Origin of the sequence: Alcaligenes phenolicus (genome assembly GCF_032063905.1) — a bacterium.
GTDB lineage: Bacteria > Pseudomonadota > Gammaproteobacteria > Burkholderiales > Burkholderiaceae_B > Alcaligenes > Alcaligenes phenolicus.
The window spans coordinates 350-57386 of the sequence record NZ_DAMBOE010000008.1; the positions used below are offsets into that span (position 1 = coordinate 350).

Annotated in this window: 54 protein-coding genes and 1 other RNA gene (1 of these 55 only partly in view); 25 read left to right on the forward strand and 30 right to left on the reverse strand. The window is 56.6% G+C overall.

The genetic code is table 11. The features are described 5' to 3' along the window. The first annotated feature begins 986 nt into the window (after positions 1–986). From U2949_RS15295 to U2949_RS15310, 4 genes are all read left to right on the forward strand, one after another. Complete coding sequence (locus tag U2949_RS15295; RefSeq protein WP_321288628.1) at positions 987–1952, forward strand: sulfurtransferase; 966 nt, start codon at positions 987–989, stop codon at positions 1950–1952. Positions 1953–1963: 11 nt separating this feature from the next. Beyond that, positions 1964–3070: a YeeE/YedE family protein gene (locus tag U2949_RS15300; protein ID WP_321288630.1), complete on the forward strand. Its 1107-nt coding sequence runs from the start codon at positions 1964–1966 to the stop codon at positions 3068–3070. Positions 3071–3081: 11 nt separating this feature from the next. Continuing rightward, on the forward strand, positions 3082–3246 hold the full coding sequence (locus U2949_RS15305) for a hypothetical protein (protein ID WP_009454924.1): 165 nt from the start codon (positions 3082–3084) through the stop codon (positions 3244–3246). 229 nt (positions 3247–3475) lie between these two features. Further along, on the forward strand, positions 3476–4456 hold the full coding sequence (locus tag U2949_RS15310) for a membrane protein (protein WP_035275734.1): 981 nt from the start codon (positions 3476–3478) through the stop codon (positions 4454–4456). Here U2949_RS15310 and msrA read toward each other — a convergent pair. Beyond that, complete coding sequence (gene msrA, locus U2949_RS15315; RefSeq protein WP_009454920.1) at positions 4453–4983, reverse strand: peptide-methionine (S)-S-oxide reductase MsrA; 531 nt, start codon at positions 4981–4983, stop codon at positions 4453–4455. The two genes, U2949_RS15310 and msrA, sit on opposite strands and share 4 nt — an antisense overlap. Further along, the gene (locus tag U2949_RS15320) at positions 4980–5348 is read right to left on the reverse strand and encodes a c-type cytochrome (RefSeq protein ID WP_035275678.1); all 369 of its coding nucleotides are present in this window, start codon (positions 5346–5348) and stop codon (positions 4980–4982) included. The genes msrA and U2949_RS15320 overlap by 4 nt, the downstream gene beginning before the upstream one ends. An 84-nt stretch (positions 5349–5432) precedes the next feature. Here U2949_RS15320 and lgt point away from each other — a divergent pair, with 84 nt between their 5' ends. After that, the gene (lgt, locus tag U2949_RS15325) at positions 5433–6230 is read left to right on the forward strand and encodes a prolipoprotein diacylglyceryl transferase (protein ID WP_026485505.1); all 798 of its coding nucleotides are present in this window, start codon (positions 5433–5435) and stop codon (positions 6228–6230) included. A 54-nt stretch (positions 6231–6284) separates the two neighbouring features. Here lgt and ssrS read toward each other — a convergent pair. The 3 genes from ssrS to U2949_RS15340 all read right to left on the reverse strand — a co-directional run bounded on the left by ssrS (position 6285) and on the right by U2949_RS15340 (position 7241). Continuing rightward, a non-coding RNA gene (ssrS, locus tag U2949_RS15330) (6S RNA) lies at positions 6285–6468 on the reverse strand. A 53-nt stretch (positions 6469–6521) separates the two neighbouring features. Further along, positions 6522–6833, reverse strand: coding sequence for a cell division protein ZapA (locus tag U2949_RS15335; RefSeq protein ID WP_009454914.1), 312 nt, complete (start codon positions 6831–6833; stop codon positions 6522–6524). A gap of 3 nt (positions 6834–6836) precedes the next feature. After that, a complete protein-coding gene (locus tag U2949_RS15340) occupies positions 6837–7241 on the reverse strand; it encodes a hypothetical protein (protein ID WP_009454912.1) in 405 nt (134 codons plus the stop codon). A 340-nt stretch (positions 7242–7581) separates the two neighbouring features. On the opposite strand from U2949_RS15340, the gene U2949_RS15345 reads away from it, so the two are divergent. Beyond that, complete coding sequence (locus U2949_RS15345; protein WP_009454910.1) at positions 7582–8040, forward strand: tripartite tricarboxylate transporter TctB family protein; 459 nt, start codon at positions 7582–7584, stop codon at positions 8038–8040. A 17-nt stretch (positions 8041–8057) separates the two neighbouring features. After that, the gene (locus tag U2949_RS15350; RefSeq protein WP_022983204.1) at positions 8058–9563 is read left to right on the forward strand and encodes a tripartite tricarboxylate transporter permease; all 1506 of its coding nucleotides are present in this window, start codon (positions 8058–8060) and stop codon (positions 9561–9563) included. Between the two features lie 423 nt (positions 9564–9986). On the opposite strand, the gene U2949_RS15355 is transcribed toward U2949_RS15350, so the two are convergent. The 3 genes from U2949_RS15355 to U2949_RS15365 form a co-directional block, all read right to left on the reverse strand. Continuing rightward, the gene (locus U2949_RS15355; protein WP_022983205.1) at positions 9987–11672 is read right to left on the reverse strand and encodes an ABC transporter permease; all 1686 of its coding nucleotides are present in this window, start codon (positions 11670–11672) and stop codon (positions 9987–9989) included. A gap of 12 nt (positions 11673–11684) precedes the next feature. Continuing rightward, positions 11685–12770: an ABC transporter ATP-binding protein gene (locus U2949_RS15360; RefSeq protein ID WP_321288639.1), complete on the reverse strand. Its 1086-nt coding sequence runs from the start codon at positions 12768–12770 to the stop codon at positions 11685–11687. 83 nt (positions 12771–12853) lie between these two features. Beyond that, positions 12854–13891 carry an ABC transporter substrate-binding protein gene (locus U2949_RS15365; RefSeq protein WP_009454900.1) on the reverse strand — a complete coding sequence of 346 codons (1038 nt, stop codon included), beginning with the start codon at positions 13889–13891 and terminating at the stop codon, positions 12854–12856. A gap of 224 nt (positions 13892–14115) precedes the next feature. On the opposite strand from U2949_RS15365, the gene U2949_RS15370 reads away from it, so the two are divergent. Further along, positions 14116–15039 (forward strand): NAD(P)-dependent oxidoreductase, encoded by a 924-nt coding sequence (locus U2949_RS15370; protein WP_257724168.1) that lies wholly within the window; start codon positions 14116–14118, stop codon positions 15037–15039. 1 nt (position 15040) lies between these two features. Here U2949_RS15370 and U2949_RS15375 read toward each other — a convergent pair whose 3' ends face one another. Genes U2949_RS15375 through U2949_RS15385 form a run of 3 tightly spaced genes read right to left on the reverse strand, consistent with a single transcriptional unit; the run spans position 15041 to position 17794 of the window. Then, on the reverse strand, positions 15041–16564 hold the full coding sequence (locus U2949_RS15375) for a sensor histidine kinase (protein WP_026485503.1): 1524 nt from the start codon (positions 16562–16564) through the stop codon (positions 15041–15043). Next, positions 16561–17247, reverse strand: a complete 687-nt coding sequence (locus tag U2949_RS15380; protein ID WP_022983208.1) for a response regulator — start codon at positions 17245–17247, stop codon at positions 16561–16563. The genes U2949_RS15375 and U2949_RS15380 overlap by 4 nt, the downstream gene beginning before the upstream one ends. Then, a complete protein-coding gene (locus U2949_RS15385; protein ID WP_009454891.1) occupies positions 17228–17794 on the reverse strand; it encodes an RNA pyrophosphohydrolase in 567 nt (188 codons plus the stop codon). Before U2949_RS15385 ends, U2949_RS15380 begins: the two co-directional genes overlap by 20 nt. A 64-nt stretch (positions 17795–17858) precedes the next feature. On the opposite strand from U2949_RS15385, the gene U2949_RS15390 reads away from it, so the two are divergent. From U2949_RS15390 to U2949_RS15430, 9 genes are all read left to right on the forward strand, one after another. Next, complete coding sequence (locus U2949_RS15390) at positions 17859–19595, forward strand: proline--tRNA ligase (RefSeq protein WP_060186622.1); 1737 nt, start codon at positions 17859–17861, stop codon at positions 19593–19595. 66 nt (positions 19596–19661) lie between these two features. Continuing rightward, on the forward strand, positions 19662–20087 hold the full coding sequence (gene ybgC / locus U2949_RS15395; RefSeq protein ID WP_026485501.1) for a tol-pal system-associated acyl-CoA thioesterase: 426 nt from the start codon (positions 19662–19664) through the stop codon (positions 20085–20087). 2 nt (positions 20088–20089) lie between these two features. After that, entirely contained in the window at positions 20090–20764 is a 675-nt protein-coding gene (gene tolQ / locus U2949_RS15400) for a protein TolQ (protein WP_009454887.1), read from the forward strand. Further along, the gene (tolR, locus tag U2949_RS15405; RefSeq protein WP_009454886.1) at positions 20764–21210 is read left to right on the forward strand and encodes a protein TolR; all 447 of its coding nucleotides are present in this window, start codon (positions 20764–20766) and stop codon (positions 21208–21210) included. The genes tolQ and tolR overlap by 1 nt, the downstream gene beginning before the upstream one ends. 50 nt (positions 21211–21260) lie before the next feature. Further along, positions 21261–22379 (forward strand): cell envelope integrity protein TolA, encoded by a 1119-nt coding sequence (gene tolA, locus U2949_RS15410; protein ID WP_257724170.1) that lies wholly within the window; start codon positions 21261–21263, stop codon positions 22377–22379. Positions 22380–22394: 15 nt separating this feature from the next. Beyond that, positions 22395–23705 carry a Tol-Pal system beta propeller repeat protein TolB gene (gene tolB / locus U2949_RS15415; protein ID WP_026485498.1) on the forward strand — a complete coding sequence of 437 codons (1311 nt, stop codon included), beginning with the start codon at positions 22395–22397 and terminating at the stop codon, positions 23703–23705. 34 nt (positions 23706–23739) lie between these two features. Next, complete coding sequence (gene pal, locus U2949_RS15420; RefSeq protein WP_009454878.1) at positions 23740–24243, forward strand: peptidoglycan-associated lipoprotein Pal; 504 nt, start codon at positions 23740–23742, stop codon at positions 24241–24243. A 216-nt stretch (positions 24244–24459) separates the two neighbouring features. Continuing rightward, the gene (gene ybgF / locus U2949_RS15425) at positions 24460–25149 is read left to right on the forward strand and encodes a tol-pal system protein YbgF (RefSeq protein ID WP_026485497.1); all 690 of its coding nucleotides are present in this window, start codon (positions 24460–24462) and stop codon (positions 25147–25149) included. 90 nt (positions 25150–25239) lie between these two features. Continuing rightward, entirely contained in the window at positions 25240–26046 is an 807-nt protein-coding gene (locus U2949_RS15430) for an alpha/beta fold hydrolase (protein ID WP_257724171.1), read from the forward strand. Positions 26047–26112: 66 nt separating this feature from the next. On the opposite strand, the gene U2949_RS15435 is transcribed toward U2949_RS15430, so the two are convergent. After that, positions 26113–26604, reverse strand: a complete 492-nt coding sequence (locus tag U2949_RS15435) for a copper chaperone PCu(A)C (protein WP_321288647.1) — start codon at positions 26602–26604, stop codon at positions 26113–26115. A gap of 145 nt (positions 26605–26749) precedes the next feature. On the opposite strand from U2949_RS15435, the gene U2949_RS15440 reads away from it, so the two are divergent. Together U2949_RS15440 and U2949_RS15445 are read left to right on the forward strand one after the other, a co-directional pair. Then, a complete protein-coding gene (locus tag U2949_RS15440; RefSeq protein WP_257724173.1) occupies positions 26750–27187 on the forward strand; it encodes a PaaI family thioesterase in 438 nt (145 codons plus the stop codon). A gap of 3 nt (positions 27188–27190) precedes the next feature. Next, on the forward strand, positions 27191–28597 hold the full coding sequence (locus U2949_RS15445; protein WP_257724174.1) for an MATE family efflux transporter: 1407 nt from the start codon (positions 27191–27193) through the stop codon (positions 28595–28597). Positions 28598–28826: 229 nt separating this feature from the next. On the opposite strand, the gene U2949_RS15450 is transcribed toward U2949_RS15445, so the two are convergent. The 8 genes from U2949_RS15450 to U2949_RS15485 form a co-directional block, all read right to left on the reverse strand. Next, positions 28827–29906: a BMP family ABC transporter substrate-binding protein gene (locus U2949_RS15450; RefSeq protein WP_257724175.1), complete on the reverse strand. Its 1080-nt coding sequence runs from the start codon at positions 29904–29906 to the stop codon at positions 28827–28829. 24 nt (positions 29907–29930) lie between these two features. Next, positions 29931–30848, reverse strand: coding sequence for an ABC transporter permease (locus tag U2949_RS15455; RefSeq protein ID WP_009454860.1), 918 nt, complete (start codon positions 30846–30848; stop codon positions 29931–29933). Then, positions 30848–31909 carry an ABC transporter permease gene (locus U2949_RS15460; protein ID WP_026485492.1) on the reverse strand — a complete coding sequence of 354 codons (1062 nt, stop codon included), beginning with the start codon at positions 31907–31909 and terminating at the stop codon, positions 30848–30850. The genes U2949_RS15455 and U2949_RS15460 overlap by 1 nt, the downstream gene beginning before the upstream one ends. Continuing rightward, a complete protein-coding gene (locus U2949_RS15465; protein ID WP_321288651.1) occupies positions 31896–33482 on the reverse strand; it encodes an ABC transporter ATP-binding protein in 1587 nt (528 codons plus the stop codon). Before U2949_RS15465 ends, U2949_RS15460 begins: the two co-directional genes overlap by 14 nt. A gap of 86 nt (positions 33483–33568) precedes the next feature. Next, a complete protein-coding gene (locus U2949_RS15470) occupies positions 33569–33760 on the reverse strand; it encodes a YqaE/Pmp3 family membrane protein (RefSeq protein WP_009454854.1) in 192 nt (63 codons plus the stop codon). A 134-nt stretch (positions 33761–33894) separates the two neighbouring features. Then, positions 33895–34881 carry a diaminopimelate dehydrogenase gene (locus tag U2949_RS15475; RefSeq protein ID WP_321288653.1) on the reverse strand — a complete coding sequence of 329 codons (987 nt, stop codon included), beginning with the start codon at positions 34879–34881 and terminating at the stop codon, positions 33895–33897. Positions 34882–34944: 63 nt separating this feature from the next. Continuing rightward, on the reverse strand, positions 34945–35580 hold the full coding sequence (gene leuE / locus U2949_RS15480) for a leucine efflux protein LeuE (RefSeq protein ID WP_257724179.1): 636 nt from the start codon (positions 35578–35580) through the stop codon (positions 34945–34947). Between the two features lie 146 nt (positions 35581–35726). After that, positions 35727–37250 carry an acetyl-CoA hydrolase/transferase family protein gene (locus U2949_RS15485; RefSeq protein ID WP_257724180.1) on the reverse strand — a complete coding sequence of 508 codons (1524 nt, stop codon included), beginning with the start codon at positions 37248–37250 and terminating at the stop codon, positions 35727–35729. A gap of 263 nt (positions 37251–37513) precedes the next feature. Here U2949_RS15485 and U2949_RS15490 point away from each other — a divergent pair, with 263 nt between their 5' ends. After that, on the forward strand, positions 37514–38422 hold the full coding sequence (locus U2949_RS15490; protein ID WP_321288656.1) for a LysR family transcriptional regulator: 909 nt from the start codon (positions 37514–37516) through the stop codon (positions 38420–38422). 656 nt (positions 38423–39078) lie between these two features. On the opposite strand, the gene ahpF is transcribed toward U2949_RS15490, so the two are convergent. The 3 genes from ahpF to U2949_RS15505 all read right to left on the reverse strand — a co-directional run bounded on the left by ahpF (position 39079) and on the right by U2949_RS15505 (position 42979). Further along, positions 39079–40671 carry an alkyl hydroperoxide reductase subunit F gene (gene ahpF, locus U2949_RS15495; protein WP_321288658.1) on the reverse strand — a complete coding sequence of 531 codons (1593 nt, stop codon included), beginning with the start codon at positions 40669–40671 and terminating at the stop codon, positions 39079–39081. Between the two features lie 116 nt (positions 40672–40787). After that, on the reverse strand, positions 40788–41351 hold the full coding sequence (gene ahpC / locus U2949_RS15500) for an alkyl hydroperoxide reductase subunit C (RefSeq protein ID WP_009454841.1): 564 nt from the start codon (positions 41349–41351) through the stop codon (positions 40788–40790). A 191-nt stretch (positions 41352–41542) separates the two neighbouring features. Further along, positions 41543–42979, reverse strand: a complete 1437-nt coding sequence (locus U2949_RS15505) for an aminotransferase-like domain-containing protein (RefSeq protein ID WP_321288661.1) — start codon at positions 42977–42979, stop codon at positions 41543–41545. A gap of 152 nt (positions 42980–43131) precedes the next feature. Here U2949_RS15505 and U2949_RS15510 point away from each other — a divergent pair, with 152 nt between their 5' ends. The 4 genes from U2949_RS15510 (at position 43132) to U2949_RS15525 (ending at position 47168) form a co-directional block, all read left to right on the forward strand. Next, entirely contained in the window at positions 43132–44022 is an 891-nt protein-coding gene (locus U2949_RS15510; RefSeq protein WP_026485485.1) for a DMT family transporter, read from the forward strand. A 186-nt stretch (positions 44023–44208) separates the two neighbouring features. Next, entirely contained in the window at positions 44209–44946 is a 738-nt protein-coding gene (locus U2949_RS15515) for a phosphoadenylyl-sulfate reductase (protein WP_042488733.1), read from the forward strand. Positions 44947–44955: 9 nt separating this feature from the next. After that, on the forward strand, positions 44956–45867 hold the full coding sequence (gene cysD / locus U2949_RS15520; protein ID WP_321288663.1) for a sulfate adenylyltransferase subunit CysD: 912 nt from the start codon (positions 44956–44958) through the stop codon (positions 45865–45867). Further along, positions 45867–47168: a sulfate adenylyltransferase subunit 1 gene (locus U2949_RS15525; protein WP_026485482.1), complete on the forward strand. Its 1302-nt coding sequence runs from the start codon at positions 45867–45869 to the stop codon at positions 47166–47168. The genes cysD and U2949_RS15525 overlap by 1 nt, the downstream gene beginning before the upstream one ends. A gap of 48 nt (positions 47169–47216) precedes the next feature. Here the strand turns inward: U2949_RS15525 and U2949_RS15530 are convergent, their stop codons facing one another. The 4 genes from U2949_RS15530 to hglS all read right to left on the reverse strand — a co-directional run bounded on the left by U2949_RS15530 (position 47217) and on the right by hglS (position 53064). Then, on the reverse strand, positions 47217–48620 hold the full coding sequence (locus U2949_RS15530; RefSeq protein WP_321288666.1) for an amino acid permease: 1404 nt from the start codon (positions 48618–48620) through the stop codon (positions 47217–47219). 154 nt (positions 48621–48774) lie between these two features. After that, positions 48775–50304, reverse strand: coding sequence for an L-piperidine-6-carboxylate dehydrogenase (gene amaB / locus U2949_RS15535; RefSeq protein WP_407654195.1), 1530 nt, complete (start codon positions 50302–50304; stop codon positions 48775–48777). 70 nt (positions 50305–50374) lie between these two features. Beyond that, the gene (locus tag U2949_RS15540) at positions 50375–51679 is read right to left on the reverse strand and encodes an NAD(P)/FAD-dependent oxidoreductase (protein WP_321288667.1); all 1305 of its coding nucleotides are present in this window, start codon (positions 51677–51679) and stop codon (positions 50375–50377) included. After that, positions 51676–53064, reverse strand: a complete 1389-nt coding sequence (hglS, locus tag U2949_RS15545; RefSeq protein WP_321288669.1) for a 2-oxoadipate dioxygenase/decarboxylase HglS — start codon at positions 53062–53064, stop codon at positions 51676–51678. Before hglS ends, U2949_RS15540 begins: the two co-directional genes overlap by 4 nt. A gap of 244 nt (positions 53065–53308) precedes the next feature. Here hglS and U2949_RS15550 point away from each other — a divergent pair, with 244 nt between their 5' ends. Further along, positions 53309–54214 carry a LysR substrate-binding domain-containing protein gene (locus U2949_RS15550; protein WP_026485477.1) on the forward strand — a complete coding sequence of 302 codons (906 nt, stop codon included), beginning with the start codon at positions 53309–53311 and terminating at the stop codon, positions 54212–54214. A gap of 29 nt (positions 54215–54243) precedes the next feature. Here U2949_RS15550 and U2949_RS15555 read toward each other — a convergent pair whose 3' ends face one another. The 3 genes from U2949_RS15555 to U2949_RS15565 all read right to left on the reverse strand — a co-directional run. Further along, on the reverse strand, positions 54244–55431 hold the full coding sequence (locus U2949_RS15555) for an acetate/propionate family kinase (protein WP_321288671.1): 1188 nt from the start codon (positions 55429–55431) through the stop codon (positions 54244–54246). Beyond that, a complete protein-coding gene (locus U2949_RS15560; RefSeq protein ID WP_051316485.1) occupies positions 55431–56417 on the reverse strand; it encodes a phosphate acetyltransferase in 987 nt (328 codons plus the stop codon). Before U2949_RS15560 ends, U2949_RS15555 begins: the two co-directional genes overlap by 1 nt. Before the next feature lie 261 nt (positions 56418–56678). After that, positions 56679–57037, reverse strand: partial view of a nuclear transport factor 2 family protein gene (locus U2949_RS15565; protein ID WP_026485474.1) — the 3' portion only. Its footprint extends 109 nt past the window's final position; the window shows 359 of its 468 coding nt (coding positions 110–468); the start codon falls outside the window, past its right edge; it ends in the stop codon at positions 56679–56681.

Sequence of the window (57037 nt, forward strand, 5' to 3'; positions counted from 1 at the left end):
GCTTGCTTGCTTGCTTGCTTGCTTGCTTGCTTGCTTGCTTGCTTGCTTGCTTGCTTGCTGGCTGGCTGGCTGGCTGGCTGGCTGGCTGGCTGGCTGGCTGGCTGGCTGGCTGGCGGACAAAAGAACGGCCACACAAACACTGCATCGGCCCTATGCCTCCAATCAACGGTGTCTCTATATAGATAGCGAGTTGAATGGCCTCCATGATCGAGCATTATGCAGGGCCGCTAGCCGCTCGGGGCCCCGGTTCCGGGTGTTGGGGCGGACTACTTGCCGGCGCAACGCGCCGGTCCCCTTGTCGCAGTCATGATCGGGGCGCAGTCTGAACTCGCCCAGTGATTGGTCCCCCGGACCAATCACAAACTTTGGGCTCAAACAGCAGACTGCTTGCATCCCCGATCATGACTGCGACCGCGGCAAGTACTCTGACTCGCCCCAACACCCGGAACCGGGGCCTCGAGTGGCGACCTACGTAGAGCGGTTGAAACAATGAGCGCCCCTCTCTATATAGAAGGGCTGTTCATCATTGCGACTCAATCCTCTATATATAGTTGGGTGGTAAGCCTCCCCAAGAAGTAAACCAATCCCCCTCTATCCTCACTGACCTTCAATACTCCTTTGGTTCTCAGGCTCTTTGCTTAGGTCTTTGAGTCTCTAAGTCTGCATCCATGAGAACATCAAACATCTCAACACATCCTCTCTAGTAGAAAAAACCCAGCTTGCTCTCACCGATAGAACGTCCTCTACACCGACACGCTCTCTCTATATAGAGGACAAAGACACACCTGCAGAAAGCAACTACAGAAACACAAGCTCACCCAAGGCAGCCCCCCCTCCTATCTACTCTATATAAAGATCCTCTCCCCTTACGCCCCCAAGCAATAAGCTAATCCCCAATTCATTGTTATTTTCTGTAGCCACGTTCATTACCATTCCTTATGCACTTAATCCTCTAAGCAGGCCTCTGCTTACTCAAGAGAGTAATAATGATCAAACCAATCCTCATCTCCTTGGCATTTGCATTCAGCGCGGTCCTGGCACCGACTGCCTCCGCAGAGCCAAGCACACCCGACACGGCAGCCAAACCAGCCGCCTTGATCTCGGCTGGCGACCTGGCCACCAAGCTGGATCAAAACAATCTGCGCATTCTGGATATCCGCACAGACAAAGAATATGCAGCAGGCCATGTACCAGGTGCCGTCCACACTCCATATGGAGCCTACCGCGGCCCAGCCGAGAACGCCGGTGCCCTGCGCTCCGAAGCCGAGTTGTCTGCCCTGTTCAGCAAAGCCGGCATTTCCAAGGACAGCTACGTTGTCGTCACCTACGCGGGCGCCAACCCCACAGACTTCGGCGCAGCAGCACGCGTGTACTGGACACTGAAAGCTGGCGGCCTGACCCAGCTATCCATTCTGGACGGCGGCCTGCAAGCCTGGGAAGCCGAAGGCAAAACCCTGAGCAAAGATACCCCCACTGTCACCCCCACCGAATTCAGCTACCACTACAACAAAGACATGGTAGTCAGCACACAAGAAGTGGCTGACTACATCAAGAATGGCCAAGCCCCCGTCTTGCTGGACGCACGCCCAACCGAATTCTTCAAAGGTGAAAAGCGCGTTGACGCCGCCGCCCGCTACGGCACCCTGCCCGGCGCACGCGAGCTGGACTTCAACAGCTTTTTCCGTAGCGACAAACCCGTCCTGAAAGACACCGGAGAACTCGTCAAGATCGTCAAAGAGCAAGGCCTGGACGACAAACCCACCGTTTCGTTCTGCAATACCGGCCACTGGGCTGCGACGAACTGGTTTGTCCTGTCCGAACTGGCCGGCAACCCTAACGTGAAGCTCTACCCCGAGTCCGTCGTGGAATGGAGCCGCAGCAACTTGCCTATGGATAACCAGCCCTCCCGTTTCGAAGTTCTGAAACTCGATGCCAAGCGCGCCATTAACTAAAGAAATCGATCATGCTTTATCTGACTAGACTGGGCTTTATCCTGGCCAGCCTGACCCTGATTGTTGGGGTCGCTCTGGTAGGTGGACTGCGCCAAGGCCTGCTCGCCCTGTTGGGGATTGGCTTTGGTGCCGTACTGCAAGGAGCCCGTTTCGGTTTCACGACCGGATGGCGTAACTATATCGAGCGCCGTGACCCTCAAGGTATCTGGGCACAAATGCTCCTGCTGGTATTGGCCGCCGCCTTCACCCTACCCTTGATCGCCGATAGCGGTGGCGAGCTGGTTGGCGCGATTGCCCCATTGACCATCAGCCTGGTATTGGGCGCCTTTCTGTTTGGCGCTGCCATGCAACTGGCTGATGGCTGCGGTTCCGGCACTCTTTATAAAGCAGGCGCAGGCGCACCGATTTCCTTTGCGGTTCTGCCTACCTTTGCTATCGGTAGCTTTCTGGGCGCATCGCACCAGCCCGGCTGGATTGCCCTGGGCGGCCTACCCGCCATCGACCTGACTGTGTCCTTGGGCTGGCCCACTGCCTTGTTGATTACCGTACTGGGCTGCGCCGCCGTATCCTGGTTCGTTGGCCGAGGCGCACGTCGCCATCAAAAAGAGCAAAATAGCCCACCAGCCAAATGGGAAATGCGCTGGTGGATGGGCGCTTTGCTGCTGGCCGTGCTGTATGCCATTCACATGATTGTCGCAGGCCAACCCTGGGGCATCGTCTATGGTATTGGCTTGTGGGGCGCAAAAGTATTCTCGGCTCTGGGCTGGTCCCCGGTTGGCGACGCATTCTGGGGCGTAGCTCCGCACGCACAACGTCTGGCTGAACCCGTCCTGGCTGACGTTACTTCGGTCACCAACTTTGGTTTGATTTTGGGCGCCATGGCAGCCTCGCGCTGGAACCATCCTGCCAATTTCAAATCACCCAATGCCCGCACTTTGTGGGTAGGCGCAATTGCCGGTCTGGTGATGGGCTACAGTGCCCGTATGGCCTTCGGATGTAATGTGGGCGCATTCCTGGGAGGCATTGCCTCGGCCAGCATACATGGCTGGGTCTGGTTTGCACTGGCCTTTGCCGGGTCCATCATAGGCGTGCGCATTCGTCGCCGTGTTAATCCTTGAGTCGTGCAAGCATGAGCAAAACTACTTTCCGCCTTATTACCAGTACCTTCTGGCTGGTCGTTGTCTTGCTAGTTGTCATGGACAGCCTGCAAGACTATCCCTACCGTCCCGAGCCCGCCCCCATTGCCTGGGGTAGTGGACAAGCCGCTAGCGGCGGCCACTGCTCGGGTCGATAAGCCAGGCTACCCGGCCTGTAACACCCCTGATGGGAGAAAACCAGGCAGCCTTACTTGGCTGCATCGGGTTCCACCATCAGGGGTTTTCTTTTGGGTGAAAGAAAGCGCATCCGCTTGTAGTGACAAACCGACAGCCTGCATTGCCTGCCCCCCACACAAGCGCCAGAGCACGACAAAGCAAGCACAGAGCCGTGCTAGCATCAATCAGATTTCCCAACCCTCTGTTGTCATGCTGACCTTCCTTCGCACCACCTTTAGCCGCAGCCTGCGCATGTTTTATACCGTTGCGCGCATCATGCTCCCCATCATGATTGCGGTGCGTATTGCCGCGCAGTTGGGCCTGATCGAGCAAGTCGGCAAACTGATAGGCCCGATCATGGCACTGGTTGGCCTGCCTGCCGAAGCCGGTATTGTCTGGGCAACCACTGCTCTGGCCGGTATTTACGCTGGCATAGGATCAATGGCGGCCTTGGGCGACAGCTTGAGTTTCAACGTGGCTCAAATCAGCGTCTTGGGCACCATGATGCTGTTTGCACACAATATGCCCATGGAACAGGCAATTGTGCGTCGGGCCGGAGCCAGCTTCTGGTTTACCGCCACGCTGCGGATTGTCTGCGCCCTGCTTTACGGTGGCCTGCTGGCCTGGGGTTTGAATAGCGCCGGGCTGTTACAGGAACCCGTGTCCCTTGCCTGGCTTTATGGGCAATCCAATGCCACACAAGGTGGTTGGCAAGGCTGGGTAGACTGGTTATGGGGAACGGCCAGCTCGCTATTCATGACCTGGCTGATTATTCTTGGCCTGCTCCTGATCCTGTCAGCCCTGGAGAAAATCGGCTTCACCCGATTGCTGACTCGACTCCTGCTTCCCTTGCTCCGCTTTTCAGGCTTGGAAGAACGAGTCGCCCCCACCACCACTATTGGCGTATTGCTGGGCTTGAGCTACGGCGGTGCCTTGATTATTGATGAGTCCCGCCAGCAGAACTACAGTCCCAGAACACGCTTGCTGGCCTTGTCCTGGCTGTCACTGAGCCACTCCCTGATTGAAGACACCATTCTTATTCTGGCTCTGGGTGCCAACATCTGGGTGGCCCTGGTCGGCCGACTTGTTCTGACCTTGTTGGTTATTGGCCTGATGGCCCGTCTGACATTACCAGGTAGCGCCCTGTACAGACGCTACCTTGCTTCTGCCTCGCACCCTCAGGATGCTTAGCTTTTGACCAGCAGATCCTGAAAACGCTGGTAAAACTTCTTGAGCTTGGGCGCAATGACCATCTGGCAGTAGGCTTGCTCGGGGTTCAATGCAAAATAATCGTGGTGATAGTCCTCGGCCTCCCAGAAAGTGGAACTGTCGAGCACATGGGTCACGATCGGTGCATCAAACTGCGATTTGATTTCTTCGATGACTTCAAAGGCCTGGCGGCGCTGTTCTTCATTTTGACAAAAAATTGCGGATGCATACTGTGGTCCCTGGTCAGCGCCCTGACGATCCGGCGTGGTAGGGTCATGGGTCAGGAAAAATACCTCCAGCAAATCCCGATAGGAAATGACGGAAGGGTCGAATTCCACTTTGACTACTTCAATATGGCCGGTCTGCTTGCCGCAAACCTGCTCATAGGTAGGATGCTCTACATGGCCGCCACAATATCCGGGCACCACAGACTGCACACCTCGCAAGGCTTTGAAAATCCCTTCAGTGCACCAAAAACATCCGCCACCTAATATGGCTGTTTCCTTCATGAATTCTCCTTTGTTGACGAATTGGCTAGACTCAGCAACCAGGCTGCAATAGCTTGTGCTTGCTCGGCGCTGATCCGGTTTTGAGCGGGCATGGGGATAGCTCCCCAGTTCCCCCGACTACCCTGTTGAATTTGTCGCTGCAAATACGCCTGAGTTTCCTGCGCCGGACCTGACGCGTAGCGTTGGGCGATCTCCCGAAAAGGGGGCCCGACCCGTTTACGATCAATTTGATGACAGGACAAGCACTGCGCCTGCACGATATCCATCAGCGCTACCGTATCAGCCTTTGCCACCGGATTAAAGATCATCAATCCACAAAAAACTACTAATGGTAAACGTCTGGCCCAAGAGACTGAATGCAGCATGATCCTTCCCTTACAATTTACCCAGCCCTGGTCTGGGCTCGCAGTCACGCTATTATCTGATATTCATCTCTGTAATGGGCACGCATGTTAATTCACCCGCAGTTTGATCCCGTCGCCATACAACTTGGACCCCTTGCCATTCATTGGTATGGCTTGATGTATTTAGTGGGCTTTGGCCTGGTTTGGCTGGCTGGCACAGCGCGTATCCGTGCTGGCTATGACTTGCTGACCCGCAAGGACCTGGAAGACCTGATCTTTTACTGCGTCCTGGGCGTGGTGGCAGGTGGGCGTCTGGGCTACACCCTGTTCTATCAACCCTCTTACTACTTGTCGCACCCGCTGGAGATTCTGTATGTCTGGCAAGGTGGCATGTCCTTTCATGGTGGTCTGATCGGTGTGCTGGTGACAATTGCGCTGTTTGCTCGAAACCGTCAACGGCGTTTTCTGGAAGTCAGTGATTTTCTGGCTCCCCTGATTCCCTTGGGGCTGGCCGTGGGCCGCCTGGGTAATTTCATTAACGGCGAACTATGGGGTCGCCCCAGTGATGTGCCCTGGGCCATGGTATTTCCGCAAGTGGATGCAACCCCCCGCCATCCTTCGCAGTTGTATGAGATGGCTCTGGAGGGCATTGCCCTGTTTATCTTGCTGTGGTGGTTCACGCGTCGTCCACGCGCCGTTGGTCAGACCAGTGCCCTGTTCCTGATCGGCTATGGTTTCTTCCGCTTCATGGTGGAATACACTCGTGAGCCCGACGGCTACCTGGGTCTGCTCAGCGCAGGCTTGTCGATGGGACAGTGGTTGTCCTTGCCCATGATTGTCGCTGGCCTGGCTCTGTTTGCGTATGCCAGCAAACGAGACGTTGCGCCTGGCAGTCAGAAGTAAACAAAACAGCAGAAAGGAAAAAAGCCCGTCCAGATCTGGACGGGCTTTTTTTGTAGGTGCCCCACCATTGCCGTCAAGACCGGCATCCTGGAACCGAAGGTCCAAGATCGGCTGTCATCAAGCCAGCTTCGGGTTCGTCGACGAGGACGATCGCTCCTACTGGCTAATCCAACAACCTGTATGCCAAAAGCATTGGTTCAAGGAATGTATGGTCGTGTCACGAACACGGCAGGGACTTACTGGGATGAAGCAGCCCGCGAGGGACAACAAGGGGCTGCTTTCAAATTTGGTTTAGCGCGCGGTACCCGAAGGTTCGATGACCTCGTCAATCATTGCGTGCATGTCTTCAATTTTACGCTTGAAATCGCCAAAAGCAACATTAGCCAGAGGACCATCAGGTGCTTTAGCGGATAAAAACTCGCTGGCGATCTGAATGGCGGCCATGACGGCGATACGTTCGTTGCCAGAGACACGGCCCGAACCCTTGATAGACTGCATGCGCTGGTCTACCAGCTTGACAGCTTCCAGCAAGCGCGCTTTTTCGGAAGGAGGGCATGCCAGAGAGTAATCGCGGCCCAACAGGGAAATATCGACTCGTTCCATGACTTACTCCTGTACGGCACCGGGTAAACGCATCAGGATCGAACCGATCTGGTCACGAGCCTGTCCTGCTACATCACGCAACACCCCCATACCCGCGCGTGCGCTGTCCAACTCGCGACGCAAGGCAACTACCTGGGCCTGTTCCTGTTCAAGCAGCTTTTTCAGTTCTGCCTGATCAGCCTGCGCTTGTTGCTGCACCATATCCAGTTGACGCTGATGCGAAGCAACACCGGTGGACAGGGACTCGAACTCATCTTGTTGACGACGATTTTGCTGGCGCAAGGCGTCCAGCTCGGCATCCTGAGTTTTCAGACGAGCTAATAATTGAGCGCGTTCAGCGTTGAGCTGACGAGATTGCTCTACCAGTTGACCGATACGGTCAGCGAGAAAGTCGAGATCTTGCAACATGGGCCTTATCGTAAACCATTGCTAGCGTTACTGGGTAGAGGAATTTCATACTAATGATAACCTTTCACCCATCTTTCCATTACCTTTCAAACTTCTTTCAAAGCCTGCCATCCACCTACGAACACGCTCCCAAAAAACCCTAAATTTCCGGAATTACCGGGAAAACCCTTAAAAACTAGGGTCATCTCAGGGTTTCCAGTCTTCAAGTGCTCCATTACCATGCGTCACCTCTGTTCAATGCAGTCGGCACACGCAGAGTATGGAGCCCGCTCCACTATAAAGAAGCTGACACAGGAAAAAGGAAAACCAATGCGCAAGGCAGACAAGGAGAATCCACCTTATGCAAATTAAAAATAAACAGGACTTCTGGTCCGGGGTCATGTTCGTGGTCGTGGGCGCCGCTTTCGCGCTCGGGGCCACCAGCTACTCGATGGGAACAGCCGCCCGCATGGGGCCCGGCTACTTCCCCTTCTGGCTTGGTGTATGCCTGAGCTTGTTAGGGGCGGTTGTCACTTTGGGCTCGATGTCTGCCAAAGCAGAAAGCACTGAGGTAGAGAAGTTTAACTGGAAAGTGCTCTTCGTTATCATCGGCGCGGTCGTGCTTTGCGGTCTGACACTGAACTCGCTGGGTGTTTACATCTCCATTTTCCTGCTTGTACTGATCAGCAGCTTTGCCAGCCATGAGTTTAGCTGGCCTGTTGCACTGGGCGCAGCCGTCTTTTTGGTGCTGTTCGTCTGGTTGGCATTCATCAAGGGCCTGGGGCTGGTGTTCCCCCTGTGGCCAAGTTTTCTGGCCTGATTAGGGGGTGAACGAATATGGAATTATTTGACAACCTGATGCTGGGTTTCTCGGTGGCGATCACGCCCGAGAACCTGGCCTATGCTTTGCTCGGTTGCATACTGGGCACCTTGATTGGCGTGTTGCCTGGCATTGGCCCTGTGCCAACCATTGCCATGCTGCTGCCCATTACGTATGTACTGCCTCCCGTTGCTGGTCTGATCATGCTGGCCGGTATTTACTATGGCGCCCAATATGGTGGGTCTACAACCGCCATTCTGGTTGCCCTGCCGGGGGAAACCTCAGCCGTGGTCACCGTGCTGGACGGACACCAGATGGCCCGTAATGGCCGGGCCGGTGCTGCCCTGGCGATTGCTGCTCTGGGCTCTTTCTTTGCCGGTTGTGTGGCCACCGTGCTGCTGGCCGCTTTTGCACCGCCCTTGGCTGAAGTCGCCTTCAAGTTTGGCCCTGCGGAGTATTTCTCATTAATGGTCTTGGGCCTGGTCGGTGCTGTGGTGCTGGCTTCGGGCTCCCTGCCCAAAGCTATCTGCATGATCTTGCTGGGTCTGCTGCTGGGTATGGTCGGTACCGACGTGAACTCCGGTGTTGCCCGTTACGACTTTGGTATTCCAGAACTGCAAGACGGTATCGACTTCGCCGTGGTGGCCATGGGTGTGTTTGGTTTCTCCGAAATCATGAACAACCTGGAGCTGGGCGATCAACGCGTGGAGATCACTGGCAAGGTCGGGTCGCTGTACCCCAACAAGCAAGAGTTCAAGGAGTCCTGGCCTGCTGTCGTGCGTGGTACCGCCATGGGTTCTTGCCTGGGTATCTTGCCCGGTGGCGGCGCGGTCCTGTCCTCCTTTGCGTCTTACACATTGGAGAAGAAAATCTCCAAGAACCCGGAACGCTTTGGTAAAGGTCACCCTGCTGGTCTGGCCGGTCCCGAGTCTGCCAACAATGCTGCCGCTCAAACCTCCTTCATCCCGCTGCTGACCCTGGGTATCCCCGGTAACGCTGTGACCGCGCTGATGATTGGTGCCATGACCATCCACAACATTCAGCCTGGTCCACAAGTGATGACCAGCCACCCTGAACTGTTCTGGGGTCTGATCGCCTCCATGTGGATTGGTAACCTGATGCTGGTCATCCTGAACCTGCCATTGGTAGGCCTGTGGGTGAAACTGCTTAAAGTACCCTACCGCCTGCTGTTCCCCGCCATTCTGGTGTTCTGCACGGTGGGTGTGTACTCGTTGAACTACAACGTGTTTGACATTCTGGTCACCGCCGCCTTCGGTTTGGTGGGCTACGTCTGGTCCAAGCTGCGTTGTGAAGGTGCTCCGCTGTTGCTGGGTCTGGTCCTGGGACCAATGATGGAAGAAAACTTCCGTCGTGCCCTGCTACTGTCCCGCGGTGATTACACCACCTTTGTGACACGTCCTCTGTCCCTGTCGCTGCTGGTCCTGGCTGCCTTCCTGGTTGTGGTTGTGGCCCTGCCTTCGGTGAAAAAGAAACGCGAAGAAACCTTCGTCGAAGAGGACTAAGACACCGTCCGTTCTCTGGTTTGAACACTCCCGCTGAACGGGAGCATTCAAACCGGCGCAGTCAACAAGAAGGCCTGATCTCGTCTCTCCACGAAATCAGGCCTTTTTCTTTGTCATCTGGTTTCGCTGCCTGCTTTCAAGACAGCCAAATCTTCGAAAGAGCGCACGGCCCTACGTCAGGAAACAAACCTCAAGCAGCCAGAACTGCCTGCGTACACAAGCTTCCCAACAAGGGAGCCAGAATGACACCGGGGTGAGCCACGACGGCGAACAAACCATCTAAGATCTCAATAGGCGCGCACGAGGGCTACGTGTTGCAAGACATGAGACGCCCACATTGCCAAGTGCCGGTACGACACTGCCAGCAAAAACGACAAGGGCCTGAACCCCTTGCGGAATTCAGGCCCTTGAGATCAGTCCAACTTACATCGTGCCTTGACGGCGCTTGTAAAAGTTACCGATATACATGGCCAGCAGCACCAGCACGGTAGAGATCAGAATCATGATGATCCCCAGCGCCGAGAGCTTGCCCCACAAACCATCTTCGGCATAACCCAGCACCTGTACCGCCAGCACTTCCGTACCGGGACGGGACAGCACCACCGACACCGTCAGCTCACGAATGAACATGGTTGCCATCAAGATCCAGGCCGACACCACACCAGGAATCAGCAAAGGAATAATGATGCGGCGCATGGTGGTCCAGGAACTGGCCCCGGCAACGGCCGAGGACTCCTCCAGGTGGGCATGGACCTGCACAAAAGCGGCCGACAAGGGTCGGATACCGTAAGGCAGATAAGCGGCGATATAGGCCAGCAGCAAGGCGGTCAGCGTGGCATACAAAGGCGTTTGCACAAAGAACCACATAAAGCCGATCCCGATCACAATCCCCGGGAAGGAAAAGGACAGGAAGCTCAAGGTATCCAGCAGCGCCGCCGCCCGCGTTCGTAACTTGACCACCACATAGGCCACAAACAGCGATAGCAATACACCCAGACTGGCTCCGACCACAGCCAGGAACAAACTGTTCTTCATGGCCACTTTGGAGATCGGGTCTTGAATGACATCAATCCAGTTCGCCCAGCTCATCAGGGAGAAGGCGCGAGCACTAGGCACCATGGAGTACGGAATCATGGAGGTGTAGAGCAGCACAGCCACAGGCAGCACCACCATCAACAAGCTGATAATGCCCACAATGATGAACAGCGGGATTTTCGCCCGACGCAATTCCAGTTGAGTGGGCTTGAAACCACGGCTGGAGATCGTCACATACTTGCTGCTTTCTTTCGTCATGTAGCGATACAGAACGATCAGGGCAATGGAGGCCGACAGCACACTCATGCCCAGCGCCGCCGCTTTTCCGTAATCCGGCGCAAAGCCGGTTGAGATCATCTCGAACAGATAAGTGGCCAGCACATCCACACGACCTGGGGTACCCAGAACACGTGGCACGGCGTAGGAGGCCAAGGCCCGCACAATCGCCAGAATGAAAGCCGCCATGATGGCTGGACGCAGAATCGGCAGGGTAACCCGCGTCAAGGTACGCCACAGACCGCCCCCGAACACACGCGAGGACTCTTCCATGGAAACGTCAAAAGAGGCCATGGCAGGCGCAATGATCAGATAGGCCACGGGCATGTTCAACAAGCCTTCGACCAGAATCATGCCCCATAGGGAATAAATATTCAGCGGCGCTTCCTGCAGGCCCAATGTGTCCTGCAAGAACATATTGATCAGGCCGTTGGACGGGTTCAGCAGCAATGCCCAGCTAACCGAGAACAGCAAGTGCGGAATCATCATGGGGACGATGGACAGCACCGTGAATACCCCTTTCATGGGCATGTTCGTACGGGTATTCAGATAGGCCAGGAAAACAGCCAGCGCAGTAGAGAACAGGGACGAGCCCAGCACGAAAACCACCGTATTGAAGGTGACTTCCAGCAAGAAGGGATCGGTGTAGGCGGCTACATATTTAGCCGTGGTAAAGGAACCAAAAGCCGTCAGGCCCTGCGAGAAGCTGCCCAGCAGCAACATCAGGACCGGGCACAGCGTCAGAAAGCCGACGATCAGAATAAGCGACCAGCTAAGTGGTCTGCGTGTGTGATTCATGATGCCCCGCCCTTATGCCGACAACAGCATGCAGTGTTCAGGGTGCAGGTTAAAGCGTACGGTGTCGCCCTCTTTCACCTTCACGTCTGGATCAATACACACCAGAAGCTGCTCTTTACCCACTTTGACCTCGGCCTCGTAGGACTCACCGACGAACTCCAGGGCCTGGACCTGACCGTGGAACAGGTTCTGCCCCACTTCATTGGCCTGGCTGCTGACGCGAATAAATTCTGGGCGAATGCACAAGGTAACTTCGGTGCCCACGGGCAGGTCACGCTTCTTGCAATGCAGTTGGCCCAGTTCGCATTCCACAATGGTGGAGTCTGCACGCTGCTCCAGCACTTTGGCGCTGATCTGGTTGGCTCGACCAATAAAGTCGGCCACAAAGCGATGATCAGCATCAAAGTAAATTTTTTCTGGCGTACCAATTTCCAGAATCTTGCCACCACGCATCACGGCGATGGAGTTGGACAAGGCCAATGCCTCGACGCGATCGTGCGTCACGTACACAGCGGTAATGTCCAGACGGCTCAGAAATTCGCGTAGTTCTTTACGGGTTTCTTCACGCAGCTTGGCATCCAGGTTACTGAGCGGCTCATCAAACAAAATGACTTTAGGCTCAGCCACCAGGGCTCGGGCCAATGCCACACGCTGCTGCTGACCACCGGACAGACGCGTTGCGGAACGCTGATCCACCCCTTCCAGCTGCACAAACTTCAGGATGTTCGCCACTTTTTCACGAATCACCTCTTTGCGCTCGCCACGCACTTGCAAGGGGTAAGCAATATTGTCGAACACCGTCATGTGCGGCCAGATGGCGTATGTCTGGAACACCATGCCCAAACCGCGCTTTTCCACCGGCACAGCAATATTCTTGGCGATGGACCAGACGATCTCGTCCCCAATGCGGATTTCACCCTCGTCTGGGGTTTCCAGACCAACAATGCACCGCAGCAGCGTGGTTTTGCCGCAGCCGCTGGGCCCTAACAGTGTGAAAAACTCATTAGCGGGAATCGTCAGGTTGATATTGTCCAAAGCCTTGAAGGTTTTGCCCTCTGAGACATAGGTCTTGCTTAGGCCGGTAATTTCAATTTGCATAATGAGTAAATGTTTTCAATAAAAATAAGGCGAGGCGCCAAGGCGCCCCGTTCTAGACGAACCTGTCGTTCTGGTCGTACCGATTAACGGACGGCGAAGATACGGCTGAATTCGCGGCCCCAACGGACCAGTTCTTCGTCGCTCAGGTCGCGAATAGGCTCGACCTTGGCTTTATCGATCCCCGCAACCGGAGGATGTACCCCTGGAGCCAGGACGTATTCGCCAACCTTGTTGGCCAGAATGCCCATGGCTTCATTACCCAGCCAGTAATCCAGGAACACGCGGGCAGCATCAGGATGCGGCGCGTTCTTGGTCAGGGCGATGGCACGTGGGGAGCCCAGCAAGGGCTGATCCGACATGGGGCCCCAGGCCAATGGCGCAGGCGACTTGGTCACGATGTACTTGGGCATGGAAATGGCAATCAACTTCTCGCCACTTTCAATAGGAGCCGGAGTTGGGCCAAACGAGGCCACGAACATGGGCTTGTTGGCAGCCAGGCCTTTCAGGAAGTCCAGCCACTGCTCTTCACTGCTAAAGACCTTTTCCTTCAAACCAATCAGCCAGCCAATGGTGGAGGGGTGGTTGGAAGGGTTGGCCATCACAATCTTGTCTTTCCACTTGGGATCGGCCAGATCTTCGTAGCGTTGTGGCGCATCCTCGGCCTTGAGGTGGTCCGTATTATAGATATAAGACACATATTCGATGCCAAATTGAATAATCGAATCGTCTTGAATGGCCCACTCGGGGTAGCCCTGCACGGCTTCGGACTGATGAGGAATCAGCACGCCCTGCTCTTTGAGCAGTTGCAGCATGGGCAAGGGAGCCTGAACCACGTCCGCCATCAACTTGCCGGCATTGAACTCGGTCAGGATGGTGGGGATGAACTTGGAGCTGGAAATACGGGTGTATTTGCCTTCAATGCCTTGCGCTTGTTGCAAGGCCTTCATGATGGGCTCTACCGCCGTGATGTTGGCGTAGAAAACAGCCTGGCCTTGAGCCTTTGCTTTTTCCAGTACGGCTGCGTCTGCCGCCCACGCCGCCCATGGCAAAGAGGTACTCATAGACGCCAGTCCGGTGGCACCTGCCAGCTTCAAGAAACGACGACGATCAAAAGTGGTCATAGGATTCAAGTTCCAGTTAATTAGCCAGGAAATTATGTGCGCCCATCATAATCCAGACAGACAAATTCCATTTATTACAGATCTATGTCTGGTTTAGAACATGAGGGGCCTGACGCCGTCAAGCCTAAAACGTTTTGCTGCTTATTCGGGCAGGCAAAGATCAAGCCGATAAAGCTGCGCTAAGCTGTACGATCGAACAGATTATTTTCCAGGAGACCCGCGCCATGACCCCATCCATTCAGCCTAAACACTATGAACCTGCCAGCCCGCAAAAAGTGGCGTTCATTGGTCTGGGGGTGATGGGCTATCCCATGGCAGGACATCTGGCCCAGGCAGGGCATCAAGTCACGGTGTACAACCGCAATCCGGCCAAGGCGGAACAATGGAGTAAAGAGTTCAAACAGGAATGGGCCGCTACCCCCGCCCTGGCTGCCGCGCAGGCTGATATCGTGATGGCCTGTGTCGGCAATGATGATGACTTGCGCTCGATTTCTCAGGGGCCGGACGGTGTGCTGGCAGGCATGAAGGCAGGGAGCCTGTTTATCGATCACACCACCGCCTCGGCCGAAGTAGCCCAGGAATTGGGAGCACTGGCTGCCAAACAGCAAGTTGCATTTATCGACGCCCCCATTTCTGGCGGACAGGCTGGTGCTCAGAAAGGCATGCTCAGCATTATGTGTGGTGGGCAAGCTGAGGATATGGAGCGCGCCCGCCCGCTGATGATGAGCTACGCCCAGGCCTGCACGCTGATGGGCCCCTTGGGGTCCGGGCAGCTGTGCAAGATGGTGAACCAGATTGCCGTTGTCGGACTCTTGCAAGGTCTGGCCGAAGCCATGGCTTTTGGTGAACGGGCCGGACTGAATATGGAGCAGGCCCTGTCTGTATTGAGCAAGGGTGCGGCGCGCAGCTGGCAAATGGAAACTAAAGGCCCCACAATGCTGGCCAGAGACTTTCAGCCCGGCTTTACCGTGAACTGGATGCTGAAGGACCTGGATTTGGTGCAGCGGGAAGCACAGCGTAATGGGGCCCAGCTTCCCGCAACCCGCTTGATTCAGGAACAGTTTGCGAAGATTGCCCAGCAAGGCTATCGCGATTGGGATATTTCTACCCTGTTCAATCTGCTGGCCCGCCCAAACGACGCGGCTTAATTCACGTGTTTTCTGGTTTAGGCGCTTCGGGCTGAAGCAAGGGCAAGCGTAGCGTCGCCTTCAAACCGTAGCCGCCCATATCGTTGGGCTCCCCATCGGTCAGCACAATCGTGCCGCCATTGCGTTCGGCGTAAGCCAGCGCAATGGCCAGACCCAGCCCGGAGCCAGAACCCCGTCCACCCTTGCGTGCCGGGCCGCCCCGATCAAAACGTACAAATACGCTTTCACGCAAACTGGCAGCCAAGCCCATACCGTTGTCCGTAACACTGATCCAGGCCAGCTTGTCGTCATGCCCGGCAGAAACCGTAATTGCACTGCCACTACCAGCGTGATTGATGGCGTTGTGAATCAGGTTGGAAACGGACTCATGAATCTCGGCATCGCTGGCATACACCCACAAAGGTGCCTGCTCGCCCTCTTCTCCTGGCCCGATCCAACCCAAATCTTGGCGATGCTCACGGGCCAAAGGTAGATATTGCAACACCACCTCACGCCCCAGACTGGCCAGGTCAACCTGTCCTTGGCTCATGGTGGTGGTATGACTGGCATGAGCCAGAGCCAACAACTGCTCGGTCAGGCGAGTCGCCTGCCCCAATTGCTTGATGATCGCCCCCAGGGACTCACGGACACGCTCGATATCCGGTTCACGGCGAGCGTATTGGGCCTGGGTATGAATAATCGCCAAAGGGGTGCGTAATTGATGCGAGGCATCGGCCAGAAACTGGGCCTGTCGATCCAGCACGGAACGATACAACTCAATATGGTGATTGACCGAACGCACCAAAGGCACCACCTCGCGCGGCACGTCGCGCTCGTCCAAAGGTTGCAAGTCGTCCACGCTACGGTTACGCACTTCCTGACGCAAGGCCTGCAGGGGGCGCAAGGCCCACGCTACGGCAAACCAGACCAGCGCCACGGCTATCAGCAACATACGCAAATTGCGGAAAATGCCTTCGCGCCAGGCTTCTTGCTGGGTGCGCAAGCGCAAATCCAGGCTTTCGCCTACCATGACCAGAACCTGCCTATGCTGGCCTTTGTAGTGCAGGTCCCGCCACAAGGCCACCATGCGCACGGTGTCATTGCGGAAATAAGAATCGTAGAAAACCGGCACGCCTTCATGGTCGGCCAGATTGGAAGGACGCGGCAGCCCTTCCATCCCCAGCAAAGTGCGCCCTTTTAACTGATTGGCATCGACACCGCCCAGGTTACGAACCAAAGGGGTGATTTCTTCGACACGGAAATACTTGCGGTTACCCGGTCGGGATTCCAGCATGACCTGCGCATAAAAAGGCGGATCAATACGCAAACTACCGTCAGCATTGAACTCCACGCTGGTCTCCAGCACTTTGGCCGGTTCCAGCAAGGCGCTGTCGTAAACATTTTCCGTGACCGCGTTCATGGCCAGGTAGTCTTCCCAGCTGTCGTAAAGCAGTAAAGCCACCACCCCCGGTATCAGCAGTACCAGCAGCCAAAAGCGCAAACTGCCTTGCCAGGCATTGGCGGGGGGTGGAGAAGGGGCCGTCATGAAACGCCGGATTCCGCCTCAAGCACTTCCAGCATGTAGCCCAGACCACGCACCGTCACGATGTGCACATCGCTATTGGCCAGTTTCTTGCGCAAGCGATGCAGGACAACCTCGATAGCATCAGGGCTGGCATCGCTATCGTGCTCGAAAACTCGGGCAAATAGCTGGGACTTTTCTACAGGCATGCCAGAGCGGCTGATCAGAACCAGCAAGGCCGCATGTTCACGCGGCGTCAAATGCACAATGGCATTGTCCAGCAGGAATGCCCGGCTCTCAGGGTTGTATTCCAAAGAGCCACAGCTGACCACCGGGGCCACACGGCCACGGCTACGCCGTACCAGTGCCGCCAGACGAGCTTCCAGCTCTTCCAGGGCAAAGGGCTTGGTCAGGAAATCATCGGCACCGAGATTCAGACCACGAACGCGATCCTGCAAGGCACCTTGAGCAGTCAGAATCAGCACAGGAGTGTGATCGCCGCGTTCGCGCATCTCGCGCAAAAGCACCAGCCCGTGTTTGTCGGGCAGGCGCAAATCCATCACGACCGCATCATACTCATGGGCCGCCAACAACACTTCTGCCGAGCGGGCGTCATGAGCGGGATCGGGCAAAAAACCACTTTGCGCCAAGGCCCGCTCCAGCCATGCGGCCATTTCCCGCTCATCTTCAACCAATAATATGCGCATGATCCCTGCTATCTAAGGTATCGGCATCAACTGCGCTTTGCAGGCGCTGACGTAAATAACGATTTTCCTGCCGCCGTCGGAACAAAATATCCGACAGCTCGTTCAGCGCTTGCTGATAGACTTCCCGCTTGAACTCAATCACTGAATCAAGTGGCACCCAATATTGACTCCAGCGCCATGCATCAAACTCCGGCGTCGACGAGGAACGCAGGCAGACATCACTGTCTCGCCCTACCAGCCGCAACAGGAACCAGATTTGTTTCTGGCCCTTGTAATGGCCACGCGCCTCCCGACGTACAAAATGATTGGGCACGTTGTAGCGAAGCCAATCTCGCGTCCGGCCTAATATACGGATATGCTCAGGCAGCAAGCCCACTTCTTCATGCAGTTCGCGGTACATCGCTTGTACGGGTGTTTCACCGTATTTAATACCGCCTTGCGGGAACTGCCAGGCATGTTCCCGAATACGCTTGCCCCAAAAAACCTCGTTCTTGCGATTAACGAGGATAATTCCGACATTAGGACGGTAGCCTTCACGATCTAACATAGGCCACCTCTAACGAATTCAATACAATTAGATCTGATTATACGTACCTGACGAGTTCCCTACCATGCATGCTAGCCAGTATCACATTAATACCCTGAAAGAAGCGCCTACCGAGGCCGAAGTTGCCAGCCACCAGCTCATGACGCGCGCCGGCATGATCCGTAAAGCCGCCGGCGGTATCTATACCTATATGCCGATGGGCCTGCGCGTGCTGCGCAAGATTGAAAACATCATCCGTCAGGAAATGGACCGCTCCGGCGCCATTGAGCTGCTGATGCCAGTCGTCCAGCCTGCCGAACTCTGGGTAGAGTCGGGCCGTTGGGAAAAATATGGTGACGAACTGCTGCGAATCAAGGATCGCCACCAGCGCGACTTCGTGCTGCAGCCTACCTCCGAAGAAGTGATCACGGACATCGCCCGCAACGAAATCCACAGCTGGCGCCAGTTGCCCATCAACTTCTACCACATTCAAACCAAATTCCGTGACGAGCGTCGTCCCCGCTTTGGCTTGATGCGTGGACGCGAATTCACCATGAAGGATGCTTACTCCTTCGACCGCAATGCAGAAGACGCCCAAGCCAGCTACGACAATATGTACGACGCCTACATGCGCATCTTTGGGCGTCTGGGCTTGAACTTCCGTGCCGTGGCCGCTGATACCGGCTCCATTGGCGGTTCGCGCAGCCATGAATTCCAGGTGATTGCCGATACCGGCGAAGACTTGCTGGTTTACAACCCTGACACCGACTACGCTGCCAATATCGAGCTGGCTCCCGCCCCTTGCCTGCTGGCCGAGCGTGCCGCTCCTGGCCAAGCCCTGGTCAAGACCGCCACGCCTGATGCCCCCAAGTGTGAACTGGTGGCCCAATTCCTGGGCTGTGACCTGAGCCAAACCGTCAAGTCGGTTGTGCTGGCAACGGACGTCGAAGAAGACGGCAAGACCAAGAGCACCGTCCACCTGCTGCTGGTTCGTGGCGACCATGAAGTCAACGACATCAAGGTTTCCAAGCTGGCCGGCTTTGAAAAAGGCCACCGTCTGGCCACGGAAGAGGAAATTGTGGCCACCTTTGGCTGCAAGCCCGGTTATCTGGGCCCGATCGGCACCCGTCAGCCTGTGCAAGTGATTGCCGACCTGACCGTAGCCAACATGAGCGACTTTGTGTGCGGTGCCAACGAAGAAGGCTTCCACTACACGGGCGTGAACTGGGGTCGTGACCTGCCCGAGCCCATCAAGGCAGACCTGCGCAACGTGGTTCACGGCGACCCAGCCCCCGAAGGCGGCAAGCTGGCCATCCAGCGCGGCATTGAAGTGGGTCACGTTTTCTTCCTGGGCGATGTCTACTCCAAGAAGCTGAACGCCACCTTTTTGGAAACTGATGGTAAACCGGCTGTCATGCAAATGGGTTGTTATGGCATTGGCGTCAGCCGTATTGCCGCTGCTGCCATTGAACAAAACCACGACGAACGCGGCATGATCTGGCCTCGCGCCCTGGCTCCTTTTGAAGTGGTGATCTGCCCGATCGGCTTTACCAAAAGCGATGCTGTGCGTCAGACTGCTACTGATCTGTACACCCAGCTCAAAGAGCAAGGTGTGGATGTCATTCTGGACGACCGCGACGCCCGCCCCGGCATCATGTTTGCCGACTGGGAGCTGATTGGTGTGCCACTGCGCATTACCATTGGCGAGCGCGGCCTGAAAGAAGGCATGGTTGAAATGCAGGCACGCCGTGACGCCAGCAGCACCAACGTGCCGGTGGACCAGATTGCCCAGGTCAGCCTGGAGCGTTTGGCCACGCTGTAAGGACTCCAAGCAGGGCTGGCCGTGCGCCATGCCCTGCCCGTCAACATAAACTCTTTTACGAACGACATGCTTAATGACAAGTGGGACACCCAGGCTCGGCTTGATATTCGCGTATATTACGAGGACACCGACGCTGGGGGGATCGTATATTACGCCAACTACCTGAAATTCTTTGAGCGTGCGCGCACAGAATGGCTCAGGAACCTGGGCGTAAACCAATCCGATGTGGCCGAGCAGAATCAACGCCTGTTCGTAGTCAAGAAGGTTGAAATACAATATCTCAAACCTGCCCGGCTCGATGATTTGATCTCGGTGCGCAGCCGCATTACCCAACTGGGTTCGGCTACCATCCATTTCGAACAAGGTGCCCTGCGAGGTGAGGAACTGTTATGCCAAAGCACCATCCAAATTGTTTGCGTTGACGCCAACACGCTTCGTCCAAGCAAGCTGGACTCTGATTTTCGTACCCTCTTGGAAAAGGTTCAGGACTGACCATGCAAGCTACTAGCGACCTGTCGCTGATTTCGCTACTTCTCGATGCCAGTATTCCCGTTCAGCTTGTCATGCTGATTCTGTTGGGAATATCGATTCTCTCGTGGGCCTATATTTTCAGTAAACGGGCTGCACTTAAACGCACGCTGGAACAGACCCGCCGCTTTGAGGACGACTTCTGGGCAGGTGGCGATCTGGCCGTGCTTCAGCAATCCATTTCCTCGCGTCGTGCCGAACACGGTGCACTGGCCCGTATTTTTGAAGCCGGCATGACCGAATTCATCAAGGCCCGTCGCAGCCAGAGCTCGGGCCCAGCCCTGCTGGACGGTCCACGCCGTGCCATGCGCGCCAGCTACCAGCGCGAAATGGACACACTGGAAACACACCTGAACTTCCTGGCCTCTGCCGGTTCGGTCAGCCCTTACATCGGGCTGCTGGGTACCGTCTGGGGGATCATGCACGCCTTTATCGGTTTGTCCGGCATGCAGCAGGCCACACTGGCCTCGGTGGCTCCCGGTATTGCCGAAGCCCTGATCGCCACAGCTATCGGTCTGTTTGCCGCTATCCCTGCCGTGGTTGCCTACAACCGCTTTACCAACGAGCTGGACCGTATCTCGATCCGCTTTGACAGCTTTATCGACGAATTCCTGAACATCTTGCAGCGGCAGGTGAACTGATGCCATCGATGCGTGGAAGCACCGGCCGTCACGGCCGGCGCATGAAAAATGAAATCAACGTCGTCCCTTATATCGACGTGATGCTGGTGCTGCTGGTGATCTTCATGGTCACCGCTCCCATGATTACTCCCGGTCTGGTGGAATTGCCTTCGGTAGGCCAAGCCTCCGAAGTGCCTGCCAAGCCGGTGGAAATCCAGGTTGATAAGGACGGCAAACTGGCCATTCGCTTGCGCGATGCGGGCTCCGAGTTCATGAACATCGAAAAGTCCACACTGCTCAATGAAGTGCGCTCGCGTATGCAGGCCGACAGCCCGGTTGTCATTGCCGCCGACGGCAAGGTTCCCTACGAGACCGTCATGGGCTTGATGGATGAACTGCGCTCCAATGGCATCAACCGCCTGGGTCTGATCGTCGATCGCAACAGCGATCCTGACGCTCGCAAATAACCTCTGGCCGGATAGCGTGCTCGCCGTCCGGCGCGAAAAACCTGAACTGAATGAAGCACAGAACACGCAATACCCGCAATCAGGCGCTGCGCTCGCCTGAGCAAAAGGAAGATCGGCGCGGCTTGCTCATCGCCCTGGGTCTGCACGGGCTGTTGCTGCTCGCCATTTTGGCGGGAGCCCTTTTTTCTGCGCCCAAGACACCGAATGCGGTGCAGGTCGAATTGTGGATGGACGGTGTCGCACCCGATGCGGCCGTCAATGCTGATCCCGAAGCCCCCGAGGCCGAACCCGAGCCGCAGCCTGAGCCTGAGCCAGCTCCGGAGCCAGAACCCAAGCCCGAGCCCAAACCTGAACCTCCTCCGGCTCCCAAGCCGCCTCCAGAGCCTGAAAAGGTCACCCCACCTGCTGAACCTGAGGTTGATCCCGAAATCGCCCTGGAGCAGGCTCGCAAGGAACGCGAGAAAAAAGAGCGTGAAGAAAAGCTGGAACAGGAACGCAAGGAAAAACAGCGTCAGGACAAGCTAGCCGCTGAACGTCGCGAGCGCGAACAAAAGGAAAAGCAGGAACAGGAACGCAAGGAAAAGGCTGAAGCCGAAGCAAAAGCCAAGGCAGAAGCAGAGCGCAAGGCTAAAGCAGAAGCCGACGCGAAAGCCAAGGCCGATGCTGAACGCAAGGCCAAAGCCGATGCAGAAGCCAAAGCCAAGGCAGATGCCGAAGCTAAAGCCAAAGCGGACGCTGAACGCAAAGCCCGTGCCGAGGCCGCCGCCAAAGCCCGTGCCGATGCCGAGCGCAAGGCCAAGGAAGAAGCATTCCGCCGTGCCATGCGTGAGGGCGCCCCCGGCCGTGCCGGTGGGACTGCAGACCGCAACCAGGCCGGAGGCGGTGGTGGTGACGGTGGCTACGCTGCCAAGGTGCGCGCTTGCGTGCAGCCTGGCGTGGTCTACAGCACCCCTGCCCGCTCTGAAGTGCGTGGCAACCCTGCGCTGCAGTACCGCGTGGACCTGAATGCCGACGGCACGCCTAACCGCGTTCAAATCAAACGATCGTCCGGCATCGCTCAGTTCGATGATGCCGTATCCAAGGGTCTTGCCCGTTGCAGCCCTTTCCCCAAACCGCCTAGCGGGCAGTATCCATCGTATATTGATGGCGAATACCGCATGTTCGATTAATCAGGAGATTGCATAATGACCGCCGCTACCCCAGCCCTGGCGACCTTAGGTCGTCATTGGCGCGCCACGGCCACTGGAGCGTTTGCCCTGGCCGCTGGCATGTTCGCCAGCCAACCGGCCCAGGCCCAACTGCGGGTCGATATATCGGGTGTGGGTGCTACCCAGTACCCCATCGCGATCGCCGATTTTGCTGACAACCCAGCCAGCCAATCGCTAGCTGAAGTTATCCGTGCCGACCTGACCCGTTCGGGTCAATTCCAATTGATCAATGCCACCGGTGCTGGTCTGAATGCAGAAAGCACGATTGCCTACGACGAATGGCGCAATCGCGGTGCCGATTACCTGGCTTATGGTTCGGTTGCCCAGACCGGCGGCCAATATTCCATCAGCTATCGCCTGGTGGATTCGGTCCGCCAAACACAGCTGGATGGGGTGGCTTTTGCGGGCAGCGAAAAAGAACTGCGCCGTATTTCCCACCAGATTGCAGACCGGATTTATGAAAAAATTACCGGCGTGCGCGGTGTTTTTTCGACTCGACTGGCCTATGTGTTGCAAACAGGCAACAACTACGAGTTACAAATTGCTGACGCGGACGGGCAAAATCCGCAGGTAATGTTGCGTTCTCGACACTCAATCATCTCCCCAGCCTGGTCTCCTGACGGTAAAAAGCTGGCTTATGTGAGCTTCGAAAACGATAAACCTGTTGTATATGTGCAAACTTTGGCCACCGGTCACCGTGAACCGTTAGCTAATTTCAAGGGTAATAACAGTAGTCCCGCATGGGCTCCTAACGGCAATCAGGTCGCTGTTGTGCTCTCCAGAGACGGTATTTCGCAGATTTACACGCTAAATACGGACGGCTCCGGATTGCGCCGCGTAATGCGTTCTCCCTTGATCGATACTGAACCGAGTTTTACGCCCGATGGCAACTCCCTTGTTTTTGTGAGCGATCGTGGTGGTGCTCCCAATATTTACAAAGTAAGCCTGGGTGGTGACGATGCACAGCGCATTACCTTCAACGGGAGTTACAATATTTCACCGGAGGTCTCTGCAGACGGTACTAGGCTTGTATACGTCACACGCAGAAACGGTGCTTTCCGAATTGCCACTCAAGATATGGCATCAGGAGCTGAGCAACTGCTGACGACAGGTCCCGACGATCAGTCTCCGAGTTTCGCCCCTAATGGGATGCAGATCTTATATAGTTCTGTTCAGGGGGGCCGCAGTGTCCTAGCTGTGACATCCGTGGACGGTCGCGTTCGTCAGACCCTCTCGTCTTTGAATGGCAAAGTACGCGAACCCACCTGGGGACCATTTACCAACTGACATCCTGTGTGACTCTTTTTCAAAAGGAATTCAAATGAGCTCGCGCATTCTTAAAAGTCTTACCCTCGCCGTTATGGCTGCCGCCCTTGCTGCTTGCAGCTCGGTTCCTCTGGATCAATCTGGCTCCGGTTCAACCGGCGGTACAGGATCGGACTCTGCCAGCGCAGGCCAGATCATGGACCCCTTCAACCCTCAAAGCCCACTGGCACAACAACGCTCGGTGTTCTTTGACTACGACAGCTACGTGGTTAACGACCAGTACCGTGGCCTGGTAGAAATGCACGCTTCGTACCTGAGCAGCCATCCTCAGCAAACCGTACGCATCGAAGGTAATACCGACGAGCGTGGTGGTGCCGAGTACAACCTGGCTCTGGGTCAGCGTCGTTCCGACGCCGTGGCACGCATGCTGGGTCTGCTGGGCGTAAGCAACAGCCAGATCGAAGCTGTGAGCTTTGGTAAAGAGCGTCCAAAAGCATTGGGTAACACCGAAGCTGATTACGCTGAAAACCGTCGCGCAGACATCGTTTACCAACGATAATTTCTGCATCGACCAAGTGGTTCCGACGCCGTGGCGGTTGTTAACGCCGCGGCGTTTTTTATCGGCGCTGTGCCCGATCCACTGAAAATTCGTTATGCTGGACAACGGGCTCGCCAGGCCGGCACAAAGCCCCCAGATCACAGCCCCCAACAGAGGGGAAACCGGCAGGTGAGGAGCCTGCGCATTGCGGATGCACATTTTTTAACGGACTTCACTATGCACGCTTATAAAAAGCCTTTTCGTCTCGCGACCGTTGCCCTGTTCGCTACGGCCGCCCTGTTCGCCAGCCTGCCGGCCAAGGCCTTTGCCGATGACGAGGCCCGACGCGCCATTTTGGAGCTGCGGCAGCAAATTCGTCAGATGAACGAGCAAAACACCCAGGCTCGCCTGCAGTTGGCTGATCAAATTGATACCCTGCGCTCCGAGGTGGTGTCGCTGCGCGGCCAGGTAGAGAAACTGAGCTGGCAAGCCAGCGGCCAAGGCCAGGCCAATAGCCCGGCTCCCGGCCAGCAAAGCCCTCATGCCGCTGACCCACAAGAACAAGCCGTCTTTGATAGTGCCATGGACGCTTACCGCGCTGGCCAATACAAGCCCGCCGCCGATGCCTTTGCCGGTTTTCTGGCCGCCTACCCGTCCAGCGTTCTGGCTGACGAAGTGCGCTTTTACGAAGGCAGCAGCCTGTACGCGATCAAAAGCTTCAAGACCTCCATTCAGAAACTCCAGGCTTTTGTGAAGGCCTCCCCACAAAGCCCACGCGCGGCTGATGCCCTGATGGTGACAGCCTCCAGCCAGATCGAACTGAACGATCTGAGCGGTGCCAAAACCACCTTGCAGCGTATCGTCAAGGACTACCCACAATCCGAGGCAGCCGAGACCGCGCGCAGCCGCTTGAAATTGCTGGAATAATCACCCAGCGCGCAGTGCCACAAGGACCGGGTTCAGACCCGGTCTGTTTTTTTCAGGTGGCCCATCCTTGCCTGACCTCTACTGCTTGCCATGACAAACCCTTTTGCCGACTTCTCCACGCTTGAACTGACCGCGCAAGGCTATCGCCACACCTTTGTGGATCAGGGACAAGGCGCACCCGTTTTGCTGATCCACGGTTCCCTGTGCGACTGGCGCTACTGGCGCTGGCAGATCCCCGCCTTTGCTACCCAGTATCGGGTTCTGGCTCCCAGCCTGCGCTCCTACTGGCCCGGCGCACCCAGCCCCGGCCACTTCAGTACGGCGCAACACGCCCAGGACTTGCAGGCCCTGCTGGATCAGCATATTCCTGATGAGAAAGTGCATATCGTGGGGCACTCTCGCGGTGGGCATGTAGCCCTGCTGCTGGCTCAAAGAATGCCCGAGCAGGTGGCCAGCCTGACCCTGGCGGATCCCGGCTTTCCGACTCCCGGTGCCTACTCCTATGCTCCCTTGTTCCAGCAAGTAGCCGAACGCCTGGAACAGGGCGACCGGGATGGCGCCATGGCTTTGTTTGTGGATACGGTCAATGGCTCGGGGACGTGGAAGCAAATGACGCGCTGGTTCCGCGAGATGATTCAGGACAACGCCCACACCATGTTGGATCAGCAGCAAGAGCCCAACCAGGGCCCGGATCTGGAATGGCTCAAGCAGATGAATGCGCCCTTAAGCTTCATCACGGGTGAAAACAGCCCCACACGCTATCACCATTGCATGGACATCATTCGTCAGCACCGACGCGAAGACCAGATGCATCGCATCCCGCTGGCTGCCCACGGTATGAATCTGGCCAATCCCAAGGCGTTCAACCAGGCGGTGCTGGACGCGCTGCAAGCCTGAAGCCCAATGCAAAACTGGCCGCATGCAGCGGCCAGCTCCCGGTCGCTATCCAAATGCTAAATACGTTTAATAAGCCTGTGTCTTGGCAGGTCGCAACTCGCACTCGGCCTGGACTTGAGTATCGTCCGACAGATGTATGCTCAAGATGATGCGCTCCCCCAAGGCCAAGTCTTCTTTGGCCTGACCCAGCATCACGTGGAAAGCCCCCGGCTTCAGGCTCAATGTTCCCCCCGCCGGGATCTCCACCTCGGAGACATGCGACATGCGCGCCATCCCCTCGCTCTCGCTAGTTTGATGCAACATCACATGCCCAAAGGACAATGAGCTGGCTCCTGTCACGGCTACGGACTGCTCACCCTTGCTCTCCAGTTCCAGATAGGCGGCGGAGGGTGTAGGCTCGGGCATCATGCGCACCCAGCATTGGCTGGCATGGACCTGCGTGCTCAAGGCGCGTACCGGCTCGGGCGTGCCATGACCATGGCCTCCATGCCCCTGTGCCATCACGGTGCCGGTTGATGCCAGCAAACTCAAGGCAAACACAATTGCGCTGCGTTTCATGATGCTCCTCGCTTCTTGTTGATCGATTGGAATGGGTCCAGCCCTGAACAGCCGGGCGCCGAACTACCCCGATACGCGGGACGATCTGATACAGTACCAGCCAGTATGCCCTTCTTACAACGGCCTTCTTTTCAGTGACGACGTCATGACCAGCACACACTCTGCACCCGAGCCTAAAATCGATATTGTTCAGTTTCGTGATCTTCTGGAGCGTCTGCATCCCTTTGCCGCCGTTTTGGGTATTGATGTTGTCCACATAGGCCACGACAACGCCTGTTTGCGCTTGCCCGAGCGCAATGCCCACCAGCGCATGGGCGGCATGGTGGCAGGCCCCATGCTGATGGGGCTGGCTGATCTGGCCTTGTATGCCGCTGTAGTCGGAGCCACGGGCAACCCCGATGCTGTCACCTCCAGCCTGACCATCAATTTCCTGCGCAAGGCCCCTCCCGGCGATATTCTGGCTCATGCCCGGATTCACAAGACCGGCCGTACCTGCGCGGGCGATGTGCTGCTGGAACCGGCCGACGGTGGCCCGGCTGTCGCACAAGTTATCAGCACCTGGTCCCTGCCTCGCGCCAAATAAACCATGTCTGCAAAGTCTCAAACTACCAGCCCGAGCCAGCTCTGGTTGGCGGAGCTGCAATCCTCCCTGCGATTGGGCGGCCCCCTGATTCTGACCAACCTGGCTCAAGTCAGCCTGTTGGCAACCAACCTGATTTACATGGGCCGACTGGGCCCTGATGAGCTGGCTGCCGGTTCACTGTCCGCCAGTCTGTATCAGGCCTTCATGATTTTCAGCATGGGGCTGGTGTCCGCTGTCGTTCCCATGTTGGCCACAACGCTGGGCCGACGACTGCGCAATGTACGCGAATCCCAGCAAATCATCCGTCACGGCTTTCTGACGGCTTTACTGATTACCCTGCCTGCCTGGATTGTGTTGTGGAATGCCGAGCATATTTTGCTGATGATGGGCCAGGACCCCGTTGTCGCGGCGCGCTCGGTGACCTATATGCACACCCTGCAATGGGCTTTGCTGCCCTATCTGGGTTACATCGTGCTGCGCTCCTTCTTGGCCGCCATGGAAAAGCCGGGATGGACTTTGGCGGTGGCCATTACCGCGATCGGTATCAATGCCGTGCTGGGCTGGCTCCTGGTCTTTGGCAATCTGGGCATGCCCGCCATGGGACTGGCAGGCGCAGGTCTGGCCACCACCTTGTCCAGCATCTTCATGTTCGCAGGTTTGAGCTGGGTGGTACTGCGCGATCCGCGCTTCCGACGCTACTACCTGTTCAACGATGCCTGGCAGTGGAGTGTGAAGCGTCTGTGGAAAATGTGGGCGCTGGGCATCCCCATTGCGATTACCTTCACCCTGGAAACCTTGGTGTTTTACGCCGCCGTCATGATGATGGGCGTACTGGGGCAATCTGATCTGGCCGCACACGCGATTGCCATGCAGATCTGCTCGGTGTCCTACATGATTCCTTTGGGCTTCAGTCAGGTTGCCACCATCCGTGTGGGGCTGGCTGCAGGCCGGGTCGATCCTTTGGGTGCCCGCCGTGCCGGCTGGATTTCCTACATTCTGGGGGTGGGCTTCATGGGGCTGGCAGCTCTGGTGTTCTGGTTCGCCCCCTTGACCCTGATTGGTCTGTTCCTGGATCTGGATGTCGCCGAAAACCAGGCCGTTATTCAGCTGGCCATTACCTTCCTGGCGCTGGCGGCGCTGTTTCAGATCAGTGATGGTGCTCAGGCCGTGGCTGCAGGGATGCTACGCGGCCTGCATGACACGCGCATACCCATGCTGCTGGCCTTGCTAGGGTATTGGGTGCTGGGCGTTCCTACGGGCTCTTTGCTGGCCTTCCAGTTCAATATGGGCGGGATGGGAATCTGGATCGGGCTGGTGACAGGTTTGTCTGTGGTTGCCGTGCTGATGACGCTGCGCTGGATGCGGGCATCGACACGCTTGGGCCGCAAGCGGCCTGCACAGGCAGCATAGTTCTGAGGTCGGTTCCATAGATCAATTTTGCATGGCGACTCTGTATTGCAGCTCTGTGCGTCAGCTTTGTCTTCCTGAACGGATGACAAACCAGCCCCGGAACAAACACCGAACAAGCTCGGGCTTGATCCCAGCAGCAGCCTGAAAAGCCACACGGGCCACTTATAACAAAGCCCCGTGTCGGAGAGTCCGACACGGGGCTTTGTTTATCTACAGACTGCTGGGCAGCTTACTGCTTGGGCAGTTTGCTGGCCACGCCTTCCACGTAGTAATCCATGCGGTTCAAGGCATCGTCATCCAGGAAACCGGATTCCAGACGCACCTTGCCATCGTTGTCCTTGATAGGAGCGGCAAAGGGTTGCAGTGTGCCAGCCACGATCTCGGCCTGTTTGGCCAGAACGAACTCTTTCACGTCAGCAGGCACTTCAGGACCGAAGCCTTCCAAAGCTGCCATACCGGACTTCAGGCCACCCCAGGTGCTGTCGTTCTGCCATTTACCATCCAGAACTTCAGTGGCTTTGCGAGTGAAGTAGTCACCCCAGTGGTGCGTCACAGCAGCCAGTTGAGCTTTAGGACCGAACTTGCTCATGTCGGAGTGGTAGGCAATCGCGTACTTGCCCGCTTCTTCAGCTGCCTGCACGGTAGCAGTGGAGTCGGTGTGGTGAGTCACCACGTCTGCGCCCTGACCCAGCAGCGTGACCGCTGCATCACGCTCTTTACCTGGGTCGTACCAGCTATTGGCCCAAACCACGCGCACCTGGGCTTCGGGGTTCACGCTCTTCAAACCGATGGCGAAGGCGTTGATACCTTGCAGCACTTCAGGAATGGGGTGAGCACCCACGTAACCGACCACATTGGATTTGGTCATTTTGCCAGCCAGCACGCCAGCCAGGTAACGGGACTCGTAGAAACGGGCGTTGGTGGTCGCCACGTTAGGAGCCGTCTTGTAGCCGGTAGAGTGCACGAACTTCACGTCCGGAAACTGCTTGGCCACTTTCTGCGTCTGGTTCATGTAGCCAAACGAGGTCGTGAAAATCAGCTTGTTGCCTTGCTGGGCCAGATCGCGAATCACGCGCTCTGCGTCAGCACCTTCAGGCACGTTTTCCACGTACTGAGTAACCACACGGCCTTTCAGGGCCTCTTCCATTTCAAGACGGCCAATGTCTTGCTGCCAGGTCCAACCGGCTTCACCGATAGGGCTGACATATACAAAACCGATTTTCAGGGGTTCTTGATCGTTTGCCTGAGCGGACACAGGCAAGGCGGCCAGGGGGGAAGCGATGGCAGCGGCCAAAAGAGCCTTGCGCATAAAGTTTCCAGTCATGTCAGTCCTCTAGTTGTTGGGATTGAAGTTTTTGCCAAGCGATGCAGGCATATTCAACCTGATCCAGTTAGCGTTTCGGGAGATTAAAACCAGCACAATAATCGTGGCCAGATACGGCATCATGGCCAGCAATTGCGAGGCTACCGGAACACCCAGAGCCTGCGCATGATAGGTCAGGATCGTGACCCCACCAAACAAGTAAGCGCCCAGCATGACGCGCCAGGGACGCCAGGTTGCAAACGTCGTCAGCGCCAACGCAATCCAGCCGCGCCCGGCAACCATATTCTCGACCCACATGGGCGTGTAAACCAGACAGATGAAGGCACCGGCCAGACCGCAGCAGGCACCACCAAACATCAAGGCACCCAGGCGAATGTAGCGCACGTTGTAGCCCAGCGAGTGCGCCGAGGCGGGCGATTCACCCACCGCACGCAGCACCAGACCGGAGCGGGTACGAGTCAGGAACCAGGCCACGGCAATACACAGCACCCAGGACACATAGACCATGTAATGCTGCTGGAAAAAAGCAGGCCCGATCAGGGGAATATCTTTCAGCACGGGAATGGACAGCTTGGTCACGACCAGGGAGTTGCCGGTAAAGGGCAAGCCAATATAGGCCGAGGCCCCTACCCCGAATAAGGACAGGGCCAAACCACAAGCCACCTGATTCGCGCCCAGCCAGACGGTCAGCCAGGCAAAGGCGGCTGCCATGACCATGCCAACCACCGCGCCCAGCACAAAGCCCAAAGCAGGGCTGCCGGTTTGCACGGCCACGGCAAAGCCCACAATGGCCGCCATCAGCATCATGCCTTCCGAGCCCAGATTGATGACGCCCGACTTTTCATTAATCAGCAAACCCAAGGCTGCCAGGAGCAAAGGGGTGCCTGCGTTGATGGTTGCGGCTAGCAAAGGTGCAATCGCGTCCATTACTTTCTCCAGACCAAACGCTTGGTGATGAGCACGTCACAAGCCAACAAGGAAAACAAGAGGATGCCCTGGAAAATGCCGGTAATCGCATTGGGCAAGCCCAAACGACTTTGGGCCAATTCCCCACCGATATAGAGCAAGGACATCACAAAAGAGGAAAAAATCAGTCCCAGCGGGTGCAGTCGCCCCACAAAGGCCACAATAATGGCCGCAAAACCATAGCCGGGAGAAATAGAAGGAGTCAATTGCCCAACCGGGCCCATGACTTCCGCTGCACCAGCCAGACCGGCCAAAGCCCCCGAAATCAGCAAGGAGCTCCACAAGGCTTTACGGGAAGAGAAACCGGCGTAACGAGCAGCCAATGGAGCCATACCCCCCACGCGCAAGCGGAAACCGGCCATGCTGCGAGTCAGGAAAAGCCAGGCCGCCACCGACGCAATCACTGCCAGCACAATACCGCTATGCAAGCGCGTGCCGGGCAAGACCGCGGGCAACAAAAAGCCGTCCGAGAACAGGCTGGACTGCGGGAAACCAAAACCATCGGGATCGCGCAAGGCACCGTGTACCAGATAACTGAGCAAATGCTGGGCCACATAGACCAACATCAGGGAAACCAGAATCTCGTTGGCATTAAAGCGATCTTTCAGGAAAGCCACGATAGCGGCCCAGGCCATGCCACCCAGCATGCCGCAGGCCAAGGCCACGGTAATCAGGAAAAAACCACCGTTATCGCCATCGTCCACTTGCAGAATAAAGGCCCCGGCTGCCAAGGCGCCCATCACCAACTGCCCTTCCGCCCCGATGTTGAAAATATTGGCTCTAAAACAGATGGCCAGACCGACCGAGATCAGCAGCAAGGGCACCAGTTTGACGCCCACCTCGGCCCAACCATTCAGGTCACGCAAAGGCTCCAGAAAAAATACGTTCAAGCCCGCCAGAGGATTTTTGCCCAGCGACCAGAACAAGGTCCCAGCGACCACCATGGTCAGCAAGACGGCCAGCAAAGGGGAACACCAGGCCATCAAGGTAGAGGGCGTGGCACGAGTCTCAAGCCTGAGCATGTTCACCCTCCTCCCACAAACCGCTCATCCATTGCCCAATCTGATCAACACTGGCTTGCGCCACGGGAATAGAGGGAGACATACGACCTTTGGAGATAACAATCAGGCGATCGGCAATCGCAAACAATTCATCCAGCTCTTCAGAGATGACCAGCAAGGCACAGCCCGCATCGCGCAGGGCCAGCAGCTCGGCGTGGATCTGGGCGGCAGCCCCTACGTCCACCCCCCAGGTGGGCTGGGCAATCACCAGAATACGAGGCTGACGGGTGACCTCACGGCCAATAATGTACTTTTGCAGATTCCCGCCTGACAGGCTGTTGGCTGCGGCCTGCTCGTTGGAAGTCTTGACGCGGAAACGCTTGATAATCCCGCCTGCCAGACGGCGAATGCTGGGAAAACGCAGAAAACCGCGCTTCACCGTTTCCGGGTTCTGATGAGACAGCAGCAGGTTCTGAGCCAGAGACAATTCCGGCACAGCACCGCGTCCCAACCGTTCTTCAGGTACGAAGCCCATGCCCTGGTCTCGTCGCCAAGCCGCATCGCGTTGGGCAATGGCCTGACCATCCAGCAAAATCATGTCTGCCCGTGCGCGGGTATCTTCACCTGACAAGGCAGCCAGTAACTCCTGCTGACCATTACCGGAAATACCGGCTACTCCCAGAATTTCGCCCTGGTGCAGATCAAAACTGACATCCTGCAATTCACAGGCAAAAGGATGGGATTTGCTTAACTGCAGATTACGCACCTGCAAGAGCGTCCCGCCTTGTTGCATGCTGCGCTCACCCAGAGACTGAGGCTCGGCACCAATCATCAGGCGCGACAGGCTGGCCGTGGTTTCTTCGCGAGGGTCGCAATAGCCGGTAACCTTGCCCATACGCATGACCGTACAGGCATTGCACAGCTCGCGGATTTCGTCGAGCTTGTGGCTGATATAGACAATGCTGCAACCTTCAGCGGCCAGCTGGCGCAAGGTGCCAAACAAGCGGCGTACTGCCTGCGGGGTCAATACCGAGGTTGGCTCGTCCAGAATCAGCAGCTTGGGCTTGCCCAGCAAGGCACGCACAATTTCCACCCGCTGGCATTCGCCTACAGACAAGGTATGAATGTGACGTTGCGGGTCCAGATCCAGACCATATTGGCTGGCAGTCTCGCTAATACGGCCAGCCAGTTCCTGCATATTGGTCGAAGCTTGCAGACCCAATGCAATGTTTTCCGTGACAGTCAGGGTGTCAAACAAGGAAAAATGCTGGAACACCATACCGATGCCCAGCTGTCGGGCCGCCGCCGGACTGCTGATCTGGATGGGCTGGCCGTCCCACAGAATCTGGCCCTGATCGGGTTTGACCACCCCGTAGATAATCTTCATCAAGGTGGATTTACCCGCGCCATTCTCCCCCAGCACGGCATGAATCTGCCCCGGCAGGATAGAGAGGGAAATATTGTCATTGGCTACCACCGCCGGATAGGCCTTGGTGATATTGCGAAGTTCCAGGCGTGGCACAGCCTTGGGGTCTACGGATACCGTTTGCTCACCGGACTCAGAAGAATGGCCCACGGGAGACGATAGGGTCATGGCTGTATCAGCAAAAAAGTATAAAACGCCCGAGCAAGCGCATCCTGGCCTGCTCAGACGTGCAAAAAGGAAGGAAAACCTAGGGCTTAACGCTTGCCCAGGGCTTGCTCGATTTTCTTGTCAGTTTTGTATTGGCTAAGAGAATATACCGCCCAAATAGCGGCCGGTATCCATCCAATGACGGTCAACTGCAAAATCAGGCAAATAATGCCCGCTACAGGCCGACCGATCGTGAAAAAGACCAACCAGGGCAGGAGCAGTGCGATCAATAAGCGCATGAGAACACTCAATGTAGTGAGGAATGGGCGCTATTTTACCCTTTATTGACCGACTGAATCATTTGTGCGCAAACCAGCAAGACCTGCAGCCCGACTCAGGCAAGCTGAGCCGGGCCGCAGCCTGAAACCAGGATTTACAGCAGTTCTTTACGCAGTTGCGCAGCCGATTTAGGCGACAACAGGCCAGGCGCCACGTCCAGCACGGACTGAGCACCGATTTGACCTTGCTGGTTCATGCGGTAAGCCGCGCGCGCGTAGGCAACCAGCACACTGGAGGTAAATTCCGGGTTGCTGCCCAGGTTCAAGGCGTATTCCACCACTTGTTGCGAACCTGCACCGGACTGACCGCTACGAATCACAAAACCACCGTGAGGCATGGCCGCGTGATCGCGTGCCAGGGTTTCAGCGTCAATGAAGTTGACTTCCGTGTCGTAGTCCGCGAAGTAGTCAGGCATGGTCACAATGGCTTCACGTACGGCGTCGGCGCTGGCGCCCTCTTCCAGGACCACAAAGCACTGACGCTTGTGTTTTTCACGGGTGCTCAGCTCGGGCTGCTCCCCGTTGCGCACACGCTGTACCGCTGCTTCGATAGGCAAGGTGTATTGCACACCACCGGCTACACCAGCCACACGGCGGATGGCATCGGAGTGACCTTGGCTCAAGCCTTTGCCCCAGAAGGTGTATGTTTGGCCGACAGGCAAGACACACTCGCCATACAAGCGATTCAGCGAGAACAGGCCTGGGTCCCAACCCACCGCGATCAACGCCGTCGTGCCTGCGCCTTTGGCGGCGGCATCCACGGCTTCGTAGTATTCGGGGATACGGGCGTGGGTATCAAAGCTGTCTACCGTCGTGAACCAGCGGGCCAAGGCCGGGCCTTGTTCGGGCAGGTCATTTTTAGAGCCACCACAGAGAATCAGCACGTCAATATCATTGCGATACTGTTCGATCTGGTCCAGGGCGCGCACGGGCACGCCTGCACTTTGCAGACGCAGGGAAGCAGGGTCACGACGAGTAAAAACGCTGACCAGCTCCATGTCCGGGTTTTGTGCCAGGGCCAGCTCTACGCCTCGCCCTAAATTGCCGTAACCTGCAATACCGACACGGATTTTGCTACTCATGGTGTTTTCCTTAAAACTGATAAATAAGTGCTGTCAGAACTGCTGCGCTCTGAAGCAACTGGCTTAGTCGCTGATCATACGGGCGGCAAAGCCCATGAAGAGCAGCCCCACCGAGCCATTGCCCATCCGGGACAGACGCTGATGGCGTCGGAAAATTCCTGCCAGGCGATCTCCGCCAAAAATCAGCAAAGACAAATAACAAATGCTGATCAGTTCCACCACCAGGCCCAGCAACATAAAGGCTAGGCCCGTGTGACCTTTGGACGGGTCCACAAATTGCACGAAGAAGGACAGGAAGAACAAGATGGCCTTGGGGTTCAACAAACTCAGGAGCAAGGCTTTGCGAAAGCGGGTCTCGTGACGCAAGCGCGTGTCCACAGACTGAACCGGGCCGCCTTGCCTGAAGGCCGACTGTAACAGCCGCACACCCAGATACAGCAAATAGGCCGCACCCAGCCAGCGTATGCCCGTATACAACATGGGCAGCGTCTTGAGCAGCGAGGCAGCGCCCAAGGCCGTCAGCGTCATCAAAATGCCGTCGCCCACCACAACGCCCAAGGCTGCTTTATAGCCTTCGCGCACGCCATGTCCGGCGCCACTGGCCAGGACGTATAAAGAGTTGGGGCCGGGCAAAAGCACGATAAACACCGTGCCCACCACAAAGGCCCAGAAATTGACAATACCGATTTGTTCGAACACGCCGGCCTCGCTAAACGCAGCAGAATCCGCAATTTTAGCGCTAAAAAAATGCCCCTGGCACGGGTGGAATGCCAGGGGCGATCAGGTCAATTTGTAAGGTCTACGCTGCCGGACTGACTCGGCTACGCATTACCAGACCTGATGGACTACGCAGTCGCTAGTTCCTGGGTCTGGAACTGCTCCTGTTTCATGGTGCCTTCTTGCTGGAAACGAACGTGCCAGGACAAGGCCTCTTCCAAAATGTGAGGCGTATGACCGCCACGTTGGCTGGCGCGTTCAACGTAGTCCAGCAAGGCAGGACGATAGTCGGGGTGAGCACATTTTTCGATGATGACGCGGGCACGCTCACGGGGAGCCAAACCACGCAAATCAGCCAGGCCCCATTCGGAAACCAGCACGGCCACATCGTGCTCGCAATGGTCGACGTGCGATGCCATAGGCACCACGCTGGAGATGGCGCCATCCTTGGCGACGGACTTGCTGACAAAAATGGACAGGTGCGCATTACGGGCGAAGTCGCCGGAACCGCCAATGCCATTCATCATATGGGTGCCACAGACGTGCGTGGAGTTCACGTTGCCGTAGATATCAAATTCCAGGGCGGTGTTGATCGCAATAATGCCCAAGCGACGCACCAATTCTGGGTGATTACTGATTTCCTGTGGACGCAGCACCAGCTTGTCGCGGTAGTTTTCCAGGCCTTCCAGGAACTGCGCCATTTTGGGAGCCGACAGGGTCAAGGACGAAGCCGAGGCAAAGCTCAACTGGCCGGAGTCCAGCATGGCAATCGCGCTGTCCTGCAAAACTTCCGAGTACATCTTCAGGTCGGTGAAGGGGGAATCCAGCAGACCGTAAGTGACGGCATTGGCAATCGTACCGATACCCACCTGCAAGGGCAGCAAGGAGTGGCTCATACGGCCAGCGTCCACTTCGCCTTTCAGGAATTCAATAATGTGACCGGCAATTGCCTGGGTTTCTTCATCAGGTGGCAGCACGCTGGAGGGGCTGTCCAAAGCATCGGTCACCACAATACCCACGATGCGGGAAGGATCCACCTGAATGGCGGTGGTGCCAATACGCTGGTCCACATCCGTCAGTTCAATAGGCTGACGGTTGGGGCGAGCCTCGGGCACATAGATATCGTGCAAGCCTTCCATTTCCACTGGCATGCTCAGGTTCAGCTCAACAATGATTTGTTTGGCTTGCTGGGCAAAGCTGGCCGAGTTGCCTACCGAGGTCGTCGGCACAATTGCGCCGGTTTCTGTAATGGCAACCGCTTCAATGACAGCGATGTCGATGGCAGGCAGGTTACCCGAACGCATGTGCTCTACAGTCAGGGACAAGTGCTGATCGGTAAACAGGACCTTGCCTTCATTGATATGACGGCGTAGCACCGAGTCCACTTGAAACGGCGAGCGGCGAGCCAGTACACCGGCCTCGGCCATCATGCCGTCGCTATCATTACCCAGCGAAGCGCCGGTAACCACATTCAGTTTTAATTGCTCGGTCTGGGCGCGCTCGGCCAAGGCACGAGGCATGACCTTACAGTCCCCAGCGCGGGTGAAACCGCTCATGCCGACATTCATCCCGTCTTTGAAGAAGGCGACTGCCTCCTGAGCGGTCATGACTTTGCCTTCCAATTCGGGGGAACGAATGCGATCCTTGAACATCGTGTGCTCCTGTCTCTGTGTCATTGATCTACCTGTTGTTGCTTTCGGAAGGAGCCGGGGCCGAAAGCGCCAGGCGAAATCTTCACGCAACAGAACGACATCACGCTTTAAAAATAGGGGCTGTACAAGCCGGAGATAAAAAGCCGAAATCGCCCTGACAACAGGCGTTTATGTTTTTTGAACAAAGCCAGCATAGCATCGCCATAATGAATAAAATAACTCCAAAGAAGTCGTAAAAGTCATAGATAAAAGGCCAGCCAATCATGGACATCCGATCCTTGCGATACTTCATTGAAACCGTTAAACATCAAAGCTTTACGCAAGCTGCGCAGAGCCTGAACGTGACGCAATCGACCATCAGCAAGATGGTGAAGCAGCTGGAAGATGAGCTGGGCGAGCCCTTGCTGATTCGCGATCATCGTCAATTGCAGCTGACCGATTGCGGCAAAGTGGTGCTGGAGCGAGGGCAGGAAGTTTTGCAGAGCATGCAGGGCTTGCTGCGAGAGGTTCATGAAGTTCAAGCACTGCAACGCGGTCGCCTGGATGTCGGTATTCCACCCATGATTAATGTGCTGTTTACAGAGGTGCTCAAGACCTTCAAGAACCGGCATCCGCAGATCGAGCTGATTCTGCATGAGGAAACCGGCATGGGGATCGAGCGCATGGTCGCGGCGGGCACGGTTGAAATGGGGCTGAGTATTCTGCCTTTGGGGCCGGAGCTGAATGTGTCGGCCACCCCCGTGGCCAAACATGCGGTTTGGGCGATTGGCCATCAAGATACGCTGGCCGGTACGCAAAAAAAGATCAAGCTGCGGGAGCTGGAAAAGCATCCTTTGATTTTCCTGGGCGAAGACTATGCCCTGACCCGTATGTTGCGACGTGCTTTCGCCCACGCGGGCTTGCGGGCGAATATTGCGGCGCAAAGCAATCAATGGGATTGGGTGGCTTCCATGGCACAGGCGGGAATGGGAGTCGCTTTGTTGCCCCAGCCGTTTCTTTCTCGGCTGGAACCGGGGGATTGGGTTGCCAAAGAAGTGGTGGAACCGGCATTGAACTGGGAAGTGGCGCTGCTGTGGAATGGGCGGTATCTGTCGCAGGCGGCCAGAGCATGGCTACAGGTCTGTGCGGATGTGTTGGGCGGGAACTGGCCGGAGCTTGAAGGGGATTTATAGCAGGACTATTTATTAGCCCTTGAATGCTCATCATGTATTCAACACTAGGCCAAGGCCGGCCCAATTGCATTGAATTGTCATGTACATGCAGGAGCATGTCTTTCTTATGTGACATCGCTTCGGTTTGGAAGAGCCTGGATTAATGCGTAGGCAATCTCTATGAAGCACCACATGGAACATAAAGCGTCAAACACCTCTTTGGTTCCACATCCCTGCCAATTTCTCGTACATGAAACGACTGAAAAATCGCGCCACCTCATGCATCGAGCCGCTCAAGCCGTCTGCCCCTGCCGCGGGGCGATTCAGACTGCTTGCCGCGGGCTGTTCTGGAATCCGGGATGCAAGCCCTGTGCTGTTCGAGCGGGACGCTTGTACTTGGTCCGGGGGACCAAGTACCCCGTGAGTTCACAGGGCGCCCGGATTCCAGAACAGACAAGGGTACCGGTGCGCAGCACCGGCAAGTAGTCAAGCCCCGAGGCAGGGGCAGACGGCTTGAGCGGCGTCTTTCCTGAGACGACCTTTCTCAAAGAACCCGATCAATGCTGAAGCACTCCCGATACACAACAACTACTTGTCACCCCACCCACAGACAAAAAAAAGAGCCACCCCAAACAGGGTGGCCCTCTTGAACAGCCAGGTCCAACAATCAAAAAGACTTAAGCAGTCACTTTCTCTGCAACCGGCTCTTCAACGTCAGCCGAACTACGGATCAGGTAATCAAATGCGCTCAAAGCAGCTTTGGCACCTTCACCTGCAGCAATCACGATCTGTTTGAAAGGAACGGTCGTTACGTCACCAGCTGCAAACACACCAGCCAGCGAAGTCGCACCGCGAGCATCAACTTCGATCTCGCCATGACGCGACAGACCCACATCGCTATCCTTCAACCATTCCGTGTTGGGCACCAGACCAATCTGAACGAATACACCATCCAGCTTCAGGCTCTTGGCTTCCTGAGTAGCACGGTCCAGATAATTCAGACCCACCACCTTGGTGCCATCACCCAGAACTTCAGTCGTCTGAGCCTGCATGATGATCGATACGTTAGGCAGACTGCGCAGCTTGGTCTGCAAGACCTGGTCAGCACGCAAGGCATCACCGAACTCGATCAAGGTAACGTGCTTGACCAAACCAGCCAGGTCAATCGCCGCCTCGACGCCGGAGTTACCACCGCCGACCACCGCCACATCCTTGCCCTTGAACAAAGGACCATCACAGTGCGGGCAGTACGCCACACCACGGTTACGGTAATCCTGCTCACCCGGCACATTCAGTTCGCGCCAGCGGGCACCAGTAGCCAGAATCACGGACTTGGCCTTGAGCTGAGCACCGCCATCCACATCCACGATGACCTGCTTGCCTTCACGGCGAATGCCCTGGGCACGATGCAGATTCATGATGTCCACATCGTAGGCTTTAACGTGCTGCTCCAGCGCTGTTGCAAACGCAGGACCATTGGTCTCGACCACCGAGATGTAGTTCTCGATCGACATGGTATCCAGAACCTGACCACCAAAACGCTCGGCCAATACACCCGTACGAATACCCTTGCGAGCGGCGTACACAGCAGCGGCAGCACCTGCAGGCCCCCCCCCCACAATCAGCACATCAAACTCGTCCTTGGCGTTCAAGGCTTCGGCACGAGCCGAGTTATCGCCCGTATCCAGTTTGGCCAGCAACTCTTCCGCACTGGCACGGCCTTGATGGAACATTTCGCCATTCAAGAACACGGCCGGAACCGACATGATGTTGCGCTGCTGAACCTCGTCCTGGAACAGGGCACCGTCAATCGCCACGTGCTTGATACGTGGGTTGATCACGGACATGGCGTTCAAGGCCTGCACCACGTCAGGACAGTTCTGGCACGACAGCGAGAAATACGTTTCAAAAACAAAGTCGCCGGGCAGATTACGGATCTGCTCAATCACAGCGGCATCCAGCTTGATCTCGTGGCCACCCACTTGCAGCAGGGCCAGGATCAAAGAGGTAAATTCGTGTCCCATCGGGATACCCGCAAAGCTCACGCTGATGTCGGTACCGGGACGATTAATTTGGAAGGAAGGCTTGCGCTCTTGCGCATCCGCATCTTCGCGATAGCTGGTCTTGTCGGACAGACCATCAATTTCTTGCAACAGTTCGCGCAGCTCGACGGACTTGGCGCCAGTATCCAGCGTCGCAACGATCTCGATCGGTTGCGTGATCTTCTCGAGGTATGCCTTCAATTGAGTTTTGATGTTTGCATCTAACATGTGAAACGCCCTTTATCCTGTACTGAACGAAACAACTTGGGGTGCCTGAACCGGTCAGGCACCGGGGTGGCGGCGCAGCGCGCCGACCACCGCTAAAGACCCGTGTTTAAAAGGTCTTAGATCTTGCCAACCAGATCCAGGGAAGGAGTCAGCGTCTTGGCGCCTTCTTCCCATTTAGCTGGGCAAACTTCACCGGGGTGAGCGGCGATGTACTGGGCAGCCTTAACTTTGCGCAGCAACTCGGAAGCCACACGGCCGATACCGTTGTCGTGGATTTCCAGAACCTTGATTTCGCCTTCTGGGTTCACTACGAACGTACCGCGCAAAGCGATACCTTCTTCTTCGATCAGCACGTCAAAGTTGCGCGACAGCTGATGAGTTGGGTCACCGATCATTGGGTAGTTAACTTTGCTGATGGCTTCCGACGTGTCGTGCCATGCTTTGTGAGCAAAGTGAGTGTCGGTGGACACAGAATAAATTTCTACGCCCATTTTCTGGAATTCGGCGTAGTGGTCAGCCAGGTCTTCCAGTTCGGTTGGGCAAACAAACGTGAAGTCGGCTGGGTAGAAAACAAAAACAGCCCACTTACCGGCAACGGTTTCGTTGCTGACTTCGATAAATTTGCCGTTGTGAAAAGCTTGTGCTTTAAAAGGTTTGATGACGGTGTTGATCAAAGACATATTTGCTCCGGTGAGTGATTAATCATTGACAGTAAAGCCATTATAGGAAGCCACTGCCGATTAGTAAAATTGATTAATGCAATAACGTTCATTGCTATTAGCTATCGCGCGTCGCATAAAAACTTCTTTCTATGCGTCGCACAGACTTATGCTAACAGAGCTGGATGACAGTGCAACTATCAGCGTTCAAGCTATAAGGCTACTTCGCTGGGCACGGGGCTGGAGGACTGCTTTGCGCTACGCAAACAACGGGCAAAATCCTGCCAAAACTGCACATCGTCGCCTAAAGAAACATTAATACGCATATATGTAGATGGTTGCTGTTGCGGGGAAAACAAGGCCCCCGGCACCAATAAATGCCCTGGTCGCCCCAAAGCACGCACCAGACTTTCCGTATCCACACCCGTATCCACCCAGACAAACATGCCCGCCTGGGGAGGTGCGTCCGGCGCCAGGCCTACATGCGCCAATTGCTCCAGGGTTTTATGCCTGTCGGCATTGGCGTGACGGCGCAACCGCTCCAGATGCTTGCGATAGGGACCGTCTACCAGCACCCGGTGAATGACCCGCTCGCCCAGCTCCGGCGAAGTCAGCCCTGCCAGCATTTTCAGATTCACCAAAGACTGCAGCAGTTCAGGAGCTGCTGCCATATACGCCACCCGCAAACCAGCTGCCATGACTTTGGAATAGCCCCCCACCAACGTCACCCGGTTCAACTGATCCAATTGCGCCAGACGGCAGGCAGGATTGGCATGCAGCTCGCTATAAGTGTCGTCTTCAATAATGTGAAAGTCCCAGGTCTGGGCCAACGTCAGAATGCTGTGCGCTACCGCCGGGCTCAAACTAAAGCCGGTAGGGTTATGCACCACGGTATTCAGGATGACCAGACGTGGACGATGCTCGCGTGCCAGTTGTTCCAAGACCGCCAGATCCGGACCATCTGCACGGCGCGGCACACTCAGCACTCGCACATCGACCACGGCCAGACGGGCGAACAGCAGATACCAGGCCGGATCTTCTACCACCACGACATCACCGGGCCGCAACCAATGGCGCAAGAGCAAATCCAGCGCCTGCGTAACGCCACTGCACAATAAGAGCTGGGTATCAGGGTCCGCCTGTATGCCGCTATCTTCCAGTTGCCCCGCAATATGTTGGCGCAAAGGTCGATAGCCATGAGAGTGCCCATAGCCCAGCAGGTTGGAGCCTGCACTACGACTGACCTGCCGCAAAGCAGCCAGAATCATCTCGTTATCCAGCCACTGACGGGGAATACCCGCGCTATCGCTCTGCCCCATGAAGCTGTTCAGCATCCAGTTCACATCAATCTTGCGCGGCTCATTCTTTTCTACATGCAGGGATTCAGAACGCAAACGCCGGGGGCTGCGCACCCGCACAAAAAAACCTGAACCAGGCCGGGACTCCACCAGGCCCAAAGCCATCAATTTGTCGTAGGCGGCCACAACGGTATGCGTGCTGACGCCAGCAGACTGTGCCAACCGACGCACCGAAGGCAAGCGACTGCCACCCCGATAGCGAAAATGCAGGGCCTGCTGCACCCAGGCAACCAACTGATCGCTAAGCGTCACGTCCGAACCGCGCACGGGCTGCCAATCCAACCATTCCATGATGCTGACCTTTAAGCGAGAAAACCGACTGTAGCGGAAGTTTGACCAGTACAGCTTGGCCGACTGATTGATGAACTGTATCGCAACTGTATTGTTTATTTATTTTAAGCTCAAAGCTGTGATAAACCTATTTCTTATCCGTGGTGATTTTCATGAGCCGCAGCACCAGTCTTCCCATGCCCAGTACCGCCCCAGCATTGCTGATCTATCTCTACGCTTTTATCGGGGTTACCGTCTTTGCCTTCACCTTGCCCATGACGCGGCTGGCGGTGCAAAGCTTTGACCCTTGGCTGGTCGGAATGGCGCGAGCCAGTATCGCGGGGGTGTTTGCGGCCATCATCTTGCTGGCGACCCGCAGCCGTCGCCCCACCGCGTCGGAATGGCGCGGCATCGCCCTGTCCTGTACGGGTGTGATCGTAGGCTGGCCCGTGTTTTCCTCGATTGCCATGCAGACCGTGCCTTCCTCGCACGGGGCCGTATTGAGCGGGCTGATTCCTTTGGCCACCGCCATTGTTGCCTCCGCCCGTAGCGGTGAACCCTTGAGCCGCCGCTTCTGGATGCTGAGCCTGCTGGGTGCCGTGCTGGTGCTGCTCTACGCTTTCTATATTGGTGAAGGCGCACTGCAAACCGGGGATATCTGGTTGGCTCTGGCCGTGTTCATGTCCGGCGTGGGCTATGCCGAAGGTGGCCGTGTGGCTCGTACCCTGGGTGGATGGCGCACCATTTGCTGGTGCCTGGCAGCCAGCTTGCCGCTGACCATTCCTGCCACCTTGTGGCTGACCTTTCCCATGACAGAAATGCCTTCTTCCCAATCTGTCATGGCCCTGCTCTACCTGGCCCTGTTCTCTTCCTTGCTGGGTTTTTTCCCCTGGTACAAGGCCATGGCCATGGGGGGTGTAGCTCGTATCGGACAGGTACAACTGGCCCAGCCCTTTCTGACCGTGCTGATTTCAGCAGTGTGGTTAAGCGAGCAAGTGGACTTGCTGACCTGGCTGTCCTGCATCGTCATCATCGCCATTATTGCGGCCAGCCGTCGCGCCTGAAAACACAATGACAAGGCGGCTAAATACAGCAAGGGCATATTCACCTAACTAATACTTCGTTCCCAGCGGGGGCTCGCGCAAGCACACTGGCTCATCATTCCATGAACCATGTAAGGCAATAGCGCGGCCCACGTGACTCCGTTTTGAGCAGGGCCGGTACTGGTATTGCCGCAAGGACATCTGATCATGCCCGCCCAAGCCCCTGCCGCGCTTGCCCTGAGCGCCCGGCCCCTGATGCTGTGGAAACAGCTGCGCGACGATCTGCAAGTCATCGCGCACGAACATGCTGATGCCGTTCTGGCCAGTTCCCTGGCCGCGGAAGACATGGTGCTGTTTCATGCCATGTCCATCTACACCCCCGAACTGCAAACCGTCACCTTGGATACCGGTCGTCTGCACGAAGAGACCTTGCAATTGGGGCGCGACATCCAGCAACACTACGAACGCCCTATCCTGTTTTTTCATCCTGACCCGGACCGGGTGCAGGAACACGTCACCACGCATGGCACACACGCTTTTTACGAAAGCGTGGAACTGCGCAAAGAATGCTGCGCGATCCGCAAGGTGGAGCCGCTGCGCCGTGCCTTGCAAGGCCGATCGGCCTGGATCACCGGCCAGCGTCGCGAACAGACCGCCAGCCGCACCGAACTTTCCAGCAAGGAATACGACAGCGTTTTTGGGCTGCAGAAATTCAACCCCTTGATCGAATGGACTCAGGACGATGTCTGGGCCGTGATCCGTGGATTGAGCATCCCCTACAACCCGCTGCACGACCAGGGCTACCCCTCCATAGGTTGCGAGCCCTGTACGCGCGCCATTCGCCCCGGTGAAGACGTGCGCGCCGGGCGCTGGTGGTGGGAACAGCGCGACAGCCTGGAATGCGGCCTGCATGCCAGCAATCTGAATAGCAGTGTCAACACCTGAAGGAACCCCATGGGCGAACCACTCTCTACCCGTACTCATCTGGACTGGCTGGAAGCCGAGGCCATTTTTATTCTGCGCGAAATCGCGGCTGAAGCTGAAAAACCCGTGCTGCTGTTCTCCGGCGGCAAGGACTCCGCCGTGCTGCTGCAACTGGCCCAGAAAGCCTTTTCGCCCGGCCCATTGCCGTTTCCCTTGATGCACGTGGACACCGGCCACAACTACCCGGAAGTGATTGAATTTCGGGATCGCCGCGCCGCGGAACTGAACGCCGAGTTGATTGTGCGCAGCGTGGAAGATTCCATTGCGCGCGGCACCGTCGTGCTGCGCAATGAAACCGCCAGCCGCAACGGGGCCCAGGCCGTCACCTTGCTGGAAGCGATTGCCGAATTTGGCTTTGATGCCTGTTTCGGTGGTGCCCGCCGTGACGAAGAAAAAGCCCGTGCCAAAGAACGTATCGTGTCCTTTCGCGACGAATTCGGCCAATGGGACCCCAAAGCGCAACGCCCCGAGCTCTGGCACTTGTTCAACACCCGCATTCATAAGGGGGAGAACCTGCGCGTCTTCCCGATTTCCAACTGGACCGAACTGGACGTCTGGCAATACATCCAGCGTGAGGCCATTGATCTGCCATCCATCTACTACACCCACTCACGCGAAGTGGTGGAGCGTCAAGGCCTGATCGTTCCCATCACCCCGCTGACTCCCCTGCTGGATGGTGAAACTTCTGAATGGCGCGATGTACGTTTCCGCACCGTAGGGGATATTTCCTGCACCTGCCCGGTGCTCTCTACCGCCGCCTCCGTGCAAGACATTATTGCTGAAACCGCCTTGGCCACCATTACCGAGCGCGGTGCCACCCGCATGGATGACCAGACTTCCGAAGCCTCCATGGAACACCGCAAGAAACAAGGATATTTCTAATGAACACAGTCAATGACGCCTGGCTGCAGGCTGCCGATCAGGGCGTGCTGCGTCTGATTACTGCTGGCTCCGTGGACGACGGAAAATCCACCTTGATTGGCCGCTTGCTGGTGGACAGCCAGGGCGTGTTTGCCGACCAGATTGCGGCTATCCAACGCTCCAAATACAAGCGTGGCGAAGACGCTGAACCCGATCTGGCCCTGCTGACCGACGGCCTGGAAGCCGAGCGCGAACAAGGCATCACGATTGATGTGGCCTATCGCTACTTCGCTACCCCCAAACGCAAATTCATCGTGGCCGACACCCCCGGTCACGAACAGTACACCCGCAACATGATTACGGGAGCCTCCACCGCCCAGGCCGCCATCATCCTGATTGATGCGCATCGCGCCCAAGACGGTGAACTGCTGACCCAGACCAAGCGCCACAGCACCGTTGCCAAGCTGCTGGGCCTGCGTCATATCGTGGTAGCGGTAAACAAGATGGACCTGGTCGATTGGGATCAGGCCGTGTTCAACCGTATCCACGAGGCCTATCGCCAACTGGCTACGCAGCTGGGGATTGAGCACTTTCACATCATTCCGCTTTCGGCCTTGAAGGGCGAGAACATCACCCAGGCATCGCCGCACACACCTTGGTATCAAGGCTTGCCGCTGTTGCCTTTACTGGAATCGCTGGATCTGCGCGAGAACATTCAACGCCCTGCCCGTTTGTTTGTGCAATGGGTGGCGCGTCATGGCGGCAGCCGTGCTGATGGTTTCCGTGGCTACGCCGGTCAGCTCAATGGCGGCCGCATCCAGGTGGGCGATAGCGTTCAGGTGTGGCCTAGCGGAAAAACGGCGGTGATCACACAGCTGTTTCGCGCGGGTACGGAACAAACTTCTGTCAGCGACGGGGACGCCGTGACTGTGGTGCTGGATCGTGAACTGGACATTTCACGGGGCGATTTGCTGACACTGGCCCATGAAGAGGTAAGCACCAGCAAACACTTTGATGCGCAGTTGTGCTGGCTGGACGAGCAGGCCTTGAACACCACCCGCTCTTACTGGTTAAAGCAAGGCACACGCCTGACCCAAGCCAAGGTGCAAGCCGTTCATGCCTTGCGCGATGTACATAGCCTGCAAGAGCAGCAAGCCACTGGCACCTTGTCCTTGAATGATATTGGCCGTGTCAGCCTGGTCAGCCGTGATCCACTGGTGCTGGACGATTATCAGAATCATTCCAGCACGGGCTCTTTCATCCTGATTGACCCCAGCACGAACCAGACCGTGGCTGCTGGTCTGGTCCAGAAGCGCGTATAAAGAACAGCCTGCGGCAGACCCACGTCTTGCCGCAGGCACCCTATAAGATCACGACGCCTTTTGCTGCCTGACAGACCGGCCCCGTGCTGAACCGCGCCTGAGCCTCATTAATGCCGCCAGCACAATACACGCGCTCACACCCAAAGTCATGGCTAACTGATAGCGGTACGCCTCCACCATCGCCATATACACCAGCACCGCCAAGATCAGCACGATGGACAAATAGGTCAGCCAGGGGAAAAACCACATCTTGAATGGCAAATCTATGCCTGAGTTTTCTGCCTGGCGACGCGACAGTAGCTGGGACACAGCAATCACCAAATAAACGATCAGGGCAATCGCACCCGTTGTGGATAGCAAGAACGAAAACACCTGTCCAGGCAAGAGATAGTTCACCAGGCAGCCTGCAAAACCGGCCAAGGTCGATACAAGTACGGCGTTATAAGGCACACCTTTGGACGATACCCTGGCAATACAAGCAGGAGCATCACCACGGACGGACAGGGAGTAAATCATTCGAGAGGCCGTATACAAGCCGGAGTTCATACAGGAAGTCACCGCAATCAGTACCACTACATCCACAACTAGCTTAGCTCCAGGCAAGCGAAGAACTTCCAGCGTGCGCTGAAATGACCCTACCTGCATCAGCCTGGGATCGTCGTAACCGACGATCAGCACAATCAAGGAAATCGACAACACATAAAACAGGGAAATACGGTAGACCACCAGATTGGTCGCCTTACGTATCTTTTCCTGCGGGTTATCAGTTTCGGCGGCGGCAATCGTCACGATCTCCGCCCCAAAAAATGAAAACATCGTAATTAGGATACCCGCCAGCACGGCGCCCATGCCTTGCGGCGCGAAGTTGCTGAACACGGGAATCATCGGCACCTTCCCCCCGTCAACCCAGGGCCAGAAGCCGCTCAGGGCGCAGAGACAGGCCACAATGAACACAATGATGGCCAGCACCTTGATCAAGGCAAACCAGAACTCAAACTCGCCAAAATTCTTGACACTAAACAGATTGGTCATCGACAAGGCGACCATGATGACAATGGAAAACTGCCACGAAGGGATATGCGGCATCCATTGATGCAAGATATAGGCCCCGGCAATGGCTTCAACGGGAATGATCAAGCCCCAGAACCACCAATACAGCCAGCCAATGGAAAAACCCGCCCAGGGCCCGATTGCCCGCGCGGCATAGGTGGAAAATGAACCACTATCAGGATTGGCGACAGCCATCTCGCCCAACATCCGCATGACCAGCAGCACCAATGCTCCCGTCAAGATATAGGACAGTACCGCTGCCGGCCCGGTCTTCGCGATGGCATTGGCTGATCCAATGAACAGTCCGGCACCAATGATCCCCGCGATAGAGATCATGGACATCTGTCTTGAGTTCAGGCCGTGCGCGAGCGCACCCTGGCCTGCCTGTTCAGGCATGGTCATTATTGTCTCCTCGCTTTTTATTCAATGGCGGGGCAGTTCTGACCCGCCCGGTGCGCCCCGACGATATGCTTCGCTTGCTATAGGCGCACGTCACCCGACAGCCAGACCCTGCCGATCATCGGCTAGGCCCCTCCGTCCGAACACTCAGGCAGCGTCAGAGGTCAAACTTCACCCCCTGCGCCAAGGGTAATTCTCGGGAGTAGTTGATGGTATTGGTCGCCCGGCGCATATAAGCACGCCAGGCATCGGAACCGGACTCGCGGCCCCCGCCGGTTTCCTTGTCCCCACCAAAGGCGCCACCGATCTCCGCCCCGGAAGTACCAATATTGACGTTGGCAATACCGCAATCCGAGCCGCTGGCCGACAGAAACTCCTCAGTTTCACGCAAGTCATTACTGAAAATGGCGGACGACAGGCCTTGCGGAACATCGTTTTGCAGCGCCAGTGCCTCGGACAGGTTCTCATAGCGCAGCACATACAAAATAGGTGCAAAGGTTTCCTGCCGTACCGTATCGGTCTGGCTGTCCATTTCCACGATGGCTGGTCTGACGTAATAGGCCGATGCGAACTCATCCTCCAGTACCCGCTCGCCACCGCTAACCCGCCCCCCTTGAGCACGCGCCGCATCCAGTGCGGTCTGCATCGCCTCAAAAGAGGCCCGATCGACTAACGGTCCCAGCAGCGTTCCTTCCTGCAATGGATTGCCAATCCTGAGCTTGCCATACACCTGCTTGAGCCGTTCTACCAGTTGCTCACTGACACTGCGATGCACAATCAAGCGTCGTGTACTTGTACAGCGCTGCCCCGCCGTCCCGACCGCCGCAAAGACAATCCCCCGGACCGCCAGATCCAGATCCGCATTAGGCGTGACAATAACGGCGTTATTGCCCCCCAGTTCCAGCAAAACGCGCCCGAAACGACGCGCCACACGAGGACCCACTTCCCGACCCATCCGTGTGCTGCCGGTGGCCGACACCAGCGCCACCCGGGGATCATCGACCAGTCGCTCTCCGGCTTCGCGCCCCCCAATCAGCACTTGGCTCAGGTGCGCCGGCCCGGCCTCATACCGCGCCATTGCCCGCTCAAAGACCGCCTGGCACGCCAGGGCGCACAAGGGTGTTTTTTCGGAGGGCTTCCAAATCACGGCATCGCCACACACCAAGGCCAGCGCAGTATTCCAGGCCCACACCGCCATGGGAAAATTAAAAGCGGTGATCACCCCGACCACTCCCAATGGATGCCAGGTTTCCAGCATGCGATGACCAGGCCGCTCAGAGGCAATCGTCAAACCGTAGAGCTGTCGGGACAAACCCACCGCAAAGTCGCAGATATCAATCATTTCCTGAACTTCACCCAAGCCCTCACTCGTAATCTTTCCAGCCTCCAGGGAAATCAACTGGCCCAAAGCCTGCTTCTCAGCCCGCAGCTCCTGGCCCAGCAGTCGAACCAGCTCACCTCGTGCCGGCGCAGGCACGGTACGCCACACCTGCCAGGCATCATGGGCACGAGCAATCGCCTTGCTAAGCTCCTCGCTGCTGTGAGGCCGCAGATGGGCCAGAATGCCCCCGTCGATAGGCGAGCGCACCGACATTCCCCCTTGAACATCCAGCGCAGCCGTCACACCCAATTGGGCCAGGGTGGAATGTACCAGTTCGCTTGTCTGCGTCATGCTTGTGTAAGTCATACGTGTACCCCATAAAAAATGCGGAATATCGGCTTTCAGAAGCACGCCCATTCCTCAAAAAAGTCTGCCTTCAAGACCGACGCCGCCCCTGGGCTCTGCGGGCACCGACAAGATGCGCCAACTGTGCGCCATACTCATAAACTGCCTCCTTCCCAAGCTTGCATGGGACCGACTTGAGCGGAGACAGAGGTAAAGGCAGCTCTTCCACCTTGATCCGCCCCAAAACCAGATGCGCCAGCTCACGTCCAAAGACCGTTCCAGGAGCAATGCCACGCCCGTTGTAGCCGCTAAATGACAAGACCTGTCGCCCCAGTTGATGCAGGCGGGGCACGGCATCAGACGTCATGCCTATCCAGCCATACCATTCATAATCAAACTGCACGTGCTTCAAGGCCGGAAACAAGTGCTGCAATGCGCGTTGCGCCCACGCCTTATGTATTGCTTGTCCGCGTCCGCGCAATGCCCCCACACTGCCAAACACCAGGCGACCGGCTTGATCGAAGCGGTACGAGGACAAAACCGAACGCGTATCCCACGCACCCTGCCCCCCCGACAAAATCTGGGCGCGCAGTGCAGTATCCAGCGGTTGCGTGGCCACATTGAAATAAGGCAGACGCACCAGTTCTGCGGGCAAGGCTGGCCAGATATCGCTGGTATAGGCATTGGTCGCCACAATGACCCAAGGTGCCAGCACCTCCCCGTCCTGCGTTTGCAACACCCAGTGCGTGCGACCATCCTCAACCCGCCTGACGGCACTTTGCTCGTAAATGCGGGCCCCCGCCGTGATCGCTGCTCGCGCCAGTCCTCGAACATAGGCTAAAGGCTGAAGCGTGCCCGCGCGCCGGTCCAGCAAGGCACCCGTGTAGGCGGTGGTTCCCGTTGCCGCCGTAGCCTGTGTGTGATCGAGCAACTCCACCGGCGCCCCGAGAGCTTGCCATTGCTGCCAACGCTTCCGGATGTTGCGAAGGCCACCCGCGCCGACCGCGCAGTGCAAAGTACCATTCTGCACGGCCTGACAATCAATCCGGTGTTGGGCTACCAATTCATACACAGCAGCCGGCGCCCCGCTTAACAAGTGCAATAGGCGGTCCCCGTAATGAGAACCCAATGTTTTGAGCAGCGTCTCTGGCTCAAGCCACAAGCCAGCATTGACCAGCCCCACATTTCGTCCCGATCCGCCAAAGCCGATCTGCGCCCCTTCCAGGACCACTACCCGCGCTCCAGCCTGTGCCAGATTCAGGGCCGCGGACAAGCCGGTAAATCCAGCGCCAATAACCGCAACATCCGCTTGGACTTGGCCTTGTAAACGCTCGCAGACCACAGGGGCTGGAGCTGATGCCTGCCAGAGTCCATGGCTGCGCCCGTCCGCGTTCATGACCTCGACTCCGCCAGAAAACGTTGCTGCAAGGCGTGCTCGGAACGCATCTGAGCTGCGCGGTAAAGTTCAATTTCATCCAGCACGGGGCCACCCAGATCGCGTTCAAACTCAGACCGAGCCGCTTGCGATACATAGTTTCTCTGTTCAGCATCACCCAAGTTGGACTGGAAAATCCCCGCCGCGCTAACTGGCAGAAAATCCTCGTAAGTAATGGGGGTCAATGCGACTACGCCGCGCTTGATCAAATCAGGCAGATTCCAGGGCCGGCCGGCAGCCAGTTCCTGCTGCCAGATAGCAGGATCCCGTGGTTCAAACCGAAAAAAAGCCAGCCCACGCTCGTACATTTCCTCGCTGTCATCTGGAAACCGAGCAAACACGTGCTGGAGACGTTCGGCATACGTCTGTGTAGTAGCGGCTTGCTGCCCGGCATCCCTGGCTTGCGCCAACAAGGAGTCGTAAAGTGCCCGGCCCGCCTGGGTCAAAGCCACGCCACGTTGCTCTATCTCACCAAAACGTGCGGTATGAGACCCTACCCTGGCTTGACCGGCAAACTCAATCTCCTCCTCCAAGGCTTTGAAACTGGTTTGGCGCAACAGAATGGGATGGCGCCTGCGCGGTGGGCCTTCAATCAGTTCTTTGGCAGGGATCCCCCGTTGGGGCATGGCCTCTTGTACCGCATCAATATCCAGGGTTCTGGGAGTCAGGTGATTGATATGGGGGCCCTTGAAACAAACAATATCGGCCACCAGACGATGTGTCTCATGCAACTTGCGATACGTGTCCTGATCGACAGTCGCCTGGCGATGCCAGCGAAAAACGGCGGTGGCGGCAGCCACAAACTCCGTGACCTGCAGTTCGGTCAGGCCACCAGACATGTGCGCCTGTTCCGCCAACTCCAGCAACCCTGAGGGAAAAATAGTCCGTCGCGATAAGATTGCAGCTGCCTGCGCTCGCAGATTCGCATCCTCTATCAGCTCCAGTCTGAGCAGAGAGGTGAACACCCGGAAGGGATTGGTTTGTAACGCATGGTCGTCCACAGGGCGAAACGCGGTGGAGTGGACGGGTACACCCGCCACCGACAGATCGTAGTAACCAACGGGATACATACCCATGACGGCAAAAATCTTTGCAATCCCTTTGAGCTCCGCCGCTGTACCAACCCGAATGGCGCCATGGCGTTCTACATCCAGACGGGTCAGCTCCGACTGCTGCTGCAAGGCGCTGCGTAATACTGGGTCACGCTTGAGCACACTGGCATTGATCTCGTGCACCAGGCTCAACAAGGCCCCGTACTGCGGCACCTCCTGCTGATACATGGCCGACATGGCGCCTGAGAAACGGGAACGGATTTCGTCCTTAGAAACAAAAACAGAGGTGTCCATAGAACCGCCAGCAAATTGCATGACCTGTCGATAAGGCAAGGTCAGTCCATTAATGAATCACTTCCGTGTACTCGTATGCACTCCTTCACACCACAGCCAGCGGAAGCCCGTCATCTTATAAGCCTGAAATACTTAGCAATCTTGCACCTCATTCTGTGAGCAGAGGCAAGAGGGGTCAAACGATGATTCCAACTCAAGTCATTCCTAAATAGAATGACTAAACGTTTTCCCTTAGCAAACCAGCATGTCCATTCCCAAACGTTTTCTTCCTCCCATGCACGTCCTGATTGCCTTTGAAGCCGCCGCACGGCTGGGCAGCTTCACGGCAGCAGCGGGCGAGCTGAATCTGACCCAAAGCGCCGTCAGCAGACAGATCAGACTGCTGGAAGAAATATTGGGCGCGGAACTTTTCGTCAGAGAACGCCAGACGGTTCGTTTGACTCAGGCGGGTAGCACTTACGCCCAAGAGCTAAGCGATGCTCTTCGACGCATTGCCAACGCCACCCTGGGATTCAAAGCCAATCCGCATGGCGGAACGCTGAACCTGGCCATCCTGCCCACGTTCGGGACTCGTTGGCTTGCCCCCCGGCTGCCAGAGTTTGTAGCTGCATACCCCGGCATCACCATTAACCTGCTGACGCGCCTGCAACCGTTTGACTTTCAAATGGAAAATGTGGATGCCGCCATCCATTACGGCCTGCCCGACTGGCCGGGGGCGAATCTGGATTTTCTGATGTCAGAAACCGTAGTACCTGCCTGCAGTTCCGCCCTTCGCGAGCACTATCAGTTCCAGACGGCAGCTGACTTGCTCAAGGCACCTTTACTGCATCTGGTCTCAAGGCCCGATGCCTGGGAGCGTTGGTTCAATGCCAACGGTGTGGACAACGTGAAAATTCACGGCATGCTGCTGGATCAATTTGCACTGATTACACAAGCGGCCATCTCCAGCCTTGGGATTGCCTTGCTTCCTACCTTTCTTTTCAAGCAGGAGCTGGACCGGGGGGATCTGGTCGTTGCACTGGGCTCGCCTTGTCCCAATACGGAGGCCTACTACTTGGCGTGCCCAGCCGGGCGCTGCGACTACCCGCCACTGATCGCTTTTCGACAGTGGCTGCAAGAGGAAATCGCCAGCGAACAAACCCCGGCCTGACGCGACGGCCTCAAGCAGCCAGCCAGATGCTATGACCTGGCACGCACCAAAGCGAGGGACTGTTCAGCAATGATCAGTTCCTCGTTGGTTGGGATCACCAAAACGCGCACAGGGCTGCTGTCCGTAGAAATCACGGTTTCCCCAGCCTGATTGCGAGCCGGATCAATCTCCACCCCCATCCACTCCAAGTGCCTGGCGATGCCTGCGCGAATGGATGGGCTGTGCTCGCCAATCCCTGCCGTGAACACCAAGGTATCCAGGCCCTTCAAGGCCACGCACAAGCCCGCCAGATTCTCTGCCGTGTGATAGCAGAAGTACTCCACTGCCAGCTTGGCACGAGGATCATCCGAAGCCTCCAGCGCTCGCATATCTGCTTGATCGCCGGACAAGCCTTTCAAGCCGGACTGGGTGTAGAGCACGGACTGGATCTCGTCGTGCTCCATGCCCTGCTCCAGCATCCACAGCACGACACCGGCATCCAGACGCCCCGGACGCGTCCCCATAGGCAAGCCGTCCAACGCCGTAAAGCCCATGGTGGTGTGAACGCTGCGGCCTTCTTTCAAGGCGCAAGCCGATGCACCCGAACCAAGGTGAGCAACAACAACACGCCCGTCAGCCAACTCGGGCATTTCGCGGCGCAGGTGCTGGGAAATATAGTGATAGGACAGGCCATGGAAACCGTAGCGACGCACGCCCTGTTCAAAGAACCGACCAGGCAATGCAAAGTGCTGCAAATACGGGGCATGTCCTTGATGGAAGGCCGTATCCAGACACGCCACCTGGAAGATTTCCGGGTAGTGCTCAAAGATCACGCGAACAGGAGCCAGATTGTTTTGCTGATGCAGTGGTGCCAAAGGCGACAGGCTGTCCAGATACTCCAGCACCTGCGGGGTCAAGGGTACGCTGCTGTCGTAGCGGGCGCCCCCGTGCACAATACGGTGGCCAACGGCAATAGGCCGACCATCCACATGCTCCAGCAGCCAGCGCGCCACCAAAGCCTGAGCTGTATGCAGGTCCTTGGCCTGCTCGCCATCCAGGTCCTGCTTGACCATGGATTGGCCCTGGGCATCTTTAACTTTGAACGCTGGCTGGCTACTGCCAATGCCCGAAACCTGACCGCCAAACTCAAAATCCAGTTGGTCGCCCGGCTGGACCTTGTACATATGAAACTTCAGGCTGGAGCTGCCTGCGTTAATGACCAGAATCTGCTCGCTCATTAGTGCGCAGCCTCCACAGCAACTTTACGTTCCAGATAGCCCGCGTAAAGGCTGGCAACCGCACAAGAGGCCATGCGGGTCTGGGCGCTATCGGCTCGGCTGGTCAGAATGATAGGCACACGAGCCCCCATTACGATACCGGCAGCCTGAGCACCGGACAGGAAGGTCAGGTTTTTGGCCAGCATATTGCCGGCCTCCAGATCAGGGGCCACCAGAATCTGCGCCTTGCCCGCAACGGGCGACACAATTCCTTTGATTCGCGCTGCTTCGGGGCTGATAGCGTTATCCAGCGCCAAGGGGCCGTCCAGCACACCGCCTGTAATCTGGCCGCGATCAGCCATCTTGCACAAGGCCGCCGCTTCCAGCGTGGTCGGGATTTTTTCGGTCACCTGCTCGACCGCAGACAGGATGGCGACCAACGGTGTGCCCAAGCCCAGGCCGTGGTGCAGATCAATGGCGTTTTGCACAATATCCGCCTTGGTGCTCAGATCGGGGAAAATATTGATGGCGCCGTCCGTCACAAACAAGGGCTCCGGATAGCTGGGCACATCCATGATGAAAACATGGCTCAAACGGCGACCAGTCCGCAAGCCCTTGCCCTGGGTGCACAGCACGGCCTGAATCAGTTCATCCGTATGCAGGCTGCCTTTCATCAGCAACTGGGCACGGCCGGCCAGCACTTCCTCTACGGCTCGCTCTGCCGAGGCATGGCTGTGTGGGGTATCAATCAAGGTGACCCCTTCCAGGCTTAAACCATGCTCTGCCGCTACGGAATGCAAACGGGCCTGCGGGCCAACCAGCACGATCTCGAACAGGCCTTGGGCCCGTGCCTGCAAGGCGGCTCCCAGGGAGACATCATCGCAGGGATGAGCCACCACACAAATTCGACTGTGCTCTTTGCGAGCTTGCTCGATCAATCGGGAATAATGACTGGAAGGCCCAGTGCGATCCACGGCGGCCGTATCCGGGCCAGCAGGGTGATTCATGATAGAAGACTCCTTGGAGATGAACGAAGGCTAACCCAACACTAAACCATTTATCCAGGCGTGTGTCTTTGATTGCGAACAGGGAAACTTCAATAGTTCGCCCTTTATTCTTTCCAGGCCATGAAGAATGAAGCATAAAGATTAAATACTAAAAAAAATCCGGTTTAGCCAAGTGCAAACCGGATTTTTATTTCTGTGGTGGCTTATTCATCCCGAACCACCGCAATCCGGGAGTATCCAGGATCAGTCACCGAGGTCTGATTAAAGGCCAAGATCACTCAACCCCGGATGCTCATCGGGGCGCCGCCCCAAGGGCCAACGGAACTTGCGTTCGGATTCTGTAATTGCCACATCATTAATGCTGGCATGGCGCACCGCCATATAGCCATGCTGGTCAAATTCCCAATTCTCATTTCCGTAACTACGCCACCACTGACCGTATTCATCTTGCCATTCATAAGCAAAACGCACGGCTATTCTATTTCCATGCCAGGCCCAGATTTCTTTAATCAAGCGGTATTCACGCTCTTTCTGCCATTTTCGTTCCAAGAAAGACTGAACCTGATCTCGCCCCTGCGGAAATTCGCTGCGATTGCGCCAGCGCGTATCCACGGTATATG

Bases quoted from the DNA above. Each gene is read 5' to 3' on its own strand.
- U2949_RS15350 (WP_022983204.1), top strand. From the start codon at position 8,058: ATGGAATTATTTGACAACCTGATGCTGGGTTTCTCGGTGGCGATCACG.
- U2949_RS15540 (WP_321288667.1), bottom strand. From the start codon at position 51,679: ATGAACGCGGACGGGCGCAGCCATGGACTCTGGCAGGCATCAGCTCCA.
- U2949_RS15430 (WP_257724171.1), top strand. From the start codon at position 25,240: ATGACAAACCCTTTTGCCGACTTCTCCACGCTTGAACTGACCGCGCAA.
- U2949_RS15345 (WP_009454910.1), top strand. From the start codon at position 7,582: ATGCAAATTAAAAATAAACAGGACTTCTGGTCCGGGGTCATGTTCGTG.
- U2949_RS15340 (WP_009454912.1), bottom strand. From the start codon at position 7,241: ATGTTGCAAGATCTCGACTTTCTCGCTGACCGTATCGGTCAACTGGTA.
- amaB (WP_407654195.1), bottom strand. From the start codon at position 50,304: ATGACTTACACAAGCATGACGCAGACAAGCGAACTGGTACATTCCACC.
- U2949_RS15460 (WP_026485492.1), bottom strand. From the start codon at position 31,909: ATGCTCAGGCTTGAGACTCGTGCCACGCCCTCTACCTTGATGGCCTGG.
- ybgC (WP_026485501.1), top strand. From the start codon at position 19,662: ATGCTTAATGACAAGTGGGACACCCAGGCTCGGCTTGATATTCGCGTA.
- cysD (WP_321288663.1), top strand. From the start codon at position 44,956: ATGGGCGAACCACTCTCTACCCGTACTCATCTGGACTGGCTGGAAGCC.
- hglS (WP_321288669.1), bottom strand. From the start codon at position 53,064: ATGGACACCTCTGTTTTTGTTTCTAAGGACGAAATCCGTTCCCGTTTC.
- msrA (WP_009454920.1), bottom strand. From the start codon at position 4,983: ATGAAGGAAACAGCCATATTAGGTGGCGGATGTTTTTGGTGCACTGAA.
- ybgF (WP_026485497.1), top strand. From the start codon at position 24,460: ATGCACGCTTATAAAAAGCCTTTTCGTCTCGCGACCGTTGCCCTGTTC.
- U2949_RS15380 (WP_022983208.1), bottom strand. From the start codon at position 17,247: ATGCGCATATTATTGGTTGAAGATGAGCGGGAAATGGCCGCATGGCTG.
- U2949_RS15310 (WP_035275734.1), top strand. From the start codon at position 3,476: ATGCTGACCTTCCTTCGCACCACCTTTAGCCGCAGCCTGCGCATGTTT.
- U2949_RS15335 (WP_009454914.1), bottom strand. From the start codon at position 6,833: ATGGAACGAGTCGATATTTCCCTGTTGGGCCGCGATTACTCTCTGGCA.
- pal (WP_009454878.1), top strand. From the start codon at position 23,740: ATGAGCTCGCGCATTCTTAAAAGTCTTACCCTCGCCGTTATGGCTGCC.
- U2949_RS15440 (WP_257724173.1), top strand. From the start codon at position 26,750: ATGACCAGCACACACTCTGCACCCGAGCCTAAAATCGATATTGTTCAG.
- U2949_RS15515 (WP_042488733.1), top strand. From the start codon at position 44,209: ATGCCCGCCCAAGCCCCTGCCGCGCTTGCCCTGAGCGCCCGGCCCCTG.
- U2949_RS15390 (WP_060186622.1), top strand. From the start codon at position 17,859: ATGCATGCTAGCCAGTATCACATTAATACCCTGAAAGAAGCGCCTACC.
- U2949_RS15560 (WP_051316485.1), bottom strand. From the start codon at position 56,417: ATGAATCACCCTGCTGGCCCGGATACGGCCGCCGTGGATCGCACTGGG.
- lgt (WP_026485505.1), top strand. From the start codon at position 5,433: ATGTTAATTCACCCGCAGTTTGATCCCGTCGCCATACAACTTGGACCC.
- ahpC (WP_009454841.1), bottom strand. From the start codon at position 41,351: ATGTCTTTGATCAACACCGTCATCAAACCTTTTAAAGCACAAGCTTTT.
- U2949_RS15455 (WP_009454860.1), bottom strand. From the start codon at position 30,848: ATGGACGCGATTGCACCTTTGCTAGCCGCAACCATCAACGCAGGCACC.
- U2949_RS15510 (WP_026485485.1), top strand. From the start codon at position 43,132: ATGAGCCGCAGCACCAGTCTTCCCATGCCCAGTACCGCCCCAGCATTG.
- U2949_RS15320 (WP_035275678.1), bottom strand. From the start codon at position 5,348: ATGCTGCATTCAGTCTCTTGGGCCAGACGTTTACCATTAGTAGTTTTT.
- ahpF (WP_321288658.1), bottom strand. From the start codon at position 40,671: ATGTTAGATGCAAACATCAAAACTCAATTGAAGGCATACCTCGAGAAG.
- U2949_RS15300 (WP_321288630.1), top strand. From the start codon at position 1,964: ATGCTTTATCTGACTAGACTGGGCTTTATCCTGGCCAGCCTGACCCTG.
- U2949_RS15445 (WP_257724174.1), top strand. From the start codon at position 27,191: ATGTCTGCAAAGTCTCAAACTACCAGCCCGAGCCAGCTCTGGTTGGCG.
- U2949_RS15435 (WP_321288647.1), bottom strand. From the start codon at position 26,604: ATGAAACGCAGCGCAATTGTGTTTGCCTTGAGTTTGCTGGCATCAACC.
- tolA (WP_257724170.1), top strand. From the start codon at position 21,261: ATGAAGCACAGAACACGCAATACCCGCAATCAGGCGCTGCGCTCGCCT.
- U2949_RS15295 (WP_321288628.1), top strand. From the start codon at position 987: ATGATCAAACCAATCCTCATCTCCTTGGCATTTGCATTCAGCGCGGTC.
- U2949_RS15470 (WP_009454854.1), bottom strand. From the start codon at position 33,760: ATGCGCTTATTGATCGCACTGCTCCTGCCCTGGTTGGTCTTTTTCACG.
- U2949_RS15385 (WP_009454891.1), bottom strand. From the start codon at position 17,794: ATGTTAGATCGTGAAGGCTACCGTCCTAATGTCGGAATTATCCTCGTT.
- U2949_RS15550 (WP_026485477.1), top strand. From the start codon at position 53,309: ATGTCCATTCCCAAACGTTTTCTTCCTCCCATGCACGTCCTGATTGCC.
- tolQ (WP_009454887.1), top strand. From the start codon at position 20,090: ATGCAAGCTACTAGCGACCTGTCGCTGATTTCGCTACTTCTCGATGCC.
- U2949_RS15490 (WP_321288656.1), top strand. From the start codon at position 37,514: ATGGACATCCGATCCTTGCGATACTTCATTGAAACCGTTAAACATCAA.
- U2949_RS15450 (WP_257724175.1), bottom strand. From the start codon at position 29,906: ATGCGCAAGGCTCTTTTGGCCGCTGCCATCGCTTCCCCCCTGGCCGCC.
- U2949_RS15360 (WP_321288639.1), bottom strand. From the start codon at position 12,770: ATGCAAATTGAAATTACCGGCCTAAGCAAGACCTATGTCTCAGAGGGC.
- U2949_RS15305 (WP_009454924.1), top strand. From the start codon at position 3,082: ATGAGCAAAACTACTTTCCGCCTTATTACCAGTACCTTCTGGCTGGTC.
- U2949_RS15485 (WP_257724180.1), bottom strand. From the start codon at position 37,250: ATGTTCAAGGATCGCATTCGTTCCCCCGAATTGGAAGGCAAAGTCATG.
- U2949_RS15530 (WP_321288666.1), bottom strand. From the start codon at position 48,620: ATGACCATGCCTGAACAGGCAGGCCAGGGTGCGCTCGCGCACGGCCTG.
- U2949_RS15465 (WP_321288651.1), bottom strand. From the start codon at position 33,482: ATGACCCTATCGTCTCCCGTGGGCCATTCTTCTGAGTCCGGTGAGCAA.
- U2949_RS15355 (WP_022983205.1), bottom strand. From the start codon at position 11,672: ATGAATCACACACGCAGACCACTTAGCTGGTCGCTTATTCTGATCGTC.
- U2949_RS15555 (WP_321288671.1), bottom strand. From the start codon at position 55,431: ATGAGCGAGCAGATTCTGGTCATTAACGCAGGCAGCTCCAGCCTGAAG.
- U2949_RS15505 (WP_321288661.1), bottom strand. From the start codon at position 42,979: ATGGAATGGTTGGATTGGCAGCCCGTGCGCGGTTCGGACGTGACGCTT.
- U2949_RS15365 (WP_009454900.1), bottom strand. From the start codon at position 13,891: ATGACCACTTTTGATCGTCGTCGTTTCTTGAAGCTGGCAGGTGCCACC.
- tolB (WP_026485498.1), top strand. From the start codon at position 22,395: ATGACCGCCGCTACCCCAGCCCTGGCGACCTTAGGTCGTCATTGGCGC.
- U2949_RS15475 (WP_321288653.1), bottom strand. From the start codon at position 34,881: ATGAGTAGCAAAATCCGTGTCGGTATTGCAGGTTACGGCAATTTAGGG.
- U2949_RS15375 (WP_026485503.1), bottom strand. From the start codon at position 16,564: ATGACGGCCCCTTCTCCACCCCCCGCCAATGCCTGGCAAGGCAGTTTG.
- tolR (WP_009454886.1), top strand. From the start codon at position 20,764: ATGCCATCGATGCGTGGAAGCACCGGCCGTCACGGCCGGCGCATGAAA.
- U2949_RS15525 (WP_026485482.1), top strand. From the start codon at position 45,867: ATGAACACAGTCAATGACGCCTGGCTGCAGGCTGCCGATCAGGGCGTG.
- U2949_RS15370 (WP_257724168.1), top strand. From the start codon at position 14,116: ATGACCCCATCCATTCAGCCTAAACACTATGAACCTGCCAGCCCGCAA.